Raw genomic sequence first — 57,671 nt, 5'->3', positions numbered from 1 at the left:
ATCGCCAACCAGATCGAGGCCTACAATCTGCCGCAGGGCGTGATCACGCATCTGTTCCGCGACATCGCGGCACACCGGCCCGGACACGCCACCCGCGTCGGCATGGGCACTTTCGTCGATCCGCGCAATGGCGGCGGCAAGCTGAATGCCCGCACCACCGAGGACATGGTGGAGCTGATCACGCTTCGTGGCGAAGAGTGCCTGCTCTACAAGACCTTCCCAATCAACGTCGGGATCATCCGCGCCACCACCGGCGATCCCGATGGCAACCTCACCATGGAGAAGGAGGCGCTGACGCTGGAAGCGCTCGCGATCGCGATGGCAGCGCATAATTCCGGCGGCATCGTCATCGCCCAGGTGGAACGGGTGGCCGAGAGCGGCAGCCTCAATCCGCGCCAGGTCAAGATCCCCGGCATCCTCGTCGACTGCGTCGTCATGGCGAAGCCTGAGCATCACTGGCAGACTTTTGGCACGCAATATAACCCTGCCTTCTCGAGCGAGATCAGGGTGCGCGCAGCATCCCTGCCGGTGATGCCGATGAGCGAACGCAAGATCATCGCCCGCCGCGCCGCCTTCGAGCTGAAGGCCAACAGCGTCGTCAATCTCGGCATCGGAATGCCCGAGGGGATCGCCTCCGTTGCCAATGAGGAGCGGATCATCGACCTGATCACGCTGACGGCGGAGCCCGGCGTGATCGGCGGCATTCCCGCCAGCGGCATCGATTTCGGCGCGGCGATCAACACGCAGGCCGTGATCGACCAGCCCTACCAGTTCGACTTCTATGACGGCGGCGGGTTAGATGCCGCCTTCCTCGGGCTCGCCCAGGTCGATTGCGCCGGCAATCTCAATGTCAGCAAGTTCGGGCCGAAGCTCGCCGGTGCCGGCGGCTTCATCAACATCAGCCAAAACACCAAGGAGGTCGTGTTCGTCGGCACGTTCGGTGCGGGCAGGCAGCGCATTGCGATCAACGACGGCAAGCTGTCGATCGTCGAGGAGGCGAAGTCACGCAAATTCGTCGACGGGGTCGAGCACGTCACCTTCAGCGGCGCGGTTGCGGCGGCGCGCAAACAGCGGGTTCTCTATGTCACGGAGCGCTGCGTCTTCGAGCTGCGCCCCGACGGGCTCGAGCTCACGGAAGTCGCGCCCGGTATCGATATCGAGCGCGACATTCTACGCCTGATGGAATTCAAGCCTCTGCTTCCGCGCGATCCCGTCCTTATGGATGCCCGCATCTTCCGCGACGACCCCATGGACCTGCGCGAGCGGCTGCTCACCATCCCGCTCGACCAGCGCTTCACGCTGGACGAGCAGCAGAACCTGTTCTTCGTCAACCTGGAGCGCTATCCCCTGCGCAGCAAGGCCGATATCGACGCGATCGCGCGGATCGTCGAAGCCAGGCTCGCGCCGCTCGGTCACAGGGTCTACGCCATCGTCAACTATGACAACTTCACGATCCTGCCCGAGCTGCTCGACGATTATTCGGCCATGGTGCGCAGCCTCACCGACGGCTTCTATTCGGGCGTCTCGCGCTACACCACCTCCGGCTTCCTGCGGATCAAGCTCGGCGAAGCGCTGGAGAGGCGCGGCGTCGCGCCGCATATCTTCGAGAGCGCCGAAGAGGCGCAATCGGATTGGCGTCATATCGAGGGCGCAGCGCCTGACAGTGACTCGCAACGCGCGGCACGGCCGGCTTAAAATGATGCGCAGCTCGCAGGCGACGGCCTCGGCCGGAAGGTTGAATTGCAATGTTCGTCAGGCTGTGCAAATCGCTGTTGCCCAATAAATTTGATCAGGAGGGACCGTCTTGCGTTTGTCATTCATCATAACAACAACCATTCTTGGCCTCGCCGCGGCGACGTCCGCGCGCGCAGAGGACCTCAAGGTCGCGCTGATCTACGGCAAGACCGGTCCGCTCGAGGCCTATGCCAAGCAGACCGAGACCGGCCTGCAGATGGGCTTTGAATACGCGACCAAGGGCACCATGACGCTCGACGGTCGCAAGATCGTCATCATCACCAAGGACGACCAGGGCAAGCCGGACCTTTCGAAGGCGGCGCTTGCCGAGGCCTATCAGGACGACAAGGCCGACATCGCGATCGGCACGACCTCGTCGGCCGCGGCGCTCGCCATTCTCCCGGTCGCCGAGGAGAACAAGAAGATCCTGATCGTCGAGCCGGCGGTCGCGGACCAGATTACCGGCGAGAAGTGGAATCGCTACGTCTTCCGCACGGCGCGCAATTCCTCGCAGGATGCGATCTCCAACGCGGTCGCGATCGGCAAGCAGGGTGTTACCGTCGCGACGCTGGCGCAGGACTACGCCTTCGGCCGCGACGGCGTCGCCGCCTTCAAGGAGGCGCTCGCCAAGACCGGCGCGACGCTCGCGGCGGAAGAATACGCCCCGACCAACACTACCGACTTCACCGCGGTCGGCCAGCGCCTGTTCGATGCGCTGAAGGACAAGCCCGGCCGCAAGGTGATCTGGGTGATCTGGGCCGGCGCCGGCAATCCACTGGCAAAACTCCAGGACATGGACCCGAAGCGCTACGGCATCGAGCTCTCCACCGGCGGCAACATCCTGCCGGCGCTCGCGGCCTATAAGGGCCTGCCCGGCATGGAAGGCGCGACCTATTACTACTATGACATTCCGAAGAACCCGGTGAACGACTGGCTGGTCGCCGAGCACCAGAAGCGGTTCAAGGCGCCGCCGGACTTCTTCACCGCGGGCGGCTTCGCGGCCGCGATGTCCGTCGTCGCCGCCGTCACCAAGGCGAAGTCGACCGACACCGAGAAGCTGATCACTGCGATGGAAGGCCTGGAGTTCGACACGCCCAAGGGCAAGATGGTGTTCCGCAAGGAGGACCATCAGGCGCTCCAGAGCATGTATCACTTCAGGGTCAAGGTCGATCCGAACGTCGCCTGGGCCGTGCTCGAGCCGGTGCGCGAGCTGAAGATCGAGGACATGGACGTTCCGGTCCGCAACAAGCGGTGAGGATAAGGCTCACGGCAATATGGCGCTCAACTCCGCCCAGATGGTGTCAACCTCTCCCGTAGGGAGAGGTCGGCGCGAAGCGCCGGGTGAGGGGTTACGCTCTACCGTGGGACCTGAGCCCCTCACCCGATTTGCTGCGCAAATCGACCTCTCCCCCGCGGGGAGAGGTGCATCCCTCAACCGACACCTGTTATGACCATGGCCCTGACGCTAGAGACGCGCGACCTCACCATTCGCTTCGGCGGCCATGTCGCGGTCAACAATGTGAGCTGCACGTTTCGCCCGGCCAAGCTCACCGCCATCGTCGGGCCGAACGGCGCCGGCAAGACCACCTATTTCAACCTGATCTCGGGCCAGCTGCGCGCATCGAGCGGCAGCATCCTGTTCGACGGCACCGACATCACGGAGCATTCCGCACCCTTACGCACCCGCGCAGGCCTCGGCCGCGCCTTCCAGCTCACCAACCTGTTCCCGAACCTGACGGTGGAGGAGAATGTCCGCCTCGCGGTGCAGGCCGCGAACGGCACCCACTACGACATGCTGCGGCCCTGGATGGTCCGACGTGACCTGATCGCGCGCGCCGATGGCATCCTCGACCAGGTCGCGCTCGGTAACCGGCGCGGCGTGCCGGCGACCGCGCTGTCGCACGGCGACCAGCGCAAGCTCGAGGTCGCGCTGATGATCGCGCTGGAGCCGAAAGTCTTCATGTTCGACGAGCCGACCGCCGGCATGAGCATCGACGAAGTGCCGGTGGTGCTCAACCTGATCGCACAGCTCAAGCAGGACAAGAGCAAGATCATCCTGCTGGTCGAGCACAAGATGGACGTGGTGCGCTCGCTCGCTGACCGCATCATCGTGCTGCATAACGGCCAGCTCGTCGCCGACGGCCCGCCGGCCGAGGTGATTGCCTCGCCGATCGTGCAGGAAGCCTATCTCGGCGTCGCCCCGAAGAGCGCAGCATGACCGACCTTCTGACGCTGTCCGGCGTGCACACCCATATCGGCCGCTACCACATCCTCCAGGGCATCGATCTCGTGGTTCCGCAGGGGCAGACCACGATGCTGCTCGGCCGCAACGGCGCCGGCAAGACCACGACGCTGCGCACCATCATGGGTCTCTGGCAGGCCTCGCGCGGCGAGATCGTGCTGGCCGGCGAGCGGATCGAGGGCCGCGCCACGCCCGACATCGCGCGGCGCGGCGTCGGCTACGTGCCGGAGAGCATGGCGGTGTTCTCCGATCTCACGGTGAAGGAGAACCTGGTGCTCGCGGCGCGCGACGGACCGCTCGACGACACCCAGCTCGACTGGATTTTTGGCTTTTTCCCGGCGCTGCGCCGGTTCTGGCTGTCGCGCGCGGGGAGTCTCTCGGGCGGACAGAAGCAGATGCTTTCGATCGCGCGCGCCATCATCGAGCCGCGCAAGCTGCTGCTGATCGACGAGCCGACCAAGGGGCTGGCGCCCGCCATCGTCATGGCGCTGATCGAATGCCTGAAGGAGATCAAGCGCAAGGGCGCCACCATTCTTCTCGTCGAACAGAACTTCTTCGCCGCTCGCGAGCTCGGCGACAGCGTGCTGATCATGGACAACGGCACCATCGTCCATCGCGGCGCGATGGCGGAGCTGGCCGCCGACGTGCCGCTGCAGGAGCGGCTGCTCGGCCTGAGCCTGGAGGCGCATCAGTGACTGAACTTGCCGCAACCGATCCGCTGCCGAAGCCCAAGCGCGATCTCGCACCGATCCTCCTGCCGATCGCGCTGGCGCTCGTCGTGATTCCGCTGATCGGCTCGACCAGCTCCTGGCTGACGCTGACCGCCGCGAGCCTCGCCATGGGCATGATGATCTTCATCATGGCCTCCGGCCTGACACTGGTGTTCGGCCTGATGGACGTGCTCAATTTCGGCCACGGCGCCTTCATCGCGGTCGGCGCCTATGTGGCAACGCTGGTACTGGCGCCGTTCGCCGCCTCCATGCAGGCCGACTCGCTCTGGATGAACCTCGCCGTGCTGGCGCCGGCGGCGCTGCTCTCGATGGCGGTGTCGGGCGCGCTCGGCCTCGTCGTCGAGCGCGTGCTGATCCTGCCCGTCTACGGGCAGCACCTGAAGCAGATCCTGATGACGACGGGCGGCCTGATCGTCGCCGAGCAGGCGCTCTACGCGCTGTGGGGGCCGCAGATCATCCCGCTGCCGCTGCCCGCCTCGCTGCGCGGCTCGTTCATCATCGGCGACGTCGCGATCGCGAAATATCGCGTGCTGGCGACCCTCATCGGCCTCGCCGTCTTCATCGCGATCCAGCTCGTGCTCAATCGCAGCAAGCTCGGGCTGCTGATCCGCGCCGGCGTCGAGAACCGCGAGATGGTCGAGGCGCTCGGCTATCGCATCCGCCGCCTGTTCCTCGGCGTGTTCATGACGGGATCGGCGCTCGCCGGCCTCGGCGGCGTGATGTGGGCGCTCTATCGCGAGCAGGTCCATGCCTCCATGAGCGACGACCTCACCGTCCTGATCTTCATCGTCGTCATCATCGGCGGGCTCGGATCGATCGGCGGTTGCTTCATCGGCGCCATTCTGGTGGCGATGGTCGCCAATTACGGCGGCTTCCTGGTGCCGAAGCTCGCTCTCGTGTCCAATATCCTGCTGATGGTCGCCATCCTGATGTGGCGACCGCGCGGCCTTTATGCGGTGACCAGCCGATGATGATCCTGTCAGGCGACCCGCCGCGAAGCCGCGTCCTCACCCTCATTCTCGTCGTTATCATCCTGGCGCTGGCGGCGACGCCGTTCCTCTTTCCCGGCGCCAAGGCGCTGAACGTCGCGGCCAAGATCTGCGTCTTCGCCGCGCTGGTCGCCTCCTACGACCTCCTGCTCGGCTATACCGGCTCGGTGTCGTTCGCCCACACCATGTTCTACGGCATCGGCAGCTACGCGATCGCGATCGCGCTGTACGCGATGGGTCCCAATTGGGGCGCGGTCGCAACCGGCATTGTCATCGGCCTGCCGCTCGCGGCGCTGCTCGCGCTCGCCATCGGCCTGTTCTCGCTGCGGGTGGCGGCGATCTTCTTTGCCATGATCACGCTTGCGGTCGCCTCCGCCTTCCAGGTGCTGGCCTCGCAACTCTCCTGGCTGACCGGCGGCGAGGACGGGCGCAGCTTTCAATTGCCCGAGCTGCTCCGGCCCGGCACCGTGCTGATCTCCAAGAACCTCGTGGGCTTCGAGATCAACGGCCGCACCCTGACCTACTACCTCGTCTTCGCCGTCTCAGCCCTGATGATCCTCGGCCTGTTGCGGGTGGTGAACTCGCCATTCGGGCGCGTGTTGCAGGCGATCCGCGAGAACCGCTTCCGCGCCGAGGCGCTCGGCTTCCGCACCGTCTTCCACCTGACCTACGCCAACTGCCTCGCCGCGCTGGTCGCCGCCAGCGCCGGCATCCTGAATGCGCTCTGGCTGCGCTACGCCGGACCCGACACCTCACTCAGCTTCTCGATCATGCTCGATATTCTTTTGATGGTGGTGATCGGCGGCATGGGCACGATCTATGGCGCGATCATCGGCGCCACGATCTTCATCCTCGCCCAGAACTATCTCCAGTCACTGATGGGCGTCGCCTCCAAGGCGGCGGCTGAAGCCGGCCTGCCGCTGCTGCCGGGGCTCCTGCACCCGGACCGCTGGCTGCTGTGGCTGGGGCTGCTGTTCATTGCGAGCGTCTATTTCTTCCCGACCGGTGTGGTCGGAAGGCTGCGCAGTGGCGGCGGCGACAAGAGCCCTTCCGCCTCCCATTAAGCCGCAATTAATGATGCAGCGCAGCGCTTATCGCGAGCGTTGTGCAACCTGGGGGCGCCGCGAAAAAATTCCCGCTGAGCTGCACGCCGGCGTCACAGCGCAACCGGATTAATCCTTAGGTAACTGGCTTTCCTAAGGTTTGGGCCATTTGTGCGGTGTATTCGTGTTCCCTCAGGGAGGGGGAATGCGTCAGGTGTTTTCAGGGATCGCGACCGGAATGTCCCTGGCCGCGAGAGGCGGCTGGGAGGCAGCGTTGCGGCGCGGCCCGGTGCTGTGGCTGACCCTGTCCGGCGCGCTGCTCGTAGCCGGCATCTTCGCCGTGACCGCCATGGCCGTTGGCGAATTTCGTGAGCGCACGCTGGCGAACCGCGAGCGCGAGCTGCAAAACACCGTTCAACTGATTACACGCCATTTCGACCAGCAGTTCGAGGACTCCGACCTCGTCGCCGCCGATCTGATCGGACAGATGCATCTGCCGGAAATCACCTCGCCCGAAATGTTTCGCGAGCGGATGTCGGGACCTGCCGCAAACCAGATGCTGCGCGGCAAGGTCGGCGCCGTCTCCTATCTCGGCGACATCGCGATCTACGACGCGGACGGCGAGCTGATCAACTGGTCGCGGGCCGAGCCGTTGCCCAAGATCAACGTCTCCTCGCGCGTCTATTTCCAGACCTTCAAGTCGAATCCGCTTGCGGAGCCGGTGCTGCTGGAATCCGTGCACAGCTTCCTCATCGGCAAATGGACCACGATCGTGGCGCACCGGCTGAGCGCACAGGACGGCACGTTCCTCGGCGCGATGGTCCGCCGGATCGATCCCGACAGCTATCAACGCTATTTCGCCTCGGTCGCGCTCGCCGACGGCGCGGCCATCTCGCTGTTCGATCGCGAAGGCAAGCTGCTGGCGCGCTACCCGCATGTCGGGGAGCTCGTCGGCCGGAGTTTTAAGGACGCGCCGCTGATGCAGAAGGTGCTGGCCAAAGGCGGTCAGCAAACGCTTCGGATCAGGAGCCCCGTCGACGGCGAAGAGCGGCTCGGCTCGGCCGCGTCGCTGACGCATTTCCCGCTGGTGATCGTTGCAACCAACACCCTGACCGCCGCGCTCGCGGACTGGCGGCAGCAGACCGGCTTCATGGTCACCACGGCCACGCTTTCGGCCGCGGTGATCGCCTTGATCCTGTTTCTGATCATCCGGCAGATCAACCGGCAGAACCGCGAGGCCCAGGAACGGCTGGAGTCGGAGCGCCTGCGGCTCGACACTGCGCTGAACAACATGTCGCAGGGGCTGATCCTGTACGACGCCAGCGGGTATATCGTCACCTGCAACCGCCGCTATGCCGACATGTTCGGCCTGTCGAACGACGTCATCAAGCCCGGCTGCCACATCCATGATGCGATGTCCCATCGCAAGGAGCACGGAGCGTTCGACGGCAACGTCGAGGAATTTTGCGCCGACGTCATGAGGATCGTCGCCGAAGGCAAGGTCTCCACACGGATCCATCAGCTGCCCAACGGCCGCGCCTTCCAGGTCATCAACACCCCGCTCGCGCAGGGCGGGTGGGTCGCCACGATCGAGGAGATCACCGAAAGGCGCAATCTGGAGCAGGAGCGCGACCGCAACTACACGTTCCTGCGCGAGATCATCGACCATATCCCGTCGCAGATCACGGTGAAGGACGCCCGAACGCGGCAGTATCTGCTGGTCAACCGGATCGCCGAGGAGCAGTTCGGGAAATCGGGCGAGACGATCGTCGGCAAGACGGCGTTCGACATTCTCCCGGCGCCCGCCGCCGAAATCGTCGCCCGCGACGACGACCGTCTGCTCCAGTCGCCCGAGGGACTGTTCCTGGATGAGCAGGCCTGGCAAACGCGGACCGGCGGTCACCGCTATGTCATCTCGAAACGCATCGGCATCCGCGACAACGCCGGCGAACCGCGCTACATCATCAACGTCATCGAGGACGTCACCGAGCGGCGGCGCGCCGACGAGAAGATCGCGCATATGGCGCATTACGATGCGCTGACCGGCCTGCCGAACCGCGCGCTGTTCCGCGAGCAGATCGAACGCGAGCTGGAGAAGGTCGCAGGCGGCGAGCAGTTCGCGCTGCTCTACATCGACGTCGACGAGTTCAAGGGCATCAATGATTCCCTCGGCCATCATGTCGGCGACGAGCTGTTGAAGGCGATCGCGGACCGCATTCGCACCTGCCTCAAGCAGGGCGATCTGATCGCACGGCTCGGCGGCGACGAATTCGCCGTCATCCAGACCAAGGTGGAATCATCCGCCGACGTGCTCTCGTTCGTGACCCGCATCCACGCGGCGATCCGCCGGCCCTATCATTGCCTCGGTCACCAGCTCTCGTCCGACGCCAGCATCGGCATCGCGCTGGCGCCGCAGGACGGCACCGATCTCGACCAGCTCATCAAGAACGCCGACCTCGCGATGTACGGCGCCAAGGCCGAAGGACGCCGCACCTATCGCTTCTTCGTGCCCTCCATGGATGCGAGCGCCAAGGCGCGGCTGACGATGGAGCAGGATCTGCGTCAGGCCATGGTCGACGGCGGCTTCGAGCTCCATTATCAGCCACTGGTCAATTTGCGCACCGGTGAGGTCTCCGGCTGCGAGGCGCTGTTGCGCTGGCGGCATCCCGAGCGCGGCATGGTGTCGCCGGCCGAGTTCATTCCGATCGCCGAGGACACCGGCCTGATCACCGAGATCGGCGAGTGGGTGCTGCGCACCGCCTGCATGGAAGCCGCGACCTGGCCGGTGCATGTGCGGCTCGCAGTCAACGTCTCCCCGGTCCAGCTCAAATGCGACACGCTGGCGCTGAAGATCGCGGGCGCGCTCGCCGCCTCCGGCCTCGATCCGCGCCGGCTCGAGCTCGAGATCACCGAGGCCGTGCTGATCCGCGACGACGAGGCGGCGCTCTCGATCCTGCACCAGCTCCGCTCGATCGGCGTGCGCATCGCGCTCGACGATTTCGGCACCGGCTATTCCTCACTGAGCTACCTGAAGCGCTTCCCGTTCGACAAGATCAAGATCGACCGCTGCTTCGTCGCCGACATCGCGGAAGCGAGCGGCGCACCCGTCATCGTGCAGGCGGTGGTGAACATCGCCTCTGCCAGCAACATGACCACGGTCGCCGAGGGCGTCGAGACCGAGGCGCAGCGCGAGATGCTACGCATGCTCGGCTGCACGGAGATGCAGGGCTATCTGTTCAGCGCCCCGAAGGCCGCGACTGAGGTGCGCAAGCTGTTCGGTCCGGGCGACGTCCCGGTGGCCGCGGTGGCCTGAGATGGCGAAGCCAGCCAAGGCCGTCGACGTTGCGCATTCCTATGCGGTGCGGCTGATGCAGCACCTGGTCGTGCCGACCTTCGTGATCGACCCGAAGCGCCGCGTCGTGATCTGGAATCGCGCCTGCGAGCGGCTGACCGGCGTCGCCGCCTCCGAGGTGATCGGCACCAGCAAGCATTGGCAGGCCTTCTATGAGACGAAGCGCCATTGCCTTGCCGACCTCGTCGCGCTTGACCTCCCGGAACAGCTGCCGGAGCTCTATTCGGAATATGCGGCACGCGGCCACAACGGGCTCGGCTTCAGCGCCGAAAACTGGTGCGTGATGCCGAAGCTCGGCAGCCAGCTCTATCTCGCCATCGACGCCGGGCCCATTCATGACGAGGCCGGCAATTTGATCGCGGTGGTGGAGACGCTGCGCGACCTCACCGACCAGAAGCGCGCCGAGATGGCGCTCAAGGAGCTCGCGACCAAGGACGGCTTGACCGGCCTGTCCAACCGCCGCTCCTTCGACCAGATGCTGCCGACGGAATGGGCCCGCGCCCAGCGGACGCAAAAGCCCCTGGCGCTGCTGTTCGTCGACGTCGATCATTTCAAGCTGTTCAACGATCTGCACGGTCACCAGACCGGCGACGAATGCCTGCGCGCGGTCGCCACCGTCGTCAGCCGGCATGCCGTGCGCCCGCTCGACCTCGCCAGCCGCTATGGCGGCGAAGAATTCGCGCTGATTCTGCCGGACATGGATTGCGACAGCGCCCGCACTGTCGCCGAGGAGATCCGCACTGCCGTCATGGCCTTGCGGATCGCCCACGGCGCCAATGGGGCCGGCGACCACGTCACCCTCAGTGTCGGCGTCGCAAGCCATATCCCCGGCGAGAGCGATGGTAGCCCCGACCGGCTGCTCGGCGCCGCCGACCAGGCGCTCTATGCCGCAAAGCGCCTCGGCCGTAACCGCATCATCTGCGCCGAAGGGGTCCCGGCTGAATTTGCGAGGCCCGACCGCGAGATGCTGGAGGTTCCGGCGCCCACCGCCCGCAAATCGGCCTAGCTCGACGCGGCGAGAAGCGGTTGCCCGCCCCTCGCCAATCGGCTAAATGAGGCCTCGCTGCACCCGTAGCTCAGCTGGATAGAGCGTTGCCCTCCGAAGGCAAAGGTCACACGTTCGAATCGTGTCGGGTGCGCCATTTCGGTACAAAACTGGGCACTCCAAAACCTGCCGTTTTTGCGCTCGACGCCGCGACCAGGGTGCGCAGGAGCACGCTTTTCGACCCCATGATGCGAACTTCCTTCGCGTCGACTTCGATGCGCTGGGCCAGTGCGCGGAGATGGTCGCGGCGGTAGCCGCCCGACTCGGTGCGCATGCGCCTGCGGGCCTGGCTGGCAAAGGTCTTGAGCGCTTGCGGTGTGATGCTCGGCCCCACCCGATCGAGCGCGCCCTCGGCCCGCTCTGCGTCGGCGCGGGCCTGGTCGCGGACGGACTTCAGCTCGGTCACACGCTCCTTGAGCAGCGGATCGGACACTTCGGCGATGCCGTTTTCGATGGCGTCGTACAATCGCTTGAGTTTGGCTTCTGCCTCGGTCGCACGCTTGCGCAATTCGGCGATATGCGCCGTTCGGCGCTCGGCGCGCTCTTTCCGGCGGTGAAGGACGCCTGATAGGACTTCCTCGAGACGTTTAGGCTGCAAAAGGCGCTGCTCGATGTGCTCGGCCACCACGCTGTCGAGCTTTTCCATCGGAACGGTGCGACCCTTGCAACCGGTCTCGCCCTGTCGGGCCTTGGTCGAGCAGGTGTAATACCTGTACCTTCCGCTCTTCCCGGTCCTCAGCGTCATCGCTCCACCGCAGGTGGCGCAAAAGCAGATGCCGGTAAGGAGGGTCGGGCCGCTGACGATACGCGGTGCGGTTAGTGCCGGGCAGCGCGTCTCGAGCAGCGTCTGTACAGCCTCGAACTCCGTGGCCTCGATGATCGGCGGCACCGCCATTTCGACCACGTCGGTCTCCGGTTTGCGCTCGCGGGTTTTCCAAAATTTGGTGTTGAACCGATGGCGGCCGATATACGTCGTTCGCGTCAGTACCTTGTGCACGGCATCGACGCCCCAGCGTCCGCCATCCCGCGTTCGGATGCCGGACTCGTTCAGATGCTTGGCAATCGATTTGACGCCCATCGCCCCCGAAGAGCCGTTTCCCTCGCGCGCCAGGCGATAGATCAGCCGCACGGTCTCGGCCTGAATGAGATCAATCTCCAGTGTCTTCTTGGTGCGGTGGCCGCGTTGCTCATCTGCTTCAACGATGCGATAGCCGATCGGCGGCAGCGCACCGTTCCAGAAGCCTTGCCGCGCGTTCTCCTTCATCGCCCGCAGCGTATGCTTGGCATTTTCTTTGGACTGGTATTCGTCGAACAGCGCCATGATCTGGCGGATCATGTTGCTCATCGGATCGTCGCCGAGCTCTTGTGTGATCGACACCAGCCGCACGCCGTTCTTGGCCAGCCGGCGGACATAGAACTCGAGCCGGAACTGGTCACGGAAGAAGCGGCTGAAGCTATGGACCAGGATCACGTCAAACGCCGGCGGCTTGACCGTCGCCGCGTCGATCATGCGCTGGAACTCCGGCCGCCGGTCGTCGGTCGCTGAGGCACCGGGCTCGACATAATCGGTGACGATCTCCCACCCACGTGATGCGCAGTAGCTTTTCGCCTGTCGGCGCTGGTCAGGGATCGAGAGATCGCTATCGGCTTGCCGTCCCGTCGAGACCCGCAGGTAGAGCGCAGCACGAACCGTTGCAGCCATGGTGATGTCCCCTAGACCTTCCCAAACAACTCGTCGAACAGTTCGCCGAACCACGCTTCGAACACGTCGATCTCGGTTTTGGTCACCGGCACGTCCTTCGGCCAGTCGTCCGTCACCGCCCATGTCACCGAAGCGCGCTTCGCTCGTCGTCGGCCAGGGCGCGCGGGTGCACGTGCATAGTCGTAGAAATCGTCAAGTGGCGCGCGGTCCGGCGGATGCCGCGGCTGCGATTTGTGAGGGGGAGCCATGGCGCCACTGTGGCAAGCGTTGCCGATCCACAGAACGGCCGATGTCTACGCCACGTCCCGCCGTGGTGCTGCGAGCGGGACCAATCGTGGAGGGCAGGATAAAGCACGCAAGGTGCGCGCGGTCGGTTGGATGCGGATGCACCCGCAGATTTCAATCAGTCTGCAAACATTGCGAGTATCCGGCGCAACCTGCCATTTTCGGCAATGCGCCGCCATTGAACAGCTTTAGACACACATTGCGACGGTCACGACTGAATGCCGCGATGATTCCCGCATCGATCCAGGCTGTTGCCCTTCGACACCAGCGCGGATGCTCTCGCGCACAGAAAGCCATGATCGCTTGGCGGCAAAGAGCCGGCTCGTCGGCAGGGCTCGCCCAAGCAATCATAGATTGGACTGACCAAACCAGCCTTCAGCACGACAAGGTACGCCCGCTGGCGCTCGGAGCTTTGATTCGGATAGCCTTCCTATTCGAAGCGCCAGCAGGGGTACTTTCGCCGATGGCTCCGCGACACTGTCAAAATCGAAGTGCACACAAACACATGCGATCCCGACCAGAGCGAGACGCCATCGCGCCCTTTTCCCTTGCCGTCCTAATCGGTCGAGATCTACGCCCCAGCTCTGTGCCGGTAATGTCGCGTATCGTCGATAGCGGACCAGAAGGCTGACATGGCGATGCCGACGCGAATGACCCTAACCGGACTCCGGTGCATGGTAATCATGTTTAGCGAATATCTGAAACGTTGGAACCTAGTAGCGGAGGCTTTGCGTTCGGCCGAGGTCGTGTCAGCGCCGCTGATCGTCAATCCGTTTCGACCGTCGCGTACTGAGTGAATTCGATACCGAGATCAATATCGAGGCGGGCCAATTTGGCGAGCGTGGCGGCCTCGACGAAGTCGTTTTCCTGATGCGGCGAGTTGCTAACTGGGAGCGTGAGCCGGACGAGGCGATCGGCGCCCGTAAGCTGATTCAGCACCCGCCCGACCTCCTCCCAACCGCCCAGCGCCGAAATCAGTGCTTCGATCGCTTCTGTCCAACAGCTGGCACGTGTGAAGCCGTTCCGGAAGATCACAACGTTCCGCATAGCCGCGCGTTGACCTAAACCGGTCGGCTCACCTTTTCGCGCGACGAGGAAAGCGGGAATTGGAAACGCCCGAACGACCTCATCGGGATCTATCGGAAAGTCCGTGAGCCAGAGATCGGCATAACGATCCACGTTCATCAGCCCTGCTTTCCTCCGGCCTTCTCCAGCCGTGCGGGTCCACAAAGCTCCACGGCATCAGTTCGTCGATCCGACTGATCGGGAGCTTAGAACGCTACTCGCGTAAATGAAACGTGAGGCGAGTGCTCATGATTAATAGATCGTTGCTGGCGGGGCCTGTCGGGGGCGAACTTACGGAATTGGCCCATCACGTCGATCCCGCGACTGATCGAAAGGGCCGCTATCGAAGGGCGACCGGACCACCAGCGAAATCGGGAAGACGGCCGCCCATGAGGCGTAGCGCAAGATCGTAGTCTGTCGCTGCTAATCCGGCCGAATCGTCTCGACGGCTGCTGCATCATAGCGCCACGGCGAATGAGTAGTGCCCATCTTCATCGGCCGTGGCGCGCCATTTCAAAACCCGCCGTTTTTTGCGCATGACGTGGCGACGAGCGTGCGAAGCATGGCTGACACGACAGATTCCGTGAATATCATTGTCCGGCCGCCGATCGCGTCGGCAGCGGACCAGCACCGCTGCTTCGTCAGGCAGCCGTGTCTTGCTTAAGTTACTCCGCTGCGCCCGACGGCTGCTGCGTCAACGTTTCTCCTCGACGCGTGACGGCCGGCTCCATGAAGCCCATGACCGCACCGCTTAACGTGCTGCCGGTCAAGAGCACTGTAGCTCCCAGAACCAGCAGGCCGACGAGCGTGAGCACGCTCGGATTTGTTCCAGTGACCGCGAGGATGCCGAGAACGATCGCGGCAAGGCCCGAAAGGGACTGCAGAACCGCCGAGCCAGAGGCCATTTCACCGGCAAGGAACTCGGCGCCCGAAAATATCCGGGTGGCCCCGGCTCGGTACGAAGCCTGCTTCGCTCGGTAGAGACGCCAGACCGAAGTGCTGCTCAAAAGCAGCGCGCTCCCGAACGCGATGATTGCGGCGCCGGTCAGCGTCTGTGAGGCGATGCCGACCAGAGAAAGCACGCCGAGCACGATACCGGCGGCTCCCACCAGGAACAGAGCCGAAAGTCCGCCGCCTCCGACGAGCTCTTCGGCCGTACCCGGAGCGGCACCAGGCGGGGCCATCAGCTTTGTGAATTCGGTGAGCATGGTGCCACCCTGTATCAGCAGCGCTGCTCCGAAGATAATCGTCGCGATGGCGGCCAGCATCATTTGGCTAACGCCCGATAGCGCGACAATCGCCAGAATGATGGTCGCAACGCCACCGATGGCATCGGCCACTCCGCCGTAAGTCGCAGCTTCCTGGAAGGTGCGTTCAGACGTGATGATAGTTGACATGGGAGCCTCCTTAGCGAGGTGCGCCGATGTCAGCCGATTTCGCGGACGGAAACAGAGCTACGCTTGGGGATCCCTAGCGGGATAGCCCCGCGGGTAGCCGCGTTCTCGTGCCAACCCGCATGTCGCCTTTTCGTGCGCGCCTTCGGTGCAACGCATCGCTCGTTTGTTGGTTCCGTCAGCCTCTCGACTAAGGTGCCGCCGCGGGAACTCGGCGGGCGGCCGCCCGGAAGCCAGATTCACCAGATTCAACGTGAGTCCACACGCGCAGGAAGCAGATGCGACCCATGTAGTTGGATGCCAGTTGGTTGCCGCCCGCACGATGGAGCGCGAGCAGCTTCGTCTTCCGGAGCTATTCCGCCTACGCTCGATGCAGATAACGGACGCCCTCTACGTGAGCGCGCCCGTCATGTCATCCTTGCCAAGTAGCTACGCCGTCTCAGGCGCACCACGAGACGAGAATGCTAGAAGTTAGGCTCGATATTGTGCTGGGCGCAAATGAGCCGGGCCTTCATGCTCGTCACATACGGATCTTTGCTGATCTGGCAAAGCCTGGACGCACCATGGCTCTCCTTGGTGACGACCGGAGAGCCTCCCTTGAGCAAGGACTCCATTGGGAAGCGGTAGAGATCACCGGTGCCGCGCTCAACATAAGCGCCCGGTTCGCTGAGGTCTTCCCAATCAATTTCCAGGAGTTTGACGCGATGGGCCGACTCAATTGAGTTTTCTTGCTTGGCCATAGCAGAACCCTCCATGCTTGAGTGTTCCTGCCCCCCAGCGGGCCTCAGCGCCCGTCTGGTGCCGCGACGCTACCTCAACGACGCAAAAAGAGAAGAGGAGAAATAAAGAAATGGTAAGCTCCTCCCGCTGCCGTGCGCGCCGCCAAGGGCAACGCAAGATAGGCCACCGCGTCAGGCTGCAAGCGCCGCGGGAGACAGGTACCCTCGAGGCGCAGTGCAAAATCGCAGCCTGTCGTAGTATTACGGATTGGGCCGCATCGCCGGCCACTGCATCATAGCGCCGCGGCGAAGCAATAGTGCCCATCTTCATCGGCCGTGGCGCGCCAGTGTCCGCCCAAAGCCTGCCGTTTTCGCACTGGCGACCGCGATGGGCGGGCGCGGCAGCACGCTCTTCAACCCCGTCATGCAAACTTCTCCCGCGTCGACTTCGGCGCCTTGAGCATGTGCGCGAAGATGTCACACGGCGATAGCCGCCGCCTGCGGCCGCGGACGCGATAGTGTCCGGTGTTGTCGGTTAGCGGAGTGCGCGGTGCCGCGCCAGGAGCATCAGTCAATACCCGTCCGATGCGGTTGCGGGTGACTCGGCGCGCAATAGGACATACGCAAAGCGCTAACAGGATTCGTTGCAAGGGTGATTCAATGCAGGCCAAAGCAGCGTCAACCGAACCGGTCGCTGAAATGTTGTCGCTCCTCAACGCATGCCTGACCACGCAGGCACTTCATGTTGCTGCGAGGCTCGGCATTGCCGACGAGCTAAGTGCCGGCCCGCGGACAGTCGGCGAGATCTCGGCCGCGCTTGGCGTCCATCCCGAGGCACTGGATCGGCTCATGCGCATGTTGGCAAGCGTTGGCGTCCTGAGCGCGGGCAAGGATGGCACTTTCCAGCTTACGGCGCTCGGCCAGACGCTGCGGAGCGACGCGGCGAACTCGGTCCGGGATTGGGCGCTCTATGTCGGCGCCTCGGCACCCTGGGCCGCCTGGGGTCATCTCTACGAGTCCGTCAAGACGGGGGCGCCCGGTTTCGTGCTGGCCCATGGCATGCCAACCTACGAATATCTCGAGTCGCAACCCGAGCTCAGCAGACCCTTCAACCGCTGGATGAGCAAACAATCCGCCCAGCACAACGCCGCGATCGTGGACGCCTATGATTTCGCCCGCTTTGGACTTGTCGCTGATATAGGCGGCGGTCAGGGTTCGACTTTAGCGGCCGTGCTGCAGCGCCATCCATCGCTGCGGGGCGTCTTGTTCGACAAGCCCTCCGTCGTGGCTGAGTCGTCCCCGCTGGACGACACCGGAACGCGTGACCGCTGCGCGATCGTTGGCGGTGACATGCTGGAGTCGGTCCCTGCAGGCGCCGACCTTTACATGACCAAGCGCGTTCTGATGATTTGGGGCGACGACGATGCGCTCCGGGTTCTTAAGAACTGTGCTGCCAGGCTGTCGCCAACCGCAAAAGTGCTCGTCATCGAGATGGTCATGGCGCCGTTGGGCGAGCCTGGCCCGGCCACGACCTTTGATATCCTCATGCTACTCGCGAACAAGGGTGGCCGGATCCGGACGGAAGATGAATTCCGCGAACTATTTGCGAAAGCGGGCCTGAAACTCGATCGTGTGATACCCACTCGCTCGCCCAACGTGCTCCTCGAGGGAACACTGGCGTGATGTTTCCTTGAGCGGGTACGCTGGCGGCCGCGGCTCTTACCATCGCATCGCGTCGATCCTGGAAGTGCTCGGCAGGCCTGCTCGATCGCTTGGCGGTATCAGCAAGCCTGCACGTTCGTGCCAAATCGCAAGGCGTCGCATACGTGTCGAAAGGAGCGCGTGGTGTGCTGCGACGTCATAGCGCCGCGGCGAGGCGATAGCCCCCATCTTCCTCGGCCGTGGCGCGCCCCTTCGTGGCTAATGCTCGGCGGGGCTGATTGCCCGCTTCGCATCACGATCCGCAATCAGTGCTTCATCTGCTCGAACACCACGATCACGCCGGTCGGCTCGGGCTCGTGCGCCATCAGGCGCGTCAGGTCCGAATCGCCCCAATCGGCGAGGCTGACGACTTCACCGCTCTGCCGATCCGCCCCGACCGACTGCGCGGGCTCGAGAACCTTGAGTCCCGACTCGTCGACGAAGAACGTGTGCTCGCCGAACATGCTGTTGAGCTGAGGCATGGCGGGATGCTCATCGGGGAGCACCTGAGCGCCCAGTTGCCTGACGGTCTGCTTCACCTGCTCGGACGTTAGCTTCATGGGCTGCTCCGTTTCTGTCATGTCCGGTTTCATGGAGCCGCGGCGAGTGTTCCCTGCGCCTTTGTTCGCCGGGCTCAGGTTTCCGAACGGGCGCTGCGGGAAAATGTTCCTGCACCACGCATTTCGTGATGACGGGTTTCATCCGCCGCGCTGACGGCGCGGGATCGCCACGTTCTGCCCATCATTGAGGACCCGGCAGGACTGGGTGCGTCTATTCGCTCCGGTTCTCGCCGATCGACAGTGCGCAGATCCGTGACAGATGTGTGTAGGGCAGGCCCGTCTCCTCGGCCCAGAGATTGAACTGCGCCTGCACTTTTGCGAGATCGCCCTTCGACTTCACCTCTTCGGCGATATCGAGGCCGGCCTCGCGCAGGCAGGCCACGACGTCCTTGGAGGTGACGAACCCGTCCCAGCCGACGAAGCGCAGCAGCATCTGGCCGGTGTTGCCCCCGAGCCGGCTGCCGCGCTTGCTGAGGAGATCGAGCAGACCGATTTCGTCCGACGAAGGCCACTTCGCCAAAAACCTGCCGAAGCTGCCATGCTCCTTTGCGATCCCCTGGACGAAGGCGGCGTTCTCGCGCACCGAGAGGATCTTTGCGCCGTTGCGCACGATGCGCGCGTCGCGCATCAGGCCTTCCCAATAATCCTCGGGCTGGAAGGTGAGCTTGGCCGGCGCGAAGCGCAGGAACGCGTCCTCGAAGCCGTCCCACTTCGATTCGATCACGCTCCAGGCAAATCCCGCGCAAAACACCCGCTTGGTCATCTCGGCGAGGATGCGATCGTCGCCGAGCTTCGCCAGCCGCTTCAGGTCGGGCCTCTCCGGCATCAGCGCTTCCAGCGCCTTCGGGCCGCCCTTGCGCTTCTCGGCACGGGCGCGAATGGTCTTGAAGGGGGTCATGCGGTCACCGCGTTGAGGACGCGCCACGACAGCAGACTTCGACGGGCTCGTCCAGCCGCGCTAGAGACTGGGCGCCGGCTCCAGCGGCAGGGCCTTCAGACCGCCGAAACGGCGCTCGCGACCGTGGAAAGATGAGAGCGCCTCGGCAAGATCTTTCGCATCGAATTCGGGCCACATCCGCTCGGTGAAGTGCAGCTCGGCATAGGCGCCCTCCCACAGCAGGAAGTCCGACAGCCGCTTCTCGCCAGAGGTGCGGATGATGAGATCGACGTCGCGCAAGGAGGCTTCGCCGGTGACGAGCTGCGAGAATGCCTCGCGGGTGAGACTTGTCAGCGCGGCAGCCTTTATGGCGGCGTTGAGGATGGCGTCGCGCGCGGAATAGTCGACGGCGATACGCAAATGCAGCACACGCCCGCTCGCGGTGGCATCCTCCGCACGCGCGATGGCACTGGCGATGCCGTCCGGCAGGCGATCGCGGCGGCCGATCACGGTGAGGCGCACGCCGTTCTTCATCAGGCTCTGTACCTCGTTGGCGAGATAGAAACGGAGCAACGTCATCAGCGCGGCGACCTCGGCCTTGGGCCTGCGCCAGTTGTCGGTCGAGAAGGCGTAGAGCGTCAGCGTGCCGATGCCCTGCTTGGGCGCCGCTTCGACGATGCGGCGGATCGCCTCGATACCGGCCTCATGGCCGCGCGCTCGCGACAGTCCGCGGCGCGTCGCCCAGCGTCCGTTGCCGTCCATGATGATGCCGACATGAAGCTTTTCATTGTGGGACGTGACGTCACTTTGCATTGCAAAGTCTCCAGTCAAAAAAAATGGGATCAGGTCGAGACGATGCCGAGGCGGCCGCCAAGCGGCGGCGCCTCGCGGCCGGCGGCCTTTGCGGCATCGCGCACCAGCCGTTCGAGCACTGCAAGATAATCGAGGAAGCGGCGGCGGCCCGCCTTGGTCAGGCGGCAGCTGGTGTGCGGGCGGTTGCCCTCGTAACCCTTGGTCACCTCGACGAGGCCGGCTTCCTGGAGCACGGCGAGGTGCCGGCTGAGATTGCCATCGGTGAGGCCGCATAGCTGCTTGAGATCGGCAAACGCCAGACCCTTGGGATGGGCCATCAGCGAGGTCAGAAGCCCGAGCCTCGCCTTCTCGTGGATCACGCGGTCGAGCCCTTCATAGGAAAAGGGCGCGCTGTCAATCTTCGACATCATGGTCTCCGGACGCGAAATACAGAATGGCCGCCATCACCGACTGGCCGATCACGAAAGGCAGGCCCATGCTCCAGGGCGACAGCGTGTGGGTTTGGCTCGCCAGCACCACCACCACGAAGCCCGAGACGAAATACCAGGCGCCGGCCAGCGCGACGGTGCGCGGCAGCGAACGGACGGAGGCGAAGATGCCGAGCGACACCAGGATCTGCCACAGGCCGGGCAGCAGCCAGAGCGTTTCGGCGGCGAACTTCCACATCACCACCGCAAGCAGCACGCCGGCGATGCCGGCGGGGAGGAACTGCTCGGCCGCCTGATGGATCATGGCGTCGGCGAGACCGGAATGATGGCGGCGCGAACGTGCGCGCATCTCGACCCAGATCATCAGGCCGGAGAGCACGGCGGCAACGAACCAGCCGAGAAAGAAGCCGAGCGGCTCGCCCGTGGGATCGCCGAGCAGCCAGAATTGCAGGATCGCGGTGATCAGCGCGACGGCGCCGGTTGCCGCCATCGTCGCCGGACCGTAGCCGCGGAACGCCGTGCCGGCCGCGATCTGGCTGCGGATCGCCACGATGTCCGCCAGTGCCTTGTCGAGATCGCGCATCTGCAACGCCAAAACCTCGCTCCGTCCGCGTTTCCTGGGATCGCTTACCCGATCACTTTGTATCGCAAAGTATACCGCACCGCAAAGTGATGGCAAGCCCGAAAAGTCGTTCGAGGAAACACAATCTGTGTAGACAACTGCCGGTTGCGCAGCATCGGATTCGACAGATAAGATGCGATCATGGCGTTCCGGGGGCGTTGAGATGTTGAAGTCGGCTGTCGTCGCGTGCGTACTGCAGGCGCTTGCGATCGGAGTTGCGAATGCGGCGGGGCCGTTCGGCTCGGTAAGTACCGGCAACTGGATCGGCGGCGCCTTCACCAACGACGAAACCCGCGCCTTCTCGCATTGTGCGGCGACCGCACCCTATGCCAACGGCGTCAGCCTTGTGGTCGGCCAGAACGTCGCCGGCTCATGGCTCCTGAGCTTTGCCAGCCCTGCCTTCAAGTTCACCAAGGGCGAGAACGCCGCGATCGACGTCATCTTCGATGGCCAGGAGCAGGCGCGGCTGTTCGCGACCGCCAACGCGCCGAACATGCTCACCGCCATCATGCCGCCCAACGTCACCCGCGCGTTACAGAAGGCGAGCCTGATGGTGGCGACCGCGGGCCGCACTGCGCTGCAATTCCAACTGACCTCGACGGCGCCGCTGATCGCAGCACTGGCCAATTGCGTCACCAGGGTCAGGGCCGACGGGATCGACAAGGCGGGTGATTTTACGAAGGGTGGAGCGAAGCCGGCGGCCACGGCGGATAAGCAGGCGCCCCCGCCAGCAGGCAGATCCAGTCGCGCCGTGAGCATGAGCGGCACGGGCTTCGTGGTCAGCCCCAGCGGGCATATCGTGACCAATCATCACGTGATTGACGGCTGCGTCGGGGACATCAAGGGCAATCTCGCCGGCGAGGCCGCGATGGTGCTGCGGGTCGTATCCAGCGATGCGACCAATGATCTCGCGCTGCTACAGGCGCCGACGACGGCCACATTCAAGGACTTTGCAAGAATCCGCGATCGCTCGATGCACTCCGGCAATTCCGTCGTGGCCATCGGCTTTCCCCTGCACGGCCTGCTCACCTCCGACCTGACCGTGACGACCGGCATCGTGAGTTCACTCAGCGGCATCCGCAACGACACAGGACGCCTGCAGATCAGCGCGGCGATCCAGGCGGGCAACAGCGGCGGGCCCGTGTTCGATATGTCCGGTCAGGTGGCAGGCGTCGTCGTGTCCAAACTCAACGCGCTGAGGATGATCAAGGAGACCGGACAACTTACCGAGAACATCAACTTCGCCATCAAGACCGGCGCGTTGCGCGACTTTCTCGACAATTCGGTGGTCCCCTATCAGACCGCCGAACCGAAGGGCGAGCTCAAGACCGCCGACATCGCCGGCAACGCCCGCGCCTACACGATGCTGATCTCCTGCAACGGCACCGAGCAGGCGGACGCGAAGCGATGAGGTGAGAGGCGCCCTGCCGCCCCAAGCTCAGCTGTCATTCCCCGCGAAAGCGGGGAATCCAGTACACCGCGGCTTCTCCGTAGCCATCAGGCTCTCTGGAATACCGGATCGCCTGATCAAGTCGGGCGATGACAGCGTCGTACAGGGCAGGCAAATCGATCCCCTCACCCGTGGCAGCACGACGCCTTCGTCGCCTCCGGCTCGTACTGGTCGCGCAGCCGGACCCAGTCCATCGGATAGGGCAGGCCCTCCTCGTGGCGGCCGAGCGGGGTGAGGTCGAGGTACTGATAGGCGGCGTTCATCATGTCGAGACCGCGGGCGAAGCAGGAATAGGTGTGGAAGATCTCGCCGGCCTCGTTGCGGTAGAACACGCTGATTCCGGGCAGCTCGGGACCGTAGAACGGCGTGGTGCCGAAATTGTATTTCGGCACACCCTTGTCGATCTGCTCGCGCGTGAACGTGACCTCGTAATCGTAATTGAAGTCGTTACTCCCTGAGGAGACCCAGTCGAAGGTCCAGCCCATCCGCTTCTTGAAGGCCTCGAGCTTGATGACCGGGGCCAGCGAGACCGCGACCATGGTGGTGTCGCGCGCAGCGAGGTGCGGCACCATGCGTTCAAAGCCATCGGCCCAGAACGAGCAGCTCTTGCAGGCGGCGTCCCAGTCCGGTGCGAACATCACGTGCTGGACGACGAGCTGCGGACGGCCCCTGAAGAGGTCGCCGAGCGTCACCTTGCCGTTCGGTCCGTCGAAAACGTAGTTCTTGTCGACCTTCACCCAGGGAAGCTGGCGGCGCTCCTCGGCGAGCCGTTCGCGGGCCTGCGAAAACTCCTTCTCATGGGCGAGGTGAGCTTTGCGGGCCGCGAGCCATTGTTCGCGCGAGACGATCTGATGTTGTTGCATGGTTTCCTCCATGGTGTCAGGCGACGAAGGCGTCGAGCTTGTCGAAGAACGAGCTCCAGCCGCGCTGATGGTTGTCGCGTGCGGTTTCATCGAAGAACTGGGCGTGATGGAAAACCATCAGCGTGCCGGCGCTGTCCGGCTTCAGCGAGATCGTTACCAGCGACTCGCGTTCCGGCGTCGAGTGCCAGGCCCAGGTGAAGACCAGCCGCTCGTTCGGCACGACCTCGCGATAGATACCCCCGGCCTCGAAATATTCGCCATCGTCGCGGGTGAAGCTGATCCGGTAGCGTCCGCCGGCGCGCACGTCGAGCTCCGCACTCAGCGTGGCCGGCTTCATGTTCGGTGGCCCGAACCATTGCACTAGCTGCTCGGCCTGCGTCCAGGCGGCGTAGACTTTTTCCGGCCGCGCGCGGAGCCGGCGCGTGAGCGTGAGGCTTGGGCGTTCGGTGGCGCTGATATCGGCGTTGACGGCTGCGTTGGCCATGGGTCTTCCTCCACAAAGGCGGCAAGGCGGTCAAAATTGTCGGACCAGAACTGCGCGTAGCGATTGAGCCAGTTCATTGCCTGCTCCATCGGCTTCGCGGTGAGCCGGCAGGAAACCGTGCGCCCGGTCTTCTCCCGCACGATCAGGCCAGCATCCGTCAGCACGTCGAGATGCTTCATGATCGCCGGTAGCGAGATCGGAAACGGCGCCGCCAGCTCGCTCACCGACAGGCTGTCCTGTTCGCCGAGGCGTGCCAGCAGCGCACGTCGGGTCGGATCGGAAAGCGCGGCAAAGGTTCGGTCCAGCGTCTCGTCCTGATACTTAACCATATGGTTTAGTATAGGCACACGCAGGATGGCGTCAAGACGGAAGGCGAGCCTCTCCAGGCGCACAAGCGCGTGATGTGCAGCAAGGCAGGTCAGGATGCTTCACGTATGACAAGTCCGGCCTGCCGGGCGGCCTCGTCACGCGTGCTCGGACTCCTAGGCGGGGGGAAGGTGCCGGCCGCGCGGTATTGGCTGAAACGGGGGCCTGGTGATCAGGAAGGCTGGATTCTGCGCGCAATAGCCCTTGCGACCGGACACGCTCAGCAGACACTGCTCGCGGGTTTGATAGGAGCAGTCGCCGGGATAGTCGTATGCCGCACCCTGAATGCACCACGGATAATCATAATCCGCACGCGCCGGATCGATGCCGGCGAGCCCTGCAAGGACCATGGTGCCCAGTACTAATTGCGTCTTGCGCATGACCGATCTCCCATGCTCGCCGCGTGAGATGCGACCCCACAGTGAGAAAGGTTTTGCGAAGCCGATTTATTCCGGAGCAGTCCGACAGAAATCTCTGCGCCGTGCCGTGGCCACTTTGGTAGATCGTGTGGCTTGATCGGCATCGGTACGGTCAGCCGGCGGAACGCTCGCGCCTCGCGAATAACAGGCTGAGCCCGCCTCTAATAGGGCGCGACGGGCCGGGTGCGCCGGCGCGGCTGCGGTTGCGGCCAAGGCGCCTGGCCATAGGCGACAAGCGGATTGGGACCGCAGTACAGCAGGCGGCCGGAGACGCTGGCCTGACATTGCTCATAGGTGCTGTAGGCGCATTCGCCGGGATAGTCGAACTCGCCGCCCTGCGCGCACCAAGGGTAGACGCGCGCCGCCGCGGGAGTGACGTTGACAAAACCGGCAAGAACCGTCGCGCCGAGCGTCAGCAGCGCCAATTGCGTCTTGCGCATGATCCCAACTCCTTTCTTCATGGCGCGAGATGCGGCGCCACATATCATCAGGTTTCAGCGCACCGTTTTATTCCAGATCAACGGGGTTAGGCACGCAAGAAAAAAGCCCTGCCATACGGCAGGGCTCCATTCCTGGCCATCACAAGATCGCTACTCGACCTTGAGGCCGGCGAACTCGACGACCTTCTTCCACTTTTCGGTCTCGGCCTTGATCTCCTCGCCGAACGCCTCCGGCGTCTGCACCCGCGGCTCGCCGCCGAGCTCGACCAGGCGCTTGGTCATGTCCGGCTCCTTCATGAGCGTGTTGATCTCGTTGTTGAGCTTGGTGATGATCTCTTTCGGCGTGTTCTTCGGCGCGCCCATGCCGAACAGCGCGCTGGCCTCGTAGTTCGGAACGGTTTCCGCGATCGCCTGCACGTCGGGCAGTTGCGGCGAGCGCTGCGCGGTGGTGACACCGAGCGCGCGAAGCGAGCCGGAGCGGATGTGCTGGATGATCGATGGCATGTTGTCGAAGATCACCTGCACCTGGCCGCCGAGCATGTCGGTGATCGCGGGCGCCGCGCCGCGATAGGGCACGTGCTGCATCTTGCAGCCGGTCATCGCCATGAACATCTCGCCGGAGAGATGCACCGAGGTGCCGTTGCCGGACGAGGCCATGTTCACCTTGCCGGGATTGGCCTTCACATACTCGATGAACTCGGCGACGTTCTTCGCCGGAACATCCTTGTTGACGGTCATCACGTTCGGCACGCGCTGGAACGAAGCGACCGGCGCAACGTCGCGCACGAAGTCGAACTTCAGATTGGCGTAGAGCGAGGCGTTGATGTAGTTGGCCGGATTGACCAGCAGCAGCGTGTAGCCGTCGGGCTCGGCGTTGATGACGGATTCGGTGCCGATATTGTTGCCGGCGCCCGGCTTGTTCTCGATCACGAATTGCTGTCCGAACTTTTCCGACAGCCGCTGGCCGATCAGCCGCGCCAGGATGTCGGTGGCCCCGCCCGGCGGATAGCCGACCACCCATTTCACCGGACGAGCCGGATAATCGGCGGCAAGCGCCTTCGACAGCGGGGTGGCTGCAAGCGGACTGGCAGCGAGCAGGCCCAGCGCGGTACGGCGTGTGATCATCTCAAGGTCTCTCCCGACTTGTTGTTCTTGAAAGCGTCGTGGCCGGCTTGTAACAAAGCTTGCCGCACGCGGAAAGTGCGCGCGGCACGCCGCGACGAAAGGATAAGGCAAAGGACAAGGCATGCCGGTCAAGGTCGAGGCCCTCGATCACCTCGTGATCAACGTCGCGGACGTCGCACGCACCACCGAGTGGTATCGCAAGATCCTCGGCATGGAAGTCAAGGTCTTCGACCCCGGCGGCGGCAAAGCGCCGCGGACTTCGCTTCAATTCGGTAACCAGAAGATAAACGTCCGGCCGCGCAATGCGGACAAGGTGGAATGGTTCACCGCGGACCACCAGACCGCCGGCAGCGAGGATCTGTGCTTCCTCACCTCCGCCACGCCCGACGAGGTGGTGGCGCATTTGCAGGCAAACGGCGTCGCGATCGAGGAGGGCCCGGTTCCCAGGCAGGGCGCCCGCGGCACGCTGCGCTCGGTCTATTGCCGCGATCCCGATGGCAGCCTGATCGAGATTTCCTCGTACGAGGATTAGAGCGCGAGGGCGCCACTCGCTCCGTCGTCATGCCCGGCCATGACGGAGGAGAGGATAGGCGCTCCAGCAAGGCATAGCCGCGCATTTGATCCTTCCCCCAGCGAATGGCAGAAAGACTCCCGACAACAAAGCAGCCGTAATCCAAAACAGGCTGGACGGGAGGACTTATGCCGAATTCGCGAGCCGCAGCCGGAATCGTGGGTCCATTTGCAGGCCTCGACGTGCCCTGGCTGCTCAGGATGCGCGCCGAGGTGCGCCGCGATCATCCGTTCCTGATCTGGGCGCCGTTCGATGCGCCGGCGCGGCACTGGAGCTATGGCGAGTTTCACGACCGGGTCGGCGCACTCGCGGCCGGGCTCGCCAGGCGCGGCGTGAAACCGGGCGAATATGTGCTGATCCATCTCGACAATTGCATCGAGGCGCTGCTGGCCTGGTTTGCCTGCGTCGAGCTCGGCGCGATCGCGGTGACGACCAACACGCGCTCGGCGCCGGCCGAAATGGAATATTTCGCCGATCACTGCGGCGCCGTCGCCGCGATCACGCAGCCGGCCTATGCGGAGATCGTTGCAAAGCATTGCCGCAATCTGCGCTGGATGGCAGTGACCTCGCATGATGCCGGCGTGGCGCCTGCGCAAGCCGTTTCACGTGCAGATAACTTCGAGGCGCTGTTTGCCGACAGCGCTGACCGGCCGCGGCGCGCGACCGATCCGCTCGCGCCTTGCAGCGTGCAGTACACCTCGGGCACGACATCGCGCCCCAAGGCGGTGCTCTGGACCCATGCCAATGCGCTATGGGGCGCCAAGATCAACGCCGCACATGAGGATTTGCACGCCGGCGACGTGCATCAGACTTACCTGCCGCTGTTTCACACCAACGCCCTCGCCTACTCCATGCTGGCAACGCTGTGGGTCGGCGGCTCCTGCGTGATCCAGCCGCGCTTCTCCGCGAGCCGCTTCTGGCCCGTCGCGCACGAGCACGGTTCGACCTGGACCTCGACGATCCCCTTCTGCATGAAGGCGCTGCTCGAGCACGAGATCCCCCGGAACCACAAATTCCGCCTGTGGGGCACCGCGGTCAACGAGCCGCCGGCCTTTGCCGCCTTCGGCGTCAAGATCATCGGTTGGTGGGGCATGACCGAGACCATCACCCACGGCATCATCGGCGAGGTCGATCAGCCCAACATTCCGATGTCGATCGGCCGCGCGGCGCCGGAGTACGAGATCCGCATCACCGACGATGATGGCCGGCCGACAGAGGTCGGCGACACCGGCAACCTCTCGATCAAGGGCATTCCCGGCCTGTCGCTGTTCGCGGAGTATCTGCACAACGAGACGGCGACGCGCGAGAGCTTTGACGAGCACGGCTTCTTCGTCACCGGCGATCGCGTCGTGCGGCAGGAGAACGGCTATATCAGGTTCGGCGATCGCACCAAGGACATGCTGAAGGTCGGCGGCGAGAACGTCGCGGCCTCCGAGATCGAGCAGGTGATCGCGGTGGTCCCCGGCGTGCGCGAGGCGGCCGTGGTGGCGAAGAAACATCCGATGTTGGACGAGGTGCCTGTCGTCTTCATCATCCCGCAGGGCGGCGTCGCCGGCGCACGGCCTGACCTGCATGACAGCGTGATGGCCGCCTGCCGCGCAGGACTTGCCGACTTCAAGCTGCCGCGCGAGATCCGCCTCGTCGACGACATGCCGCGCTCGACGTTGGAGAAGGTGGCGAAGGCGGAGCTGCGGAAGATGGTGGAGTAGCTCAACTATCACCACAGCGTCGTCCCGGCGAAGGCCGGGACCCATACCGCGTGATCTATCGATAGCGCACGGTGCTTGTACCGGACGACGAGTCTTCGCCAAACCACTCCCTGGGGTTATGGGTCCCGGCCTTCGCCGGGACGACACCGAGGATGCGGCGCCAGCGCCGCTAGATCAGCGGCCAGCGAATTGAATCAGAACGACCCCAGCGCCACCGGGCGGAACGCCTGCAAGAGCTGCTGATCCAGCTTGCCGCCCATGCCTTCCATCATCGCAAACGCGCGGGAGTGGGTGAAGGGCATGCGGTAGGCGCGCTTTTCCACCAGCGCGGCGTAGATGTCGACGATCGTCGTCAGGCGCACGATGTCGCAGATCTGGTTCGACGAGAGCCCGTTCGGATAGCCGCTGCCGTCGAGGAATTCATGGTGATGCAGGACCACGTCGAGCATCTCCGGCGGGAAGCCGCCCTGGGCTGCGAGCGCATCGTAGCCGCGGCGCGGATGCTGGCGAACCTCGTCCATCTCCTCGTCGGTGAGCTTGCCGGGCTTGTCAAGCAGCGCGGTCGGAACGAAAGCCTTGCCGACGTCGTGCAACAGCGCGGCGCGGGTCAGCCGGCGCTGGTCGTCCTCGCGCATGCCGAGATGCTGCGCGAAGGCGACGGCAAAGCCGGTGACGAACAGGCAGTGCCGATAGCTGCCGACATGATGACAGCCGACGGTGGTAAGCCACTCGCGCAGCGAGGAGTGCTTGATCGCCTTCAGGATCTTACTCTCGGCGGCGATGACATCGTCGAAGGTCAAGGGAACGCCGAGCGGCAGCTTCTCGAACATCTTCGTCAGCACCGCGTGCGCCGCTTCGACGCCGCGATTGAGCGTCTTGCCGCGATCGGTCGCATCGTAGGCCGCGGTGTCGGGGAAGGCGGCGCGAATGCGCTGCAGGATGGCTTCGGCCTGAAGCGGACGCGAGATGGTGTCGGTGGCGCCCAGCGCCCAGGCCTGCATGGTGCCGTGGTGCAAGGCGTCCGCGAGCACGAACAGCCGGGGCATCGTGCGATAGGCATCGCCGCGCAGCTTGTTGCGCACCCGCTGCACGCTCTCCGGCGAGCGCAGGTTGATATCGACCACGAGGCCGGAGAGATCGCGCGACGGCTGCTCGGGAATGTCCTGGGTCGAGACCGTCGAAACCTCGCCGACCGCCTTCAAAATGCTGGCGAGTTCGCTGCTCTCGTCGATCCGATCGGAAGCGAGCAGAAGCCGGCGTTTGGCGGCTGGATTGGCTGAGGCGGTCATGGCTTCCCCAAAGCAACTGAGAGCACGGGCGTATTCTGCGACAGCCTAAGCCGGATCAGGTTCTCCGGCCCTTAAGAGGCGTGCTCAATGGAACCCTGCGGGGATTGGTAGACTTTTAGGGATTTTGGTTGGTATGCGCCGCGAAGGAGGTGCGCCCCCTCTCGCGCTTGCGGGCAGGGCTGGGGTGGGGGTGCCTCAGCAATAGACACTCCCGGTGTGGACAGAGCCCCCACCCGGCGCTTCGCCACAGCCGAGGCTTCGCCTCGGCGTCTCTTAAGAGGATGGCGGCCGAAGGCGGCCTGTGCCTCCCCCGCAAGCCGGAGAGGTGAAGCGAGTCTGCGGCAGGGCCATGCCGCCCCAATAGAGGCCGGTCCCGACCAAAACGTCGAAAACAACCCCATGCAAAGTAGCGCGGCCGTTGAAAAGGCGGGGTTTTCTGCAAAGAAAATCCGCCGGAGGTTGTCCTCCGGCGGATCATCCGACCTCGCAATCGCGACCCGGCTTACGCCTTCATGCCCGCCTTCACGGCTTCGGCCGTGATCGGCAGCGCGCGGACACGGGCGCCGGAGGCGTTGAAGATGGCGTTGCCGATGGCGGGGGCGACGACCGTCACCGCGGGCTCGCCGACGCCGGTGGCCTTCTCGCCATTGGCGATCACGGCGACCGCGACCTCCGGCATCTGGCTCATGCGCAAAGGCGTGTAGCTGTCGAAGTTGGTCTGCTCGATGCCACCATCCTTCAGCGTCGCCTTCTCGTACATCGCCAGCGACAGTCCCCACAGCGCCGCACCTTCGACCTGGGCGCGGATGTTGTCGGGATGCACCTGGGTGCCGACGTCGGTTGCGACCGTGAGCTTCTTCACGGTCACCTCGCCCGAGGGCGCGACGGCGACATGGGCGACGCACGCCGTCCAGCTTGCGGTGGCGCGTTCCTGCGATGACACGCAGGCGACGCCCATGCCCTCGCCTTTCGGGAGCTTCTTGGTGCCGTAGCCGGAGAGCCCCATCGCGGCGAGCAGCGTGTTGCGCAGCCGCTGCGCGCCGCCATCGTTCTTGCCCTTGCCGTCGAGCAGCGCGATGCGGAACTGCGCCGGATCCTGGTCGGTCGCAGCCGCGATCTCGTCGATCATGCTTTCGACCGCCCAGAAGGTCCAGCCCGGCGCCACCGAGCGGAGCTGGCCGGACGGCGTGGCATTGTGCGCGAGCTCGTTCTTGATCGCCCGCACATAGTGATTGGGCACGGTGTAGAAGAAATCAGCACCGTTCACCGTGAAGGAATCGAGCGGACCCTTCTTGTCGACCGAGGGCGTCAGGAAATCGGGGATTCCCCAGCGCGCGGTCGGCCAGGCCGAGACCACGTCGTGGCTGATTGCGACGAGCTTGCCGTCACCGTCCACGCCGGCCTTTACTTTCTGGTAGGTGAGCGGACGCGAGAAATCCATGGTCATGTCGTTCTCGCGCGTATAGATCACCTTGACCGGCTTGCCGACCGCTTTCGCCGCCTGCACCGCCGGCACCATCATGTCGGCGTCGAGCCTGCGGCCGAAGCCGCCGCCGAGCCACATCTGGTGCATGACGACGAATTTCGGATCGATCCCGGCCGCGCCTGCGGCGATCGCGCCGGAGCGCGTCGCGAACTGGTTGCCGGAATAAATGTGCAGGATGTCGCCCTTGAACTCCGCGGTGGCGTTCATCGGCTCCATCGGCGCATGGATGTTCATGTTGGTAGTGTACTCCGCCTCCAGCACCTTTGCGGCCGTGCCGAACGCCGCATTGGGATCACCGTCCTTGACGAAGAATTGGCCGGAGTCGTCGAGCTGTTGCAGCCGCTTGGCTTCGTCGAGCAGCGACTGGCTCGACAGCTTTGCGTTGGGACCGCCGTCATAGGCGACCTTCAGCGCCGCGGCGGCCTTCTTGGCATTGGCGTAGGTATTGGCCACCGCAACGACCCACCCCGACGTCGTACCGGTCTTGTCGTCGAGCGTGACCGCCTTGATGAAGCCCGGCACCTTCTTCGCGGCGCCGTCGTCGACCGATTTCACCGTGGCGCCGAAGCGCACCGGCGGCGTGACGACGGCGCCATAGGCCATGCCCGGCAGCATCACGTCGATGCCGTACTTCGCCGTGCCGTTGGTCTTGGAGGGAATATCGAGCTGCGGCACCGACACGCCGATCATGGTGTATTGATCGGGCGTCTTCAGCGTGATCGCCTTCAGCTCGTCCGGCGTGAAGGTCTTCGTCGCCTTGCCGCTTTTGACGATGTCGGCGAACGACATCTGCTTCTTCGACTTCGGATGCGAGATCACGGAATCGCGCACCACGAGCTCTGAAGCCGGCACGGCCATCACGGCAGCCGCGCCTTCCGTCAGCGCGATGCGGCCCGCGGCGCCCCCGCGGCTCATCGCCTCGAAGTTCATCATGGTCGACCAGCTTCCGCCGGTGATCTGTGCGCCCAGCACGGGATCGTTGAACTTAGGATCGTTGGAGGCGAGCGCGACGCGCATGTCGCTCCATTTCGCCCCCAGCTCCTCGCAGACGATCTGCGCCATGGTAGAGGCAATGTGCTGGCCCATATCGGCCTTGCCGCAGGTCACGGTGACGAGACCATCCGGCGCGATCGCGTACCAGACGCTCGGCTCGAAATTGGCCGGAGCTGCGGCGAGCGCCTCACCAATGCCGGGCACACCGGCATAGCCGAGCACGAGGCCGGTCGCGGCGGAGCCGACGAGGAACGAGCGGCGGCTGAGATCGGTCGTCTCAGAGGTGACGTTCTTCACGTACTGATTCATGTGGGCCTCCGCTCGGTGGCCGTAGCGGATGCGGTGCGCATCTCGGTTGCGGCGCGCATGATCGCCTTCTGGATCCGCGAATAGGTCATGCAGCGGCAGAGATTGCCGTCCATATGCGCGACGACCTCCTCCTTGGTCGGGTTGGGATTCTTCGCAAGCAGCGAAGCCGCCTGCATGATCTGCCCGGACTGGCAGTAGCCGCATTGCGGGACCTGCTCGGCGATCCACGCCTTCTGCAAGGGATGATCGCCCTTGGCGGAAAGGCCTTCAATGGTGGTGATCTTCTTGCCAGCGACATCGCCGACCATGGTCTGGCACGAGCGCACGGCCTCGCCGTTGACGTGCACGGTGCAGGCGCCGCACAGGCCGGCACCGCAGCCGAACTTCGTGCCGGTCATCTGCAATTGCTCGCGGATCGCCCAAAGAAGCGGCGTGTCGTTCGCCGCATCCACGGACATACTCCGCCCGTTGATGGTGAGAGTTGGCATAGGCGTCTTCCCCTGCCGGTGCATGAAGCCGCTTACGGCGGCAACTTGTATGGCGGACGCCCACCGGGCCGGCGCCCGCCTTGATTGCAAGAATGGTCGCGTTCACGCGCAGACGCAAACGCAATTTGGAATTGATCGAAACAAAGGCTGCTTCTGCTTGTTGTGCGATGCGACAACAGCGCTCTCACAAGCACGATGGGCAGTCTTCGCCGCAAGCATGCAAGCCACCGCGGTGAGCTGGTTTCCTCTGAGTAACCCGGCGAGCTAGATAGAGTATGATGAGATGAGATTGAGCTATCGCCGGGTGTGAGCAACCGCCGACGCAGGCATCCCTTCTCCCCTTGTGGGAGAAGGTGGCGCGCGCAAGCGCGTCGGATGAGGGGTTGGTTCCGCAAACTTACTGCGCGAAATTCCTTCGCGGTGAGAGACCCCTCACCCGGCTTCGCTGTCGCGAAGCCACCCTCTCCCACAAGGGGAGAGGGTGCAGCGTCGCTGCGGCTCGCTCAACCAAGCTTCGTTATACGCTAGGATGAGAGAGTAAAAACAAAAAGGGCGGATGCGATGCCAAGGATCGATCGGGACGGCGTTGGGATCTACTACGAGGTCCATGGCGAGGGGCCGCCGCTGCTGCTCACGCACGGCTATTCCTCGACCTCTGCGATGTGGCATGGCCAGATCGACGCGCTCGCAGCGAACCACAAGCTCGTATTGTGGGACATGCGCGGCCACGGCCAGTCCGACTATCCGGACGATCCCAAGGCCTACAGCGAAGCGCAGACCATCGGCGACATGGCCGCGATCCTGGATGCGATCGGCGCCGAGCGCGCGATCATCGGCGGGCTGTCGCTCGGCGGCTACATGTCGCTCGGCTTCTACCGCGCCCACCCGCAGCGCGCCCGCGCGCTCCTGATCATCGACACCGGCCCCGGTTTCAAGAAGGACGATGCGCGCGATGCCTGGAACGCGCGTGCGCTCGCCACCGCCGACAAGCTCGATCGCGAAGGTCTCGACGTGCTGAAATCGGCGACCCGCGAACGCGCGACCGCCAGCCATCGCAACGCCAAAGGATTGGCGCTTGCCGCGCGCGGCATGCTGACCCAGCGCGATGCGAAGGTGATGGAGTTGCTCCCCGACATCAAGGTGCCGTCCCTGATCGTGGTCGGGGCCGACGACACGCCCTTCCTCGCGGCGTCCGACTACATGACGGCAAAAATCCCCGGCGCACAAAAGGTCGTGATCCCCGCGGCCGGACACGCCGTCAACATCGATCAGCCGCAGGCTTTTGTTGACGCGGTGGTGCCTTTCCTGAAGAACTTGCCGCGATAGCCCGGTTAGACAAGGACGTAGGCGATGAAGCAGGCGATGTTGCCCATTGGCATGATGGCGGCGCTTCTCTCGATGTCGGCCTCGGCGCGGGCCGAGCAGTTCGGCGCGCCGCCTCCGCCGCGCCTGCCCTTTGTTATGACGCTATCCAACACTACGCCGCTGGCATTCGGCATGGATGCCGAGCAGACTGCGCGGGCATTGGGCCAGCCCCTGCGGTATGTGCGGGGCCGTCCGGGCAACGAGATCTATCTCGCCTTGCGCAACATCGGCGGCAGCGGACTGATCCCCTACCGCCATCGCCTGTTCCTGCAATTCCGTCACGGACGGCTGGCAGGATGGAAGGAGGATTACGGCGAGAACTGGATGTGGGAGTGAGGATACGACTCTCACCCTCATGGTGAGAAGCGCCGCAGGCGCGTCTCGAACCATGAAAGCCTCCGCTGCTGCCTCTTGGCCTTCCTCCATCGAGACGCGCTACGCGATCGTCAGGACGAGGGGAGAGAGCGGGGTTCGTGATCGACACCTGACAAAGAAGGACAACCCTCGTGGGACAAGACATCAAACTGGCGGCCTCCGACAATTTCCAGCTCGGCGCCTACCGCGCCGATCCCAGCGGCAGCCCGAAGGGCGCGATCGTGGTGATCCAGGAGATCTTTGGGGTCAATCACCACATCCGTTCGGTCTGCGACCGCCTCGCCGGCGAAGGCTATGTCGCGATCGCACCGTCGATCTTCGACCGCACCTCGCCCAACTTCCAGTCGGGCTATTCGCCCGATGAAATCGCCGAGGCGCGCAAGTTCGTCGCCAATCCGGACTGGGCGGCGATCCTGCGCGACACGCAGGCCGCGATCGACGCGGTCAAGAGCATCGGCCCGGTCGGCATCATCGGCTTCTGCCTGGGAGGCAGCATCGCCTATGCCGCGGCGACGCGGCTGTCGGGCCTCAAGGCTGCGATCGGCTATTACGGCGGCGCCATCGTGCGCTTCGCCGACGAGACGCCGAAGGCGCCGACGCAACTGCACTTCGGCGAGAAGGATGCCGGTATTCCCCTGACCGATGTCGAGACCATCAAAACGAAGCGGCCGGACGTGGAGGTCTTCATCTATCCCGGCGCCCAGCACGGCTTCCATTGCGACGAGCGCGCAAGCTACGACAAGACCAGCGCCGACATCGCCTGGCCGCGCAGCCTGGAATTTTTTGCGAAGCATTTGAAATAGCGCGCGACTCTCGCCGCCGTCATTCCGGGATGCGCCGCAAGGCGCAGGCCCGGAATCCATCGTGCCGCGGAGTTGGTGGCAGGATGGATTCCGGGCTCGCGCTACGCGCGCCCCCATTGCGCACTTGCGCAATGTGGAATGACGAGGAGGGAGCTGCGCCCCTCCTTTGGCGGAAATCGGGTGGGCTGCACCTCGTGCGTGACGATAGAGCTGGCCAATCAAGCCAGCTCACGCCGGAACATCATCATGCAGCAAGCAACCACGAACCTCATCATCCGCAATCCGTTCGGCACCATGGACGTCCCGGCGCCGGACGATCAGGAGGTGACTGACTATGCTGCGACCGCCACGCTTGTGGGCGATGCAGCCGACGGCAATGCGGCGCAGTGGGCATCGATCCCCGCACACTCCGATCCGCTCGAAGGCACCTGGGCGAGCCGCTGGAACGGCGGCGCCGATCCGACCATCGCGGGCGATACGCCCGACAAGTGGAAGCACGGCCGCGCCGAGCTCCGGGTCATGGGCGAGCGCATCTATTTGCGGTTCGACTGGGATGGCGGCCGCCGGCACGGCCTCATCGATGCAAGGCGCGATGGCGGAGATCGCCTGCTCGGGAAGTACATCAACCTGACCAATCCCGCCATCACGCGGCCATGGGTCGGGCTGGTTGTCGATGCGTCACGCATCGACGGATGCTTTCCGAATGGGCGGCTGGATTTCAGGCGGTGAGAGGCTGGCTTTGGGAAGACCAGCAGAGAGGCGCTCCCCCTCTCACCTTCGTCATTCCGGGGCGCGACGAAGTCGCGAACCCGGAATCCATCGTGCCTCGGAGTTAGTGGCGAAATGGATTCCGGGTTCGCGCTTCGCGCGCCCCGGAATGACGGAGGGTAGACCTAGAACCAGCGCTCGCCGACGAGCACGGTGTCGCCGGGGCTCAAGGGCGTGCCGAGCGGAACGATGGCGCGCATCGCACCGCCGGCCTCGGTATGGGTGACGGTGACGGCGTCGCGCTTGGCGCGCGGCGAGAAGCCGCCGGCGATCGCGACCGCGCTCTCGACCGTCATGTTCGGCACGTAAGGATATTGGCCGGGGGCGGCCACTTCACCGAGAATGAAGAACGGGCGGTAGGATTCGATCTCCACGGCCACCGAGGGCTCGCGGATGTAACCATTGCGCAGGCGCGCCCCGATTTCGCCGGCCAGTCCCGCCGTGGTGCGGCCGCGCGCGGGCACTGCGCCGATCAGCGGCATGGTGATCGCGCCGCCGGCATCGATCGCATAGGTGTTGGTGAGACCTTCCTGGCCGTAGACCACGACGCGGAGCTTGTCGCCGGCATCGAGATGATAGGATGCGTCGTAGCGAGCCGGCGCCGGCATCGGCGCGGCATAGCCGACAGGCATGGGCCGAGGCGCCGCGGCAAAGGAATTGCGGAGCGCGCTGATGGCGCCGCCACCGGAATTGTCGGCGACGGCAACCGGCTGCGGCGCGCCAGGCGGGCCATAGGCCATGGCGTCGAGATCGCTGCGCGGCTGTGCGATTGCGACCGGTCCTGTGGTCTGCATGCAGCCGCCAAGGGCGAGCGCGGCGGACGCTGCCAACACCGACAATCGAAACGCGCGTGCAACCGGCACCTGAGCCATCCCTTCAAACGAGATAGGTCAAGTCTTGCACCCGGCATGGTTAATAAAGCGTTTCGGGGGCGAGGTACGACGTTGGGCGCAACGAGCACGGTGCGCTCCCTCTCCCGCTTGCGGGGGAGGGTTGGGGTGGGGGTGCTTCCGCGATCGACAATCCCGACGTGGCGANCCGCCGCGCTCGGGACGGTGCTTCGCATCGCCCGGAACGCGTCGACCTCCCCCGCAAGCGGGAGAGGTGCACCGAGTTCGTGGCAGGATCAGGCGCTCACACCGACGCCGATCGGGCAGGACACGCCGGTGCCGCCGAGGCCGCAATAGCCGGCCGGGTTCTTGGCCAGATATTGCTGGTGGTAGTCTTCGGCAAAATAGAACTCGCCGGACGGCGCGATCTCGGTGGTGATCGCTCCGAGCCCCTTGGCCGTGAGCGCCTTCTGATAGAGCGCCTTCGACTGTTCGGCAGCGGCCCTTTGCGCATCAGAATAAGTGTAGATCGCGCTTCGGTACTGCGTGCCGACGTCGTTGCCCTGGCGCATGCCCTGCGTCGGGTTGTGGTTCTCCCAGAACGCCTTCAACAGCCGCTCGTAGGAGATCTTCTTCGGATCGAACACGACCAGCACCACCTCGGTGTGGCCGGTGCGCCCCGAACAGACTTCCTCGTAGGTCGGGTTCGGCGTGTGACCGCCGGCATAGCCGACAGCGGTGACGTGCACGCCATCGCCGAGCTCCCAGAACTTGCGCTCGGCGCCCCAGAAGCAGCCGAGCCCGAACACGGCCTGCTCCAGGCCCGCGGGATAAGGCGCCTTGAGCTGCGCGCCGTTGACGAAATGGGTGGTCGCGGTCGGAATCGGTTGCGCACGGCCCGGCAGCGCTTCGGCTGCGCTCGGCAGTGCGGTGGTCTTGCGCATGAACAGCATGATCGGATCTCCGTGACGAGCTGTTCGTCGCCCGGCTCTAGCGTCAAGGTCAGGCGCTCGGGCGGCGTGCTCGCGGGTAACGGGTGGAATATAGGCAATTACGCCTGGAGGGGCAGCCTTGTTACGGCGCCCCCGCACGCGGCTTTAGTCCCGCGTATAGCCGATCAGCGGTTTCCGCGGACGGAACAGGATCATCAGGAGGATGCCGAGAATGCCTAGGACGGCGAAAACCGGCTGGTCCAGGATCAGGCGGATCACCGAGGTCCAGAGCCAGGGCGCCTTGGCCTCGACCCAGGTCCGGAACGCCTGCTGGCTGGCCTGGTGGATATCGTTCCAGAACTGGCCGAAACGGGTGAAGCGGAGGGTCTGGTCGGCCACCCAGCGGGCGCCGTCATAGACCATGAAGATGAAACCGCCGGCCAGCAGCAACAGCCCAATCAGTCGGAAAAAGCCGCGGATCATGCATCACCTTATGTGGCCGACCGGTCGGGCGGCCTCGAAACGCTGCCTGCCAATAGCGGGGCGACGGCAGAAATTCAACCTCATCAGCACGTTACGGCCGGATCCGGGCCGCCCGGGGGCCGGTTTTGCAGCCTCCGAAGGCGTTGACGGTGCGGCAGACCCCCTCTATAAGGGCGCGAACTGGCGGCGGGCGCAATCCCGCCGCCGCTGTTCTTTGAGCAGATGAAGGCGACGCCCGAAAGGCCTAGTGCCGCAAGGCTGTCGCTCATGTTCCGGGAACGGCCTTGCACCGAACACCCTAAATCCGAGCGTCGATTACGCGGTCAAGCAGCCGGCGCTACCCGATCAAGACGCGACCGGTCACCGCAGAGGACATTTGAGACTATGGCCAACACCACTTCCGCCAAGAAAGCGACGCGCAAGATCGCCCGCCGCACCGCCGTCAACAAGTCACGCCGCACCCAGATGCGCGGCGCCGTCCGCACCGTCGAGGAAGCCATCAAGACCGGCGATCGCGCCGCCGCGCTGAAGGCGATGGCGAACGCCGAGCCCGCCTTGATGCGCGCCGCCCAGCGCAACATCATTCACAAGAACAACGCCAGCCGCAAAGTCTCGCGGCTCACGGCGCAGATCGCCAAGCTCGCCAAGTAAGCTTGCTCTGTCATCTGATCGATCGATCCGATCGATCATCGCGCGCGTCAATCAGCCCGGCATCCTTGCCGGGCTTTTTTTATTCCCTGTCATATTCACGCATGCGGTCATGTGACGACCGATCTTCAATGGGAAGATTGGTATCGTCCGCGATATCATTCGTTCCGTAATTTTACCGCTGGTGGTTTTGCAACACCGGAAACTTTCACTGCGTTGCAAAAAGCCCTTGCAGGGCGGGGTTAAGATGAATTTGCGCGTGCGAAGGTTCTGCACACCGCAGATTCACAGGACCACGTAACGTGGTGGAGTTACCCTCCAAAATGAGACTCGAAAAACGATGTTTCGATAATCACTTATCCACATAGCAGGGACAACCATTTGGAAAACGAGCTCACGCGGCACTCGCGTGAAGGTTTTGTAAAATATTTTTGGCTGCCGTCCGGAAATTGTCACACTGCGGGTTGTGCTCTCGATTCTCTACGCCGATTCAAAAACTTGGTCTCAGGTCCGTGAACCAGCCGCGCGCGGCGTTAACGCAGATCAAGAATTTGGACGCCTCAAGTGTGAATCAATTTCGTTGCGAGTCTTTCCGCATCGTGTATTCCTTAAGTCGTTCGCGGCGCCCACGATCTTCAGACCAGCGCGGTTTAGGAAACGAGGCGAGCGTGTAAATCGGCGGCGGTCTGCACGTTGGCGACGCTTTACCAAGCGATTGTCGGTTCAAAACCCATAGCAATATGGGAACGGTAGCTCTTTGTCTGAATGTCTCCAAGCGGGGCATACATGTCTCGCTCGCGTCAGACGCAAGTGAGAGACGTGCCGAGGGCTACCCGACAAGCGTGAAGGCGAAGCCGGGTGAACGACTAGTACATACGGGCAGGACAATTCGCGACCGGAGCGTTTCCGACGCAGTTGTCTTTTAGACACGCAGGACCTTGCCGTGAGCAATCACGGCAGGACGGGGAGGTACCATGTCTTACGGACTCAACGCGGTATTGAAGCAAGCTTCTCATTCCAACCAAGCTTCTCATTCCAACGATGCCGTTCTAGATCAGTCCGACCTCCAGCCTCCCGCGTGTGACGGAGCGCCGAGTACGCGCTGACCTCGCGACCCCCCCATCTCTGACATCGCTGATCGGACCCGCGGCGTCTTTGCCGAACGGTCGAGCCATGCCTGACGATGGAATCGCGTGAGGTCACGCCATGGCAGGAACCCTGCATGGCGCTCACAACGCAACTTTATCTCTCAAGAGAAGTTTTTCGACGATGACGACATCGGAACAGGATCGCTGGTCACGCGTGAAGGGACGGCTGCGCTCGAGCGTTGGTGAAGACGTCTATACGAGCTGGTTTGCACGCATGGATCTGGAAGGGGTGCAGGACGAGAGCGTGCGGCTTTCGGTTCCGACCCGCTTCCTGAAGAGCTGGATCCAGGCCCATTATGCCGAGCGCGTGCTGTCGTGCTGGCAGGCCGAAATGCCGGAGGTGCATCGCATCGATCTGACCGTTCGCTCGGCGGTGCGGCCCACCACGCCCCCCAAGGAAGCGCCCGCGCCGGTCGAGGCACGACGTGCACCCGCACCGGAGCTGCGCTCGACGGCGACCGCGCCGGTCTCCGCCAATCACGATGCGCTCGGCGGCTCGCCGCTCGATCCGCGCCTGACCTTCGCGAGCTTCGTCGTCGGCCGTTCCAACACGCTGGCGCATGCGGCGGCGCGCCAGGTCGCGGAGGGACGCAGAGGCGATCCCGTGATGTTCAACCCGCTCTACATTCATGCCGGCGTTGGCCTCGGCAAGACGCATCTGCTCCAGGCGGTGACCTGGGCCGGCAATTCCGGCAACGAGCGCAAGGTGCTCTATCTCACCGCGGAGAAATTCATGTACGGCTTCGTCGCTGCGCTGAAGACGCAGACGGCACTGGCCTTCAAGGAAGCGCTGCGCGGCATCGACGTGCTCGTCATCGACGATCTCCAGTTCTTGCAGGGCAAGTCGACGCAGGCCGAGTTCTGTCACACGCTGAACGCGCTGATCGACGCCGGCCGCCAGGTCGTGATCGCGGCCGATCGTCCGCCGTCCGACCTTGAAAGCCTCGACGACCGCGTTCGCTCGCGGCTCGCCGGCGGCCTCGTGGTCGAGATGGGTTCGCTGGGCGAAGAGTTGCGGCTTGGTATCCTCAAGTCGCGCGTCGCAGCGGCCCGCACCCACCATGCGACCTTCGACGTGCCGGAGGAGGTGCTGAACTATCTGTCACGCGCCATCACCCATAACGGCCGCGATCTCGAAGGCGCGATCAACCGGCTTCTGGCGCATTCCAAGCTCAACAACCAGCCGGTGACGCTGGAGATGGCCGAGCGCGAGGTGCGCGACCTGATCCGGCCGCAGGAGCCCAAGCGCATCAAGATCGAGGACATCCAGCGCGTGGTGGCGCGGCAGTATAATGTCAGCCGCTCCGACCTCCTGTCCTCGCGCCGCACGGCCAACGTGGTCCGCCCGCGCCAGGTGGCGATGTACCTCGCCAAGACGCTGACGCTGCGCTCGCTGCCGGAGATCGGCCGCCGCTTCGGCGGACGCGATCACACCACCGTGCTGCACGCCGTGCGCAAGATCGAGGCACTGGTCGCCAAGGACACGGCGCTGTCCGAAGAGGTCGAGTCGCTCAAGCGCCAGCTTCAGGAATAAACACCTAATTCTTTCACCTCTCCCCGCTTGCGGGGAGAGGTCGAATTCGATCGCAGATCGAATTCGGGTGAGGGGGAGCCTCCGCGCATCCCACTCTCACCGCCCTCGCGGAGACTCCCCCTCACCCCAACCCTCTCCCCGCAAGCGGGGCGCGGGAGCGCAGCTTCCGACGCGGCGACACCGAAATGCCCCTAAATCGTGGGGAACTATCGCTCAATCCCTTGAAACGGAGGGCTTTCCGCGCCACCTTGCGCGACCTCGACGGCTTTGGTCATATCGGCTGGATGATCCGGCTTTTCGGGTTCTTCGGTGCCGTGGCGCGCTTCCGGCCGCCCGGCTTTTCCATCGCTTTTCCATCTTGGGGATCGGGCGGGTAGTGCAATGAAGGTTACGGTCGAACGCGCGCAACTCCTGAAATCGCTGGGCCATGTCCATCGCGTGGTCGAGCGCCGCAACACGATTCCGATCCTCGGCAACGTCCTGCTCCGGGCCGAGAACGCAAAACTGTCGCTCAAGGCGACCGACCTCGACCTCGAAGTGACCGAGACGCTCGCCGCGGAAACCGCGACCGCAGGGTCCACCACCGTGCCGGCGCACATGTTCTACGACATCGTGCGCAAGCTCCCGGACGGCTCGCAGATCGTGCTGGAAGCCGATGGCGACCGCGCCGTGCTGGCGATCCGCGCCGGCCGTTCGCGCTTCACGCTCCAAACGCTGCCGGAGAATGATTTTCCGGATCTCGCCGCCGGCGACATGTCGCATTCCTTCTCGCTCGCCGCCAAGGACGTGAAGCGGCTGATCGACCGCACCCAGTTCGCGATCTCCACCGAGGAGACGCGCTACTATCTCAACGGCATCTATCTGCATGCCGCAGGCACGCCCACGGCCGCCACCCTGCGCGGTGTCGCCACCGACGGCCATCGCCTCGCCCAGCTCGACCTCGTCCAGCCCACCGGCGCCGCCGGCATGCCCGGCGTGATCGTGCCGCGCAAGACGGTCGGCGAGGTACAGCGCCTGATCGAGGACACCGAGGCCGAGATCACGATCGAGCTGTCGCAGGCCAAGATCCGCTTCACCATCGGCAACGTCGTTCTGACCTCGAAGCTGATCGACGGCACCTTCCCCGACTACGGCCGCGTCATTCCGCAGAACAACGACAAGGAACTCGTCGTCGACAAGAAGGATTTTGAGAACGCGGTCGACCGCGTCTCGACGATCTCCAGCGAACGCGGCCGCGCCGTCAAACTGTCGCTGTCGGCGGGCAAGCTGGTGCTGTCGGTGACCAATCCGGATTCCGGCAGCGCGACCGAAGAGCTCGAGGTCGAATACGCCTCCGACGCCCTCGATATCGGCTTCAACTCTCGCTATTTGCTCGACATTGCCGCCCAGATCGAAGGCGACGTCGCAACGCTGAAACTCGCCGACCCCGGCTCCCCGACCCTCGTGCAGGACCGCGACGACAGGAGCGCGCTGTACGTGCTGATGCCGATGCGGGTGTGAGGGGGAGATTTCCTCCTCTCGTCATGGCCGGGCTTGACCCGGCCATCCATCGAACAAGATGACCTATTGGGTGTACATTCTCGCCAGCAAGCCCGGTGGAACGCTGTATATCGGCGTCACCAACAACTTGGTCAGACGCGTCTACGAACATCGCGAAGGCTTGGCGGAGGGGTTCACCAAACGTTACGGGGTGAAGACCCTGGTCTATTTTGAGGCGCACGAAACGATCGCGGCTGCACTTCAACCCGAAAAGAACATCAAGCATTGGTCGCGCGAGTGGAAGATCGATCTGATCGTGAAGAGCAATCCCGAGTGGCGAGACCTATATGATGAAATCGTCCGCTGACGCGGACGATGGATTGCCGGGTCAAGCCCGGCAATGACGAGCTAACATGACCCCCTCCCGCATTCATCGCCTGACGCTGACGCATTTTCGCAATTACCGGGCGGCGGGGCTCGAGACGGCGGCTGACATGGTGGCGCTGGTCGGGCCGAACGGGGCGGGCAAGACCAATTGCATCGAGGCGATCTCGTTCCTGTCGCCGGGACGGGGCTTGCGGCGGGCGACGCTGGAAGACGTCGCCGACAACCAGGGCGACGGCTCCTGGGCGGTCTCGGCGCAGGTCGAGGGCGCGCTGGGCCTGGCCACGCTCGGCACCGGCATCGATACGCCGCGCCCCGACAGCGCCGTCAGCCGCCGCTGCCGCATCGACCGCGAACCGGTCAATTCGGCCGCAGCATTCGGCGACCACATCCGCATGGTGTGGCTGACGCCGGCGATGGACGGGCTGTTCATGGGCGCTGCGTCCGAACGGCGGCGCTTCTTCGACCGCCTGGTGCTTGCCATCGACAGCGAGCATTCCAGCCGCATCAACGCACTCGAGCGCGCCCTGCGCTCGCGCAACCGCCTGCTCGAGACGCGCAATTACGACGACCATTGGTGTGACGCGATCGAGCGCGAGACCGCGGAGCTCGCGGTCGCGGTGGCCGCGACCCGCGGCCAGACCGCGGCGCGGCTCACCGGCATGCTCAACACGCGTGCGCAAGCCTCCGCCTTTCCGTCGGCGCAGATCGCGCTCGACGGCTGGATGGAGAACGCGCTGCTCACCGAGACCGCGACGTCGGTCGAGGATCGCTACCGCCAGATCCTGCGCGACAACCGCCCGCGCGACGGCATCGCCGGCCGCACCACCGACGGTCCGCATCTCACCGATCTTCAGGTCGTCTACGCGCCGAAAGGCATGCCGGCGCGCGACGCCTCGACCGGTGAGCAGAAGGCGCTGCTGATCGGCCTCGTGCTGGCGCATGCGACGCTGGTCGCCGAGATGACCGGCATCGTGCCGCTGCTACTGCTCGACGAGGTGGTCGCGCATCTCGATCCGAACCGGCGCGCGGCGCTGTTCGAGGAGCTGCGCAAGCTCGGCGCGCAGGTCTGGCTGACCGGCGCGGACCCGGCCGCCTTCGCCGAAATCGGTGCCGGCGGCGAGGTCTTTGACGTCGAGAGTGGACGGGTGACGGCGCGGCGGTAGAACCTCCCGGTTCCTGCTTGTCTGAGGCCGCGCCGACGGGTGTCGCAGCCATCGCGCGATGACATTTGAAACGCGCGACATTCTTGGAAAGTGACAATGCGGACGGTAAGGCTCGGGGCGAGAGTCCCGGCACGATGGCGGCCGTTTACGGCCGCTTAAACTCTACTGAACTTCAAAGCCTTCTCAGGGCGCCTCCGGCGCCTCGGAACCGGTGCCGCCACACCGGAAAAATCCGGCGATTCTCGATGCCGAAAAGTGCCCTCGAATCGGGCTTTTCGCGCGCCCAAGAATCGGCCTCCGAACGCCTTGAAAACCGGCCAAAAATCCCTATCTGCTCAAAGGGTTGCGGGAGGATACTTTGCGCTAGGCGCAACGCTCCTTTCATGGCACAAATAGCATCCAAATCAGCGCCTTTTGCGCCGCTGATTCGGCGACATCCTCGAAGGCCTCTCATGACAGAACCTGCTCGGCAGCCGCGTGCCGAAAACGAGCCGTCCAACGCGAGCGAATACGGCGCGGAATCGATCCGTGTGCTCAAGGGCCTCGATGCCGTCCGCAAGCGTCCGGGCATGTATATCGGCGACACCGACGACGGTTCGGGCCTGCACCACATGGTCTACGAGGTCGTCGACAACGCGATCGACGAGGCTCTCGCGGGCCATGCCACGCGCGTGGACGTCGTGCTCAATGCCGACAATTCCGTCACCGTGCGCGACGACGGCCGCGGCATTCCCGTCGACATCCACAAGGGCGAAGGCATCTCGGCGGCCGAGGTCATCATGACCCAGCTCCACGCCGGCGGAAAGTTCGACCAGAACTCCTACAAGGTCTCCGGCGGCCTGCACGGCGTCGGCGTCTCCGTGGTCAACGCGCTGTCGAGCAAGCTCATGCTTCGCATCTGGCGCGACAACAAGGAGCACTACATCGAATTCGCCCACGGCGATTCCGTCGCACCGCTGAAGGTCGTCGGCGATGCGCCCGGCAAGCGCGGCACCGAGGTGACGTTCCTGGCCTCGACCGAGACCTTCAAGAACGTCGAGTATGATTTCGCCACGCTCGAGCATCGCCTGCGCGAGCTCGCCTTCCTCAATTCCGGCGTCAACATCATCCTCTCCGACATGCGCCATGCGGTCGAGAAGCGCGAGGAGATGCACTATTCCGGCGGTGTCGAGGAGTTCGTCAAATATCTCGACCGCAACAAGAAGGCGATTGTGCCGGCTCCGATCATGGTGCGCTCGGAAGCCAATGGCATCGGCGTCGAGGCGGCGCTGTGGTGGAACGACAGCTACCACGAGAACGTGCTCTGCTTCACCAACAACATCCCGCAGCGCGACGGCGGCACCCATCTCGCCGGCTTCCGCGGCGCGCTGACGCGCCAGGTCAACGGCTACGCCGAAGCCAACGCCAAGAAGGAAAAGATCGCGCTCACCGGCGACGATTGCCGTGAAGGCTTGACCGCCGTGCTGTCGGTGAAGGTGCCGGATCCGAAGTTCTCGTCGCAGACCAAGGACAAGCTGGTGTCCTCGGAAGTCCGCCCCGTGGTCGAGAACGTACTCAACGAAGCACTCCAGGCCTGGTTTGAGGAACACCCCAGCGAAGCCAAGGTGATCGTCGGCAAGGTGATCCAGGCCGCCGCGGCGCGCGAGGCCGCGCGAAAAGCGCGCGAGCTGACCCGCAAAAGTCCGCTCTCGGTCTCCTCGCTTCCCGGCAAGCTCGCCGACTGCCAGGAGAAGGATCCGGCAAAATCCGAGCTGTTCATCGTCGAGGGTGACTCGGCAGGCGGCAGCGCCAAGCAGGGCCGCAACCGCGAGTTCCAGGCCGTGCTGCCGCTGCGCGGCAAGATCCTCAATGTCGAACGCGTCCGTCCCGACAAGATGCTGTCGAGCGAGCAGATCGGCACGCTGATCACGGCGCTCGGCACCGGCATCAGCGACGACTTCTCGATCGAAAAGCTGCGCTATCACAAGATCATCGTGATGACGGACGCCGACGTCGACGGCGCTCACATCCGCACGCTGCTGCTCACCTTCTTCTACCGGCAGATGCGCGACATCATCGACGGCGGCTACCTCTATATCGCCCAGCCGCCGCTCTATAAGGTCTCGCGCGGCAAGTCCGAGCAGTATCTGAAGGACGAGCGGGCGCTGGAGGACTATCTGATCGACGCCGGGCTCGATGACTGCATGTTCGTTCCCGGGACCGGTGGCGATCGCACCGGCCGCGACCTGCGCTCGCTCGTCGACGACGCCCGCGTCGTCCGCAGCATCCTGCGCAACCTGCACAGCCGCTATAACCGCAAGGTCGTCGAGCAGGCCGCCATTACCGGCGTGCTGAACAAAGCGATCTACGGCAATCCCGAGAACGCCACCGCGGCGGCGCAATACATCGCGAGCCGTCTGGACAATCAGGCCGAGGAAGTCGAGCGCGGCTGGGTCGGGCAATTCGTCGAAGGCCAGGGTTTCCTGTTCGAACGCACCGTGCGCGGCGTCAAGGAAGCCGCGATCATCGACGACGCCTTCTTAGGCTCCGCCGAGGCCCGCAAGCTCGACGAGTACACGACGAAGCTCCAGGACATTTATGCGCGCTCCGGCAAGCTGCGGCGCAAGGATACCGAGCACGTCATCCATGGCCCGACCGACCTGTTCGAGGCGGTCACCGACTCCGGCCGCAAGGGCATCACGCTGCAGCGCTACAAAGGGCTGGGCGAGATGAACCCCGAGCAGCTCTGGGAGACGACGCTGGACACCGACGCGCGTTCGCTGCTCCAGGTGAAGGTCAAGGAGGTCGACGAGGCCGACGACATCTTCACCAAGCTGATGGGCGACGTGGTCGAGCCGCGGCGCGACTTCATCCAGGAACATTCGCTGAGCGCGACGATCGATATCTAAGGCGCGATGAGATTGGGTGCAGTCGGCTGCCTGGCTTCACCTCTCCCCAACGGGGAGAGGTCGGATTGCGCAGCAATCCGGGTGAGGGGCCGCGGCATCCAGTGAGACTGTAACCCCTCACCCGGATCGCATCTTCGATGCGATCCGACCTCTCCCTACGGGAGAGGTAATCAAGGGCCGGCACCGATTAAACCAAAACTCATTCGGCCCCTGTAAGCTCAGGGGTGGCGCCGGTGAACCTGACCAGCCGCCGCGGCGACGAAGTGGCGTGAACCCATTGGCCTGTTCCGGCCGCGAAGCGTCATGCCATGGCAAGCTCTGCGACCACCCCTGCTCTGCCCTCCCGCGGCTCGGCGTGATCGGCAGCCTCATCGGCATGCTGGCGCTGATCGCGGCGGTGCTGCCGCATTGGGTCGTGCCGATGATCTATCCGCCGCCACCGGCGGATCAGGTGATCGTCGACACCGGTCATCGCATCAAGGACCGCCTGATCGCGCACGCTAAGGGCATCGAATATCAGGCGCCGAAACCCGAAAAGTCGGCTGGACGGAGCTGGAGCGAAACAGCTTCGGCCGCAGCGATCTCGCTCGGCCTGCTCGCGATCCTGTTCGCGGTGCTTTCGCTGGTGTTCCGCGAAGAGAAGCTGCTCGCCGCGGTGGCCGGCGTGCTCGGTGCCGGGGCCATCGCCGTCGAAATCTCGTTCTTCATCATCTACGCGCTGATCGCGATCGCCATCCTCTATGTGGTGGCGAGCATCATCGGCCTGTTCTGAAGGCCGCCCTCCGTGCCTGAGGAACGAGCCTGAACCGCGGCAAGCGCAATTGCTACCGCGCTCAATTCTCTGTATTTTCCGCTTCCCGAAAGCAGCCCCACCAACAGGACAGCGAGAACCGACGTGGCGCCCATCCAATACATCGTCGAGGGCGGTCACCGGCTCTCGGGTTCGATCGAGCCGTCCGGCAACAAGAACTCGGCGCTGCCGATCATTGCGGCCGCGCTGCTCACGGAACATCCGGTCACGCTGGAGAATGTGCCGCGCATCCGCGACACGGAGACGCTGGTCGAGCTGATCCGCTCGGTCGGCGCGTCGGCCGAATGGCGCGCCCGCAACACGCTTCACATCCACGCCAAGAGCATCCGCGCCGCCGATCTCGACCCCGAGCTCTGCATCCGCATCCGCGCCTCGATCCTGCTCGCCGGCCCCCTGCTCGCCCGCTGCGGCGAGGTGATGCTGCCGCCGCCCGGCGGCGACGTCATCGGCCGGCGCCGGCTGGACACGCATGTGCTGGCGCTGGAGCAGCTCGGCGCCAAGGTGACCGCCACCGACCGCCTGGAGTTCCGCGCGCCCAAGCTCACGGGTGCGGACGTATTCCTGGATGAGCCCAGCGTCACCGCAACCGAGAACGCGCTGGTCGCGGCGGTCGCCGCTGACGGCGTCACCTATTTGCGCAACGCGGCCTCCGAGCCGCATGTGCAGGACCTCGCCAACTTCCTGGTCGCGCTCGGCGCCAAGATCGAGGGCATCGGCACCAACACCGTGGTCGTGCACGGGCAGGCCGCGCTCGGCGCGGCCACCTATTGCATCCAGCCCGACCATATCGAAGTCGGCTCGCTGATCGGGCTTGCCGCCGTGACGCGTTCGCCGCTTCGCATCGTGCGCGCCGGCGTCGAGCACCTGCGCTCGATCCGCATGGGCTTCGAGCGGCTCGGCATCGTCTGCCGCGTCGAGGGCGACGACCTGATCGTGCCCTCCAACCAGACCCTGAAGATCCAGGACGATTTTGGCGGTCATGTGCCGAAGCTGGAGGACCAGCCCTGGCCGGCCTTTCCGGCCGATCTGATGTCGATCGCCATCGTCACCGCCACGCAATGCGAGGGCGTGATCCTGATGTTCGAGAAGATGTTCGAGTCGCGGATGTTCTTCGTCGACAAGCTGATCGCGATGGGCGCGCGCATCGTGCTGTGCGATCCGCACCGCGCCATCATCGCCGGTCCCAGCCGCCTGCGCGGCGCATCGATGATCTCGCCCGACATCCGCGCCGGCATGGCCATGCTGCTCGCCGCGGTCTGCGCCGAGGGCACCTCGACGATCAACAACGCCGACCAGATCGAGCGCGGCTATGAGCGCATCGAGGAGCGGCTCAACGCGCTCGGCGCGAAGATCAAGCGCGTGCCTGAGCGCAAGAGCTGAGGCGGCTTTCCCCTCTCCCCGCTCGCGGGGAGAGGCCGGAATTTGCAAGAGCAAATTCCGGGTGAGGGGGACTCTCCGCGAGTTCAACTCTCACCACCCCGTGGAGACTCCCCCTCACCCCGGCCCTCTCCCCGCAAGCGGGGAGAGGGAGAAAAAGCGAGGGCCATGTTTTCGACGTGTGGCTGTGTTATTGACCAGCCATGCTCGACACCGTCCAACCTCGTCCGCAGCCGCAAGCCGGCGTGCCGCAAAACCATCTCGCCGATGAATTCGCCGAGACGCTGCGGCTCGCCGTGCCGATGATGCTGACGCAGCTCGGGCAGATCGCGATGATCACGACCGATCTCGCGCTGATCGGACGGCTCGGCGAGGACGCGGTCGCCGCGGCGGCGCTGGCGCACACGGTCTATTTCGTCAGCTTCACCTTCGGGCTGGGGCTGATGGCTGCGGTGTCGCCGCTCGCGGCGCAGGCGTTTGGTGCCGGCGATGTCAGGCGAATTCGCCGCTCCTTGCGCGTCGGCTTGTGGGTCGCGCTGCTGATCTCGCTGCCGATGATGGCTTCACCGCTCTATGGCGAGCACATCCTGCTTGCGCTTGGACAGGCGCCGCATTCCGCCGCGCTCGCCCAGCGCTATCTGAACGGACTGGCCTGGGGCATCGCGCCGGCACTCGGCTTCGTCGCGCTGCGCGGCATGATGAGTGCGGTGAACCGGCCACAGGCCCCGCTGTGGATCACGCTCGCGGCGATCCCGGCCAACGCGGCGCTGGTCTACTGCCTGATCCACGGCCTGTTCGGCCTGCCGGAGCTCGGCCTGCTCGGCGCGGGGCTCGCGACCACGCTCGTCAATCTCGGCACCTTCGTCGCCGCGCTCGCCATCGTGGGGTTGCGCAAGCCTTTCGCGGACTACCACCCGCTCGCCCATCTCTGGCGGATCGACTGGCCGCTGATGCGCCAGCTCATCGTCATCGGCGCGCCGATCTCGTTCTCGATGCTGATGGAATATGGCCTGTTCTCCTCGGCCGCGCTGTTGATGGGGCTGATCTCGACCACGGCGCTCGCCGCGCATCAGATCGCGCTCCAGGTTACGGCCGTGCTGTTCATGATCCCGCTCGGCATCGGCATGGCGGCGACGGTGCGGGTCGGCCACGCCTTCGGTCGCAACGAGCCGGGGGCGGTGAGGCGCGCAGGCCTCGTCGCTGCGTTGCTCGGGATCGCGCTCGTCTCGGCCCTGACCATCGCAATCATCCTCGGGCGCTATGCGCTGGGGCGGCTGTTCTTCGGCAGCGACGCAGCAAGCGCGGCCACCGTCGAGCTGACCGCGACGCTGCTCCTGGTCGGCGCGACCTTCTTCATCGCCGACGGCCTCCAGACCATCATGGGCGGAGCGCTGCGCGGCATCAATGACACCCGCATGACGCTGGTGTTCGCGGCAATCGGCTATTGGTGTGTCGCCTTTCCCATCGCCTGGGTGCTGGCTTTCAATGCCGGGCTTGGCGCGGTCGGCGTCTGGACCGGGCTGTCGATCGGAACGTTCGTCTATGCCGGGCTCTTGATCTTGCGCTTTGGGATGCTGACGCGCAGATTGGCGGGATGATCGGGACCGTCCGCGAAGTCACACCCGAGGTCGATGCCGGCGCCGTGCTGGCGGGCGCGCAATTCATCGACGCCTATCGCGTCGAGATCGGCGCGAACGCCATCAATGCCCGCGAGGCCTGCATCCGGATGGTGCTGCACGGGCCGCGCTGGATCGATGCGCTCCTGCGTCTGCGCAACATCCTGGTGAGCCCGTTCGGACTGAAGACATCGGGCGAAGGCGCGCCGGCGCCTTATGGCTTGATCGGCCTGTTTCCGGTGGTCAGCGAAACGCCCGAGCGGCTGGTCGCGGGCTTCAACGACTATCACCTCGACTTCCGCATCGTGGTCGACGTGGCCGGCGATGCGACGCGCCGCCAGGTCACCTCGACCACGCTGGTGCGGACGCATAATCCGCTCGGCCGGACCTATCTCACGCTGATCATGCCCTTCCACAAGCTCGTGGTCCGCAGCATGATGGGACGGATCATGGAGCCGGCGCGATGACCCTTGCAGTCGACCTCTTCTTCTCCTTCCGCAGTCCCTACAGCTATCTGGCACTCCCCAAGACGCTGAAGCTCGTCGAGGACTACGACCTCGCGGTCAATCTGCGCCCGGTCTATCCGCTCGCGGTCCGCGTGCCCGGCTTCTTCAAGAAGACCAATCCGCGATTCATCCGCTATGTCGTGCTCGACAGCAGCCGCGTGGCGCAACACGAAGGCATTCCGTTTCGCTTTCCCGGCCCGATCCGATCGTGCAGGACATGACGACGCTCGAGGTCGCAGCCCAGCAGCCCTACATTCACCGCCTGACCCGGTTAGGTGCCATGGCGCAGCTTGAAGGCCGCTCGCTCGCATTCACCTCTGCGATCGCGCGCGTGCTGTGGGACGGCTCGGTCACGGGATGGAACGAAGGCGATCATCTCTCGCGCGCGGCCGAAAAGGCCGGCTTCGATCTTGCCGCGATGGATGCGGCGATCAGCACTGATGCGGAGCGCTACGAACAGGTGATCGCCGGGAACGAGAAGGACCACGCCGCCTCCGGCCATTGGGGCGTGCCGACCTTCGTCTTCGAGAAAGAGCCGTTCTTCGGCCAGGACCGCATCGATCTCCTGGTCTGGCGCATGCAGGGCAAGGGCCTGATGCGGCGCTAGCTCATTCCGCGGCGCAGGTGCTCACCTCTCCTCAGCGGGGAGAGGTCGGATTGCGCAGCAATCCGGGTCAGGGGCCGCAGCACTCAGCGAGACCTTAACCCCTCACCCGGATCACATCTTCGATGCGATCCGACCTCTCCCTACGGGAGAGGTGAAGCGCGTTCCTCGGCTCGCACCGATTGATTCGGCGCTCATCGCCGTAGGTAGCGAAGGGCTATCTCGGCTGATCCGCAACCCGCGCCGGCTTGTCCACTGCCGCCTCCGACCATTCGCCGACGACACGATCGAGATCGCAGAGATTCTGGTGCATCTGCTCGAGCGAGAAGCCGAGCGCGAAGAAGCGCTCCGCGGTGTCGGCGGGCTGGCCGCGGATCAGGCCATCGTGGCGGACGGCCGCGACCGCCTCGGCGTAATGCTGGAGCGCGAGGTGCACGGGATGGATCGGCGGCGCGCCGGCGCCTTCCCTCAAAGCCGCGGCCGCCGAGCGCAGAAAGCGCGCGATCACGGTCGAGACTTCCGCCAGGGGGCCAGCGAGCCGGGTCTGCACCTCGGCCGGCAGCGGCACCACGGTGGCGCGTCCGATCATCACGACGTCATGGCGCAGCCGCAGGATGGTTCGCAGCAGCGGCCCGGTGTCGGGACCGCTCGACAGGCGCGCCGCGCGCTCGCGCTCGGCCTCGGCGCCGGTGGCGTTGAGACCCACCATCGCGGTGCCGATGCCGTCCTGGATCCGGTGCAGCGCATCGTTGTCGCGGCCGCGTGTGAGCCCTGCGAGCAGTTCGGCGAAGGCATCCGCGATCAGTTCGAGCAGCAGCGCGGCGCTGGCACGGATCTGCCTCACCGCGCGAGATGGCAGCACGAGGAAGGAGACGATCAGCCCCGTGATCGCGCCGACCGCGACCTCGCTGACGCGATCGATCGCCGAGGTCATGGGATCGGAATGATGCATGGTGGGGACCAGCAGCACGATCACCGCCGTCACCGTGGCGGCGCTCAGGCTCGGATTGATCGCGGCGATGAAGGCGAGCGGGGCGACCGACAGCACCAGGAGGCCCAGCAGCCCGGCTTCGCTCGAATACGGAAGCAACACCGCGATAGCCCCGCCATAGATGGCGCCGCCGACCGTGCCGAGCATGTAGTCGCGCGTCGCCTTCAGCGAGCGGCCGACGCTCATCTGGGTGACGATCAGCGAGGTCAGCACCGCCCAGAGCGGCAGCAGCAGATGCAGCGCGGTCGCAATCGCATAGGCCGCGGTCGCCGCCACCGTGACCCGGATTGCCAGCCCCAGTTGCGTCCGTCGCGACCGGAGCCGGTCGAACACCTCTTTTGCGAGTGTCATCATCGAATATCCCGGCCCAATTTCCTCGTAACCGGCCAAAAGCATAGTTGATGCCCGCGGCGGCAAGGCCGCTTGAAAGGCAAAATCAGCCCGCCTAACTTGCCGGTCAAAACGAGGAAACACGATGGCCCACGAAACCGCAACGCTCGCCGCCTATGTCGCCAACCTGAAATATCCTGATATTCCGGCGGAGGTGCTGGATCGCGCCAAGATATTGACCCTCGATTTCCTCGGCAGCGCCATCCGCGCGCGGAGCGAGGCGGAATCGACCCCGTCGCTCCTGAAGATGCTGGAAGCCCTGGCGCTCGACACCAAGGGTGAATCGACCGTGTTCGGCGATGCCAAGACCTGGACGCCGGCGGTCGCGGCGCTGCTCAACGGCGCGCTCGGCCACTCCCTCGACTTCGACGACACCCATGCGGATTCCTCGCTGCATCCGAGCGCACCGGTAGTGCCGGCGGCGTTCGCCGTCGGCGAGATGGTCGGCGCCTCCGGCCGCGACGTGCTGACCGCGATCGTCGCGGGCTACGAGGTCTGCTGCCGGCTCGGCAACGCACTGGACCCGACCTCGCATTATGCGCGCGGCTTCCACCCGACCGCGACGGCGGGCACCTACGGTGCCGCGGCGGCCGCGGCAAAGCTGTTCGGCCTCTCCGAGAAGCAGATTGTCGCCGCCTTCGGCGTCTCCGGCAGCCAAGCCGCAGGCTCGCTGCAATTCCTGATGAACGGCGCCTGGAACAAGCGCTACCAGGTCGGCGCCGCCGCGATGAACGGCGTGATCGCCGCGACGCTCGCGCGCAATGATTTCGTCGGCGCGACGGAATCGGTCGAGGGCAAGCACGGCCTACTCGCCGGCTATACCGACGACGCGCATCCCGACAAGGCGGTCGCCGAGCTCGGCAAGAGCTATGAGACGATGAAGATCGGCGTGAAACCGTATCCGAGCTGCCGCTACACCCATGCCGCGATCGACGCGCTGATCGCGATGCGGCGCGAGCACAATCTGACGCCCGACCAGGTCAAGCGCGTCGAGATCGGGCTGCATCGCAACGGCATCACGCTGACCGGCGATGCCGCGACCAAGCGGCACCCGCGCTCGATCGTCGGCGGCCAGTTCTCGATGTTCTTTACCGGCGCGCTCGCGCTCGACCAGGGCAGCTTCGGCTGGGACGACTACAACCGCCTCGGCGATGCCGCCATCGACGCGCTGGCCGACAAGTTCGACGTGGTGCAGGACGACCGGCTCGAGATCGGCCGCACCCATCCCTTCGGCGCGCGCGTCAGCATCACCACCGACGACGGCGTGCACGAGCGGCTCTACGCCGATCCCTCCGGCGAGCCGACCTCCTTCCCCGACGCGCAGGCGATGCAGCAGAAATTCCTGACGCTGGCGCGCCCCGTGCTGAACGCGCGGGCGGAGAAGTTTGCGGATGCGATCCTGTCGCTGGAGCGATTCGATCGCGTCGCGAAGGCGACGGAGCTGGGGAGGCAATAGGTTCGCGCCACACGGGCAGTGCACCCTCTCCCCCTGTGGGAGAGGGTGGCTTTGCGAAGCAAAGCCGGGTGAGGGGTCTCTATCCGCGAGCACCTCTTATGCAGTTGAGTTCGCTGATGGAGACCCTCATCCGGCGCTTCGCGCCACCTTCTCCCACAAGGGGAGAAGGGACGAGAGCGCGCTAATTGGCGCCCGCCACCTTCCCCTTCTCGCGCGTTGCCGCAACCACGTCGCGGACGAGATCGAACACGCCATCCGCCTCGGGCGGCCAGTTCGGCGAACGTCCTAACCGCACGATCACCATCTGCTCCGACGGGATCACGATGGTGTACTGCCCGATCGTGCCCTTGGCGAAGAAGGCGTCGCGCGGCCAGCCGTGCTCGACGCGGTAGGTCGCGCCAAAACTGTCGCCCTGGTTGCTCCAGAAGCCGGCGCCAATGCCGACCCACGCGTTCTGTGTGGCTGACGCGGAGTAGCCCACCCAACCCTCCGGCAGGATGCGCCTGCCGCCGGCGACGCCGTCGTTGAGATAGAGCTGGCCGAAGCGCGCCCAGTCGCGCGCGGATTTCAGCATCTCGCTCGAGCCCTCCACCGTGCCGGCGCCATCGAGCTGGAGCGTGACATGGCGCATGCCGAGTAGCGCGAACAATTCGCGGCGCGCGAAGCGAAGCACCTCTGAGGGATTGCCGCCGACCGCATTGCGGATCAGATGCGACAGGATGAGGGTATTACCGTCGTGGTAGTTCCAGACGGTCCCCGGCGCCGATTCCAGCGGCATGCTCTCGGCATAGGCCGCCATGTCGGCTTCCATGAACTTCATGCGGTTGACCGGCTCGAGCGCTAGCCGAGCGAGGCCTGGAGCGAGCTGCCAAGCGCAAGGCCGGCGCTGTGGCGCAGGAGGTGATCGACGGAGATGGCGTGGCGCGGGTCATCCGGATAGCGCCAGGCGGCAACCGGCGCGGGTCCGTCGAGCTTCAATTTGCCTTGCCGCACGAGCACGCCTGTCAGCGCCGAGATCACCGATTTCGTCATGGAGAAGCCGAGCAGTGGGGTCTCCGGTCCAACACCGTCCGCATAGCGCTCGGCGATGACGCGGCCGGCCTTCACGACGACAATGGCGCGGGTGCGCCGGCATGGCGGCTGCGCGGGTTCAGTGAAGGCGCGGTCGAGCGCGGCGGCGAGCCCTTCGCTTTGCGGCAGCACGATCGAGGGTCCGGCGATCTCGGGAAGCAGCGCGGGCTGTTTGTCGTCGGGCGGCACCTCGACGTCGGCGATCGCGGTGCCATGCTCCAGCGTGCAGCCGAGGCCTTCGCGATAGACGGCGTGGCTGCGGCCGATGCCGAACAGCGTGACCGTGACGTCCTTGCGCGTGCGGTCGACCTGGTAGTCCATCGCCCAGGTGATCAGACCGGTTCCGGGCATCGCGTCGGTGGTCTCGGTGAAGGTGCGCCGGGGATCGATGCCCGAGACGAACGTCTCGGCGCAGAGGATATCGGCGACGAAGCCGGTGGCAACCTTCGGCACGTCGCGGGCGCGCGCCGCGCCGAGCGCGAGGCCGGCACAGGCGACGGTGACGGTGAGGAGGATGATCTTGCGGCGGGTCAACGGCGTTCTCCGGCTGGGACGAGGTGTGGCCGCAAGGAAACCGGAGCGGATCGATGTCTGCTCGCCGGATTTGGAAACGAGCTCGTCGAAATTGCGCGCGGGCTCGCCGATTCTGAAAATATTCAATGATTCCTGGCTCTTGAGAGGGAGGAAGCCGCCTCCGCAGCAACGGTGCACTCCCTCTCCCCGTTCTTTCGGGGAGAGGGTTGGGGTGAGGG

49 protein-coding genes, 1 tRNA gene and 2 pseudogenes (1 of these 52 only partly in view) are annotated in these 57,671 nt (G+C 64.7%); 29 read left to right on the top strand and 23 right to left on the bottom strand.

All coding sequences use genetic code 11. From position 1 onward, the window contains the following. The 9 genes from AYJ54_RS20930 to AYJ54_RS20890 form a co-directional block, all read left to right on the top strand. Positions 1-1,695, top strand: the 3' portion of a protein-coding gene (locus tag AYJ54_RS20930) for an acyl CoA:acetate/3-ketoacid CoA transferase (protein ID WP_063701795.1). Its footprint begins 348 nt before the window's first position; only the last 1,695 of its 2,043 coding nucleotides appear in the window; the start codon falls outside the window, past its left edge; the stop codon is at positions 1,693-1,695. Positions 1,696-1,804: 109 nt separating this feature from the next. Next, positions 1,805-2,989: a substrate-binding domain-containing protein gene (locus AYJ54_RS20925; protein ID WP_063701751.1), complete on the top strand. Its 1,185-nt coding sequence runs from the start codon at positions 1,805-1,807 to the stop codon at positions 2,987-2,989. Between the two features lie 198 nt (positions 2,990-3,187). Beyond that, the gene (locus tag AYJ54_RS20920; protein WP_063701793.1) at positions 3,188-3,952 is read left to right on the top strand and encodes an ABC transporter ATP-binding protein; all 765 of its coding nucleotides are present in this window, start codon (positions 3,188-3,190) and stop codon (positions 3,950-3,952) included. After that, positions 3,949-4,671: a branched-chain amino acid ABC transporter ATP-binding protein gene (locus tag AYJ54_RS20915; protein WP_063701749.1), complete on the top strand. Its 723-nt coding sequence runs from the start codon at positions 3,949-3,951 to the stop codon at positions 4,669-4,671. Before AYJ54_RS20920 ends, AYJ54_RS20915 begins: the two co-directional genes overlap by 4 nt. Continuing rightward, positions 4,668-5,678, top strand: a complete 1,011-nt coding sequence (locus AYJ54_RS20910) for a branched-chain amino acid ABC transporter permease (RefSeq protein WP_063701747.1) — start codon at positions 4,668-4,670, stop codon at positions 5,676-5,678. Before AYJ54_RS20915 ends, AYJ54_RS20910 begins: the two co-directional genes overlap by 4 nt. Continuing rightward, complete coding sequence (locus tag AYJ54_RS20905; protein WP_201724228.1) at positions 5,675-6,760, top strand: branched-chain amino acid ABC transporter permease; 1,086 nt, start codon at positions 5,675-5,677, stop codon at positions 6,758-6,760. Before AYJ54_RS20910 ends, AYJ54_RS20905 begins: the two co-directional genes overlap by 4 nt. A 184-nt stretch (positions 6,761-6,944) precedes the next feature. Further along, on the top strand, positions 6,945-10,052 hold the full coding sequence (locus AYJ54_RS20900) for an EAL domain-containing protein (protein ID WP_063701744.1): 3,108 nt from the start codon (positions 6,945-6,947) through the stop codon (positions 10,050-10,052). A gap of 1 nt (position 10,053) precedes the next feature. Continuing rightward, on the top strand, positions 10,054-11,097 hold the full coding sequence (locus tag AYJ54_RS20895; protein ID WP_063701742.1) for a sensor domain-containing diguanylate cyclase: 1,044 nt from the start codon (positions 10,054-10,056) through the stop codon (positions 11,095-11,097). 59 nt (positions 11,098-11,156) lie between these two features. Further along, a tRNA-Arg gene (locus AYJ54_RS20890) sits at positions 11,157-11,233 on the top strand. On the opposite strand, the gene AYJ54_RS20885 is transcribed toward AYJ54_RS20890, so the two are convergent. From AYJ54_RS20885 to AYJ54_RS20860, 4 genes are all read right to left on the bottom strand, one after another. Next, positions 11,204-12,838 carry a recombinase family protein gene (locus AYJ54_RS20885; RefSeq protein WP_082905763.1) on the bottom strand — a complete coding sequence of 545 codons (1,635 nt, stop codon included), beginning with the start codon at positions 12,836-12,838 and terminating at the stop codon, positions 11,204-11,206. The two genes, AYJ54_RS20890 and AYJ54_RS20885, sit on opposite strands and share 30 nt — an antisense overlap. A 1,050-nt stretch (positions 12,839-13,888) precedes the next feature. Continuing rightward, the gene (locus AYJ54_RS20875; protein WP_136623832.1) at positions 13,889-14,308 is read right to left on the bottom strand and encodes a hypothetical protein; all 420 of its coding nucleotides are present in this window, start codon (positions 14,306-14,308) and stop codon (positions 13,889-13,891) included. A 545-nt stretch (positions 14,309-14,853) separates the two neighbouring features. After that, entirely contained in the window at positions 14,854-15,528 is a 675-nt protein-coding gene (locus tag AYJ54_RS20865; protein ID WP_245329082.1) for a hypothetical protein, read from the bottom strand. A 518-nt stretch (positions 15,529-16,046) separates the two neighbouring features. After that, positions 16,047-16,322: a hypothetical protein gene (locus AYJ54_RS20860; RefSeq protein ID WP_063701733.1), complete on the bottom strand. Its 276-nt coding sequence runs from the start codon at positions 16,320-16,322 to the stop codon at positions 16,047-16,049. 639 nt (positions 16,323-16,961) lie between these two features. Here AYJ54_RS20860 and AYJ54_RS20855 point away from each other — a divergent pair. After that, positions 16,962-17,984 (top strand): methyltransferase, encoded by a 1,023-nt coding sequence (locus AYJ54_RS20855; RefSeq protein ID WP_161491884.1) that lies wholly within the window; start codon positions 16,962-16,964, stop codon positions 17,982-17,984. A 284-nt stretch (positions 17,985-18,268) separates the two neighbouring features. Here the strand turns inward: AYJ54_RS20855 and AYJ54_RS20850 are convergent, their stop codons facing one another. The 5 genes from AYJ54_RS20850 to AYJ54_RS20830 form a co-directional block, all read right to left on the bottom strand. Then, positions 18,269-18,562, bottom strand: coding sequence for a hypothetical protein (locus tag AYJ54_RS20850; RefSeq protein ID WP_063701729.1), 294 nt, complete (start codon positions 18,560-18,562; stop codon positions 18,269-18,271). A gap of 211 nt (positions 18,563-18,773) precedes the next feature. Continuing rightward, complete coding sequence (locus AYJ54_RS20845; RefSeq protein ID WP_063701727.1) at positions 18,774-19,460, bottom strand: DNA-3-methyladenine glycosylase I; 687 nt, start codon at positions 19,458-19,460, stop codon at positions 18,774-18,776. A 60-nt stretch (positions 19,461-19,520) separates the two neighbouring features. Further along, positions 19,521-20,252, bottom strand: coding sequence for a di-trans,poly-cis-decaprenylcistransferase (locus AYJ54_RS20840; RefSeq protein ID WP_063701725.1), 732 nt, complete (start codon positions 20,250-20,252; stop codon positions 19,521-19,523). 29 nt (positions 20,253-20,281) lie between these two features. After that, a complete protein-coding gene (locus tag AYJ54_RS20835) occupies positions 20,282-20,659 on the bottom strand; it encodes a winged helix-turn-helix domain-containing protein (protein WP_063701723.1) in 378 nt (125 codons plus the stop codon). Then, positions 20,646-21,263 (bottom strand): hypothetical protein, encoded by a 618-nt coding sequence (locus AYJ54_RS20830; protein ID WP_063701722.1) that lies wholly within the window; start codon positions 21,261-21,263, stop codon positions 20,646-20,648. The genes AYJ54_RS20835 and AYJ54_RS20830 overlap by 14 nt, the downstream gene beginning before the upstream one ends. A gap of 202 nt (positions 21,264-21,465) precedes the next feature. Here AYJ54_RS20830 and AYJ54_RS20825 point away from each other — a divergent pair, with 202 nt between their 5' ends. After that, positions 21,466-22,713, top strand: coding sequence for a S1C family serine protease (locus AYJ54_RS20825; protein WP_063701720.1), 1,248 nt, complete (start codon positions 21,466-21,468; stop codon positions 22,711-22,713). A gap of 164 nt (positions 22,714-22,877) precedes the next feature. On the opposite strand, the gene AYJ54_RS20820 is transcribed toward AYJ54_RS20825, so the two are convergent. The 6 genes from AYJ54_RS20820 to AYJ54_RS20795 all read right to left on the bottom strand — a co-directional run bounded on the left by AYJ54_RS20820 (position 22,878) and on the right by AYJ54_RS20795 (position 26,449). Then, entirely contained in the window at positions 22,878-23,615 is a 738-nt protein-coding gene (locus tag AYJ54_RS20820; RefSeq protein ID WP_063701792.1) for a DUF899 domain-containing protein, read from the bottom strand. Positions 23,616-23,631: 16 nt separating this feature from the next. Further along, positions 23,632-24,072, bottom strand: coding sequence for an SRPBCC family protein (locus tag AYJ54_RS20815; protein WP_082905766.1), 441 nt, complete (start codon positions 24,070-24,072; stop codon positions 23,632-23,634). Further along, positions 23,976-24,428, bottom strand: a complete 453-nt coding sequence (locus tag AYJ54_RS20810; RefSeq protein WP_063701716.1) for an ArsR/SmtB family transcription factor — start codon at positions 24,426-24,428, stop codon at positions 23,976-23,978. The genes AYJ54_RS20815 and AYJ54_RS20810 overlap by 97 nt, the downstream gene beginning before the upstream one ends. Positions 24,429-24,581: 153 nt before the next feature. Next, positions 24,582-24,845, bottom strand: a complete 264-nt coding sequence (locus AYJ54_RS20805; RefSeq protein WP_063701715.1) for a DUF3551 domain-containing protein — start codon at positions 24,843-24,845, stop codon at positions 24,582-24,584. A gap of 200 nt (positions 24,846-25,045) precedes the next feature. Further along, complete coding sequence (locus AYJ54_RS20800) at positions 25,046-25,324, bottom strand: DUF3551 domain-containing protein (RefSeq protein ID WP_063701790.1); 279 nt, start codon at positions 25,322-25,324, stop codon at positions 25,046-25,048. Between the two features lie 150 nt (positions 25,325-25,474). Then, positions 25,475-26,449, bottom strand: a complete 975-nt coding sequence (locus tag AYJ54_RS20795; RefSeq protein WP_063701713.1) for a Bug family tripartite tricarboxylate transporter substrate binding protein — start codon at positions 26,447-26,449, stop codon at positions 25,475-25,477. Between the two features lie 121 nt (positions 26,450-26,570). On the opposite strand from AYJ54_RS20795, the gene AYJ54_RS20790 reads away from it, so the two are divergent. Next, a complete protein-coding gene (locus AYJ54_RS20790; protein WP_063701711.1) occupies positions 26,571-26,981 on the top strand; it encodes a VOC family protein in 411 nt (136 codons plus the stop codon). A gap of 167 nt (positions 26,982-27,148) precedes the next feature. Next, the gene (locus AYJ54_RS20785; protein WP_063701709.1) at positions 27,149-28,729 is read left to right on the top strand and encodes an AMP-binding protein; all 1,581 of its coding nucleotides are present in this window, start codon (positions 27,149-27,151) and stop codon (positions 28,727-28,729) included. Between the two features lie 194 nt (positions 28,730-28,923). On the opposite strand, the gene AYJ54_RS20780 is transcribed toward AYJ54_RS20785, so the two are convergent. The 3 genes from AYJ54_RS20780 to AYJ54_RS20770 form a co-directional block, all read right to left on the bottom strand. Then, positions 28,924-30,018: an HD-GYP domain-containing protein gene (locus tag AYJ54_RS20780; protein WP_063701708.1), complete on the bottom strand. Its 1,095-nt coding sequence runs from the start codon at positions 30,016-30,018 to the stop codon at positions 28,924-28,926. A 502-nt stretch (positions 30,019-30,520) separates the two neighbouring features. Then, positions 30,521-32,806, bottom strand: a complete 2,286-nt coding sequence (locus AYJ54_RS20775) for a xanthine dehydrogenase family protein molybdopterin-binding subunit (protein WP_063701706.1) — start codon at positions 32,804-32,806, stop codon at positions 30,521-30,523. Continuing rightward, complete coding sequence (locus AYJ54_RS20770; protein WP_063701705.1) at positions 32,803-33,294, bottom strand: (2Fe-2S)-binding protein; 492 nt, start codon at positions 33,292-33,294, stop codon at positions 32,803-32,805. The genes AYJ54_RS20775 and AYJ54_RS20770 overlap by 4 nt, the downstream gene beginning before the upstream one ends. Before the next feature lie 561 nt (positions 33,295-33,855). Here AYJ54_RS20770 and AYJ54_RS20765 point away from each other — a divergent pair. The 4 genes from AYJ54_RS20765 to AYJ54_RS20750 all read left to right on the top strand — a co-directional run bounded on the left by AYJ54_RS20765 (position 33,856) and on the right by AYJ54_RS20750 (position 36,566). Beyond that, positions 33,856-34,620, top strand: coding sequence for an alpha/beta fold hydrolase (locus tag AYJ54_RS20765; protein WP_063701703.1), 765 nt, complete (start codon positions 33,856-33,858; stop codon positions 34,618-34,620). 24 nt (positions 34,621-34,644) lie between these two features. Further along, entirely contained in the window at positions 34,645-34,995 is a 351-nt protein-coding gene (locus tag AYJ54_RS20760) for a hypothetical protein (protein WP_063701702.1), read from the top strand. 170 nt (positions 34,996-35,165) lie between these two features. Next, on the top strand, positions 35,166-35,837 hold the full coding sequence (locus AYJ54_RS20755; RefSeq protein ID WP_063701701.1) for a dienelactone hydrolase family protein: 672 nt from the start codon (positions 35,166-35,168) through the stop codon (positions 35,835-35,837). A 246-nt stretch (positions 35,838-36,083) separates the two neighbouring features. Beyond that, positions 36,084-36,566, top strand: a complete 483-nt coding sequence (locus tag AYJ54_RS20750; protein ID WP_063701788.1) for a hypothetical protein — start codon at positions 36,084-36,086, stop codon at positions 36,564-36,566. A gap of 164 nt (positions 36,567-36,730) precedes the next feature. Here AYJ54_RS20750 and AYJ54_RS20745 read toward each other — a convergent pair whose 3' ends face one another. The 3 genes from AYJ54_RS20745 to AYJ54_RS20735 all read right to left on the bottom strand — a co-directional run bounded on the left by AYJ54_RS20745 (position 36,731) and on the right by AYJ54_RS20735 (position 38,850). Beyond that, entirely contained in the window at positions 36,731-37,468 is a 738-nt protein-coding gene (locus AYJ54_RS20745) for a polysaccharide biosynthesis/export family protein (protein ID WP_063701786.1), read from the bottom strand. Between the two features lie 263 nt (positions 37,469-37,731). After that, complete coding sequence (gene msrA / locus AYJ54_RS20740; protein ID WP_063701698.1) at positions 37,732-38,388, bottom strand: peptide-methionine (S)-S-oxide reductase MsrA; 657 nt, start codon at positions 38,386-38,388, stop codon at positions 37,732-37,734. 144 nt (positions 38,389-38,532) lie between these two features. After that, positions 38,533-38,850, bottom strand: coding sequence for a hypothetical protein (locus AYJ54_RS20735; protein WP_063701697.1), 318 nt, complete (start codon positions 38,848-38,850; stop codon positions 38,533-38,535). A gap of 384 nt (positions 38,851-39,234) precedes the next feature. Between AYJ54_RS20735 and rpsT the strand changes: the two genes are divergently transcribed. From rpsT to AYJ54_RS20680, 11 genes and pseudogenes are all read left to right on the top strand, one after another. Continuing rightward, positions 39,235-39,501 (top strand): 30S ribosomal protein S20, encoded by a 267-nt coding sequence (gene rpsT / locus AYJ54_RS20730; RefSeq protein ID WP_063701695.1) that lies wholly within the window; start codon positions 39,235-39,237, stop codon positions 39,499-39,501. 1,266 nt (positions 39,502-40,767) lie between these two features. Further along, entirely contained in the window at positions 40,768-42,180 is a 1,413-nt protein-coding gene (dnaA, locus tag AYJ54_RS20725; RefSeq protein WP_063701693.1) for a chromosomal replication initiator protein DnaA, read from the top strand. Positions 42,181-42,561: 381 nt separating this feature from the next. Then, positions 42,562-43,680: a DNA polymerase III subunit beta gene (gene dnaN / locus AYJ54_RS20720; protein ID WP_063701692.1), complete on the top strand. Its 1,119-nt coding sequence runs from the start codon at positions 42,562-42,564 to the stop codon at positions 43,678-43,680. A 58-nt stretch (positions 43,681-43,738) separates the two neighbouring features. Continuing rightward, positions 43,739-44,026: a GIY-YIG nuclease family protein gene (locus AYJ54_RS20715; protein ID WP_063701690.1), complete on the top strand. Its 288-nt coding sequence runs from the start codon at positions 43,739-43,741 to the stop codon at positions 44,024-44,026. Positions 44,027-44,072: 46 nt separating this feature from the next. After that, on the top strand, positions 44,073-45,209 hold the full coding sequence (gene recF, locus AYJ54_RS20710; RefSeq protein WP_063701688.1) for a DNA replication/repair protein RecF: 1,137 nt from the start codon (positions 44,073-44,075) through the stop codon (positions 45,207-45,209). Positions 45,210-45,661: 452 nt separating this feature from the next. Further along, positions 45,662-48,097, top strand: coding sequence for a DNA topoisomerase (ATP-hydrolyzing) subunit B (gyrB, locus tag AYJ54_RS20705; RefSeq protein ID WP_063701686.1), 2,436 nt, complete (start codon positions 45,662-45,664; stop codon positions 48,095-48,097). A gap of 268 nt (positions 48,098-48,365) precedes the next feature. Continuing rightward, positions 48,366-48,869: a hypothetical protein gene (locus AYJ54_RS20700; RefSeq protein ID WP_245329081.1), complete on the top strand. Its 504-nt coding sequence runs from the start codon at positions 48,366-48,368 to the stop codon at positions 48,867-48,869. Positions 48,870-48,992: 123 nt separating this feature from the next. Further along, on the top strand, positions 48,993-50,288 hold the full coding sequence (murA, locus tag AYJ54_RS20695; RefSeq protein ID WP_063701685.1) for a UDP-N-acetylglucosamine 1-carboxyvinyltransferase: 1,296 nt from the start codon (positions 48,993-48,995) through the stop codon (positions 50,286-50,288). Between the two features lie 200 nt (positions 50,289-50,488). Then, entirely contained in the window at positions 50,489-51,883 is a 1,395-nt protein-coding gene (locus AYJ54_RS20690) for an MATE family efflux transporter (protein ID WP_063701683.1), read from the top strand. Then, on the top strand, positions 51,880-52,368 hold the full coding sequence (locus AYJ54_RS20685; protein WP_063701682.1) for a DUF2867 domain-containing protein: 489 nt from the start codon (positions 51,880-51,882) through the stop codon (positions 52,366-52,368). Before AYJ54_RS20690 ends, AYJ54_RS20685 begins: the two co-directional genes overlap by 4 nt. Then, a pseudogene (locus tag AYJ54_RS20680) lies at positions 52,365-53,014 on the top strand (DsbA family protein). Before AYJ54_RS20685 ends, AYJ54_RS20680 begins: the two are co-directional and overlap by 4 nt. 214 nt (positions 53,015-53,228) lie before the next feature. On the opposite strand, the gene AYJ54_RS20675 reads toward AYJ54_RS20680, so the two are convergent. Further along, positions 53,229-54,353, bottom strand: coding sequence for an FUSC family protein (locus tag AYJ54_RS20675; RefSeq protein ID WP_063701784.1), 1,125 nt, complete (start codon positions 54,351-54,353; stop codon positions 53,229-53,231). A gap of 124 nt (positions 54,354-54,477) precedes the next feature. Between AYJ54_RS20675 and AYJ54_RS20670 the strand changes: the two genes are divergently transcribed. Beyond that, on the top strand, positions 54,478-55,848 hold the full coding sequence (locus AYJ54_RS20670; protein ID WP_063701680.1) for an MmgE/PrpD family protein: 1,371 nt from the start codon (positions 54,478-54,480) through the stop codon (positions 55,846-55,848). Between the two features lie 181 nt (positions 55,849-56,029). On the opposite strand, the pseudogene AYJ54_RS20665 reads toward AYJ54_RS20670, so the two are convergent. Beyond that, a pseudogene (locus AYJ54_RS20665) lies at positions 56,030-57,453 on the bottom strand (serine hydrolase domain-containing protein). Positions 57,454-57,671 lie beyond the last annotated feature (218 nt).

This window comes from Bradyrhizobium centrolobii (assembly GCF_001641635.1).
In the GTDB taxonomy this organism is placed as follows: Bacteria; Pseudomonadota; Alphaproteobacteria; order Rhizobiales; family Xanthobacteraceae; genus Bradyrhizobium; species Bradyrhizobium centrolobii.
Note: the sequence above shows the minus strand (reverse complement) of the source record. Positions and strands in the feature narration are given on the sequence as shown.

Coding starts and splice junctions, on each gene's coding strand:
- AYJ54_RS20920 (WP_063701793.1), top strand. CDS start 3,188: ATGGCCCTGACGCTAGAGACGCGCGACCTCACCATTCGCTTCGGCGGC.
- AYJ54_RS20915 (WP_063701749.1), top strand. CDS start 3,949: ATGACCGACCTTCTGACGCTGTCCGGCGTGCACACCCATATCGGCCGC.
- AYJ54_RS20905 (WP_201724228.1), top strand. CDS start 5,675: ATGATGATCCTGTCAGGCGACCCGCCGCGAAGCCGCGTCCTCACCCTC.
- AYJ54_RS20900 (WP_063701744.1), top strand. CDS start 6,945: ATGCGTCAGGTGTTTTCAGGGATCGCGACCGGAATGTCCCTGGCCGCG.
- AYJ54_RS20895 (WP_063701742.1), top strand. CDS start 10,054: ATGGCGAAGCCAGCCAAGGCCGTCGACGTTGCGCATTCCTATGCGGTG.
- AYJ54_RS20885 (WP_082905763.1), bottom strand. CDS start 12,838: ATGGCTGCAACGGTTCGTGCTGCGCTCTACCTGCGGGTCTCGACGGGA.
- AYJ54_RS20875 (WP_136623832.1), bottom strand. CDS start 14,308: ATGAACGTGGATCGTTATGCCGATCTCTGGCTCACGGACTTTCCGATA.
- AYJ54_RS20860 (WP_063701733.1), bottom strand. CDS start 16,322: ATGGCCAAGCAAGAAAACTCAATTGAGTCGGCCCATCGCGTCAAACTC.
- AYJ54_RS20855 (WP_161491884.1), top strand. CDS start 16,962: ATGCAGGCCAAAGCAGCGTCAACCGAACCGGTCGCTGAAATGTTGTCG.
- AYJ54_RS20850 (WP_063701729.1), bottom strand. CDS start 18,562: ATGAAGCTAACGTCCGAGCAGGTGAAGCAGACCGTCAGGCAACTGGGC.
- AYJ54_RS20845 (WP_063701727.1), bottom strand. CDS start 19,460: ATGACCCCCTTCAAGACCATTCGCGCCCGTGCCGAGAAGCGCAAGGGC.
- AYJ54_RS20840 (WP_063701725.1), bottom strand. CDS start 20,252: ATGCAAAGTGACGTCACGTCCCACAATGAAAAGCTTCATGTCGGCATC.
- AYJ54_RS20835 (WP_063701723.1), bottom strand. CDS start 20,659: ATGTCGAAGATTGACAGCGCGCCCTTTTCCTATGAAGGGCTCGACCGC.
- AYJ54_RS20830 (WP_063701722.1), bottom strand. CDS start 21,263: ATGCGCGATCTCGACAAGGCACTGGCGGACATCGTGGCGATCCGCAGC.
- AYJ54_RS20825 (WP_063701720.1), top strand. CDS start 21,466: ATGTTGAAGTCGGCTGTCGTCGCGTGCGTACTGCAGGCGCTTGCGATC.
- AYJ54_RS20820 (WP_063701792.1), bottom strand. CDS start 23,615: ATGCAACAACATCAGATCGTCTCGCGCGAACAATGGCTCGCGGCCCGC.
- AYJ54_RS20810 (WP_063701716.1), bottom strand. CDS start 24,428: ATGGTTAAGTATCAGGACGAGACGCTGGACCGAACCTTTGCCGCGCTT.
- AYJ54_RS20805 (WP_063701715.1), bottom strand. CDS start 24,845: ATGCGCAAGACGCAATTAGTACTGGGCACCATGGTCCTTGCAGGGCTC.
- AYJ54_RS20800 (WP_063701790.1), bottom strand. CDS start 25,324: ATGCGCAAGACGCAATTGGCGCTGCTGACGCTCGGCGCGACGGTTCTT.
- AYJ54_RS20795 (WP_063701713.1), bottom strand. CDS start 26,449: ATGATCACACGCCGTACCGCGCTGGGCCTGCTCGCTGCCAGTCCGCTT.
- AYJ54_RS20790 (WP_063701711.1), top strand. CDS start 26,571: ATGCCGGTCAAGGTCGAGGCCCTCGATCACCTCGTGATCAACGTCGCG.
- AYJ54_RS20785 (WP_063701709.1), top strand. CDS start 27,149: ATGCCGAATTCGCGAGCCGCAGCCGGAATCGTGGGTCCATTTGCAGGC.
- AYJ54_RS20780 (WP_063701708.1), bottom strand. CDS start 30,018: ATGACCGCCTCAGCCAATCCAGCCGCCAAACGCCGGCTTCTGCTCGCT.
- AYJ54_RS20775 (WP_063701706.1), bottom strand. CDS start 32,806: ATGAATCAGTACGTGAAGAACGTCACCTCTGAGACGACCGATCTCAGC.
- AYJ54_RS20770 (WP_063701705.1), bottom strand. CDS start 33,294: ATGCCAACTCTCACCATCAACGGGCGGAGTATGTCCGTGGATGCGGCG.
- AYJ54_RS20765 (WP_063701703.1), top strand. CDS start 33,856: ATGCCAAGGATCGATCGGGACGGCGTTGGGATCTACTACGAGGTCCAT.
- AYJ54_RS20760 (WP_063701702.1), top strand. CDS start 34,645: ATGAAGCAGGCGATGTTGCCCATTGGCATGATGGCGGCGCTTCTCTCG.
- AYJ54_RS20750 (WP_063701788.1), top strand. CDS start 36,084: ATGCAGCAAGCAACCACGAACCTCATCATCCGCAATCCGTTCGGCACC.
- msrA (WP_063701698.1), bottom strand. CDS start 38,388: ATGCTGTTCATGCGCAAGACCACCGCACTGCCGAGCGCAGCCGAAGCG.
- AYJ54_RS20735 (WP_063701697.1), bottom strand. CDS start 38,850: ATGATCCGCGGCTTTTTCCGACTGATTGGGCTGTTGCTGCTGGCCGGC.
- rpsT (WP_063701695.1), top strand. CDS start 39,235: ATGGCCAACACCACTTCCGCCAAGAAAGCGACGCGCAAGATCGCCCGC.
- dnaA (WP_063701693.1), top strand. CDS start 40,768: ATGACGACATCGGAACAGGATCGCTGGTCACGCGTGAAGGGACGGCTG.
- dnaN (WP_063701692.1), top strand. CDS start 42,562: ATGAAGGTTACGGTCGAACGCGCGCAACTCCTGAAATCGCTGGGCCAT.
- AYJ54_RS20715 (WP_063701690.1), top strand. CDS start 43,739: ATGACCTATTGGGTGTACATTCTCGCCAGCAAGCCCGGTGGAACGCTG.
- recF (WP_063701688.1), top strand. CDS start 44,073: ATGACCCCCTCCCGCATTCATCGCCTGACGCTGACGCATTTTCGCAAT.
- gyrB (WP_063701686.1), top strand. CDS start 45,662: ATGACAGAACCTGCTCGGCAGCCGCGTGCCGAAAACGAGCCGTCCAAC.
- AYJ54_RS20690 (WP_063701683.1), top strand. CDS start 50,489: ATGCTCGACACCGTCCAACCTCGTCCGCAGCCGCAAGCCGGCGTGCCG.
- AYJ54_RS20685 (WP_063701682.1), top strand. CDS start 51,880: ATGATCGGGACCGTCCGCGAAGTCACACCCGAGGTCGATGCCGGCGCC.
- AYJ54_RS20675 (WP_063701784.1), bottom strand. CDS start 54,353: ATGACACTCGCAAAAGAGGTGTTCGACCGGCTCCGGTCGCGACGGACG.
- AYJ54_RS20670 (WP_063701680.1), top strand. CDS start 54,478: ATGGCCCACGAAACCGCAACGCTCGCCGCCTATGTCGCCAACCTGAAA.